This window comes from Yinghuangia sp. YIM S09857, from assembly GCF_051388915.1.
Taxonomy (GTDB): domain Bacteria; phylum Actinomycetota; class Actinomycetes; order Streptomycetales; family Streptomycetaceae; genus Yinghuangia.
In genome coordinates this window covers 370,477-424,954 of the sequence record NZ_JBPKBH010000003.1, presented here as the reverse complement: position 1 = coordinate 424,954, position 54,478 = coordinate 370,477, and the positions used below count along the sequence as shown (strand labels likewise).

General features: G+C 71.1%; 60 protein-coding genes, 2 tRNA genes and 2 pseudogenes (1 of these 64 cut by a window edge). 25 read left to right on the top strand and 39 right to left on the bottom strand.

All coding sequences use genetic code 11. The features are described 5' to 3' along the window. The 25 genes from ACRX5S_RS07915 to ACRX5S_RS07795 all read right to left on the bottom strand — a co-directional run. Positions 1-123, bottom strand: partial view of a hypothetical protein gene (locus tag ACRX5S_RS07915; RefSeq protein WP_436772058.1) — the 5' portion only. 57 nt of this gene lie to the left of the window's left edge; the window shows 123 of its 180 coding nt (coding positions 1-123); it begins with the start codon at positions 121-123; the stop codon falls past the left edge of the window. 17 nt (positions 124-140) lie between these two features. Then, positions 141-1,961, bottom strand: coding sequence for a terminase large subunit (locus tag ACRX5S_RS07910; RefSeq protein ID WP_436772057.1), 1,821 nt, complete (start codon positions 1,959-1,961; stop codon positions 141-143). A 13-nt stretch (positions 1,962-1,974) separates the two neighbouring features. After that, positions 1,975-2,466, bottom strand: coding sequence for a phage terminase small subunit P27 family (locus tag ACRX5S_RS07905; RefSeq protein ID WP_436772056.1), 492 nt, complete (start codon positions 2,464-2,466; stop codon positions 1,975-1,977). 197 nt (positions 2,467-2,663) lie between these two features. Continuing rightward, entirely contained in the window at positions 2,664-2,951 is a 288-nt protein-coding gene (locus ACRX5S_RS07900) for a hypothetical protein (protein ID WP_436772055.1), read from the bottom strand. Between the two features lie 18 nt (positions 2,952-2,969). Beyond that, complete coding sequence (locus ACRX5S_RS07895) at positions 2,970-3,365, bottom strand: holin (RefSeq protein WP_436772054.1); 396 nt, start codon at positions 3,363-3,365, stop codon at positions 2,970-2,972. 9 nt (positions 3,366-3,374) lie between these two features. After that, on the bottom strand, positions 3,375-4,226 hold the full coding sequence (locus tag ACRX5S_RS07890; RefSeq protein ID WP_436772053.1) for a DUF4082 domain-containing protein: 852 nt from the start codon (positions 4,224-4,226) through the stop codon (positions 3,375-3,377). Then, positions 4,219-4,575, bottom strand: coding sequence for a hypothetical protein (locus tag ACRX5S_RS07885; RefSeq protein WP_436772052.1), 357 nt, complete (start codon positions 4,573-4,575; stop codon positions 4,219-4,221). Before ACRX5S_RS07885 ends, ACRX5S_RS07890 begins: the two co-directional genes overlap by 8 nt. A gap of 155 nt (positions 4,576-4,730) precedes the next feature. Continuing rightward, positions 4,731-5,180, bottom strand: a complete 450-nt coding sequence (locus ACRX5S_RS07880) for a DUF732 domain-containing protein (protein ID WP_436772051.1) — start codon at positions 5,178-5,180, stop codon at positions 4,731-4,733. A gap of 134 nt (positions 5,181-5,314) precedes the next feature. Further along, the gene (locus tag ACRX5S_RS07875) at positions 5,315-6,034 is read right to left on the bottom strand and encodes a DNA-methyltransferase (protein WP_436772050.1); all 720 of its coding nucleotides are present in this window, start codon (positions 6,032-6,034) and stop codon (positions 5,315-5,317) included. Positions 6,035-6,214: 180 nt separating this feature from the next. Then, positions 6,215-6,424, bottom strand: coding sequence for a MerR family transcriptional regulator (locus ACRX5S_RS07870; protein WP_436772049.1), 210 nt, complete (start codon positions 6,422-6,424; stop codon positions 6,215-6,217). Continuing rightward, positions 6,421-7,146, bottom strand: coding sequence for a hypothetical protein (locus ACRX5S_RS07865; protein ID WP_436772048.1), 726 nt, complete (start codon positions 7,144-7,146; stop codon positions 6,421-6,423). The genes ACRX5S_RS07870 and ACRX5S_RS07865 overlap by 4 nt, the downstream gene beginning before the upstream one ends. Positions 7,147-7,324: 178 nt before the next feature. Further along, on the bottom strand, positions 7,325-7,666 hold the full coding sequence (locus ACRX5S_RS07860; RefSeq protein ID WP_436772047.1) for a hypothetical protein: 342 nt from the start codon (positions 7,664-7,666) through the stop codon (positions 7,325-7,327). A 13-nt stretch (positions 7,667-7,679) separates the two neighbouring features. After that, a complete protein-coding gene (locus ACRX5S_RS07855) occupies positions 7,680-7,982 on the bottom strand; it encodes a hypothetical protein (protein WP_436772046.1) in 303 nt (100 codons plus the stop codon). Continuing rightward, complete coding sequence (locus ACRX5S_RS07850; RefSeq protein ID WP_436772045.1) at positions 7,979-8,425, bottom strand: helix-turn-helix domain-containing protein; 447 nt, start codon at positions 8,423-8,425, stop codon at positions 7,979-7,981. Before ACRX5S_RS07850 ends, ACRX5S_RS07855 begins: the two co-directional genes overlap by 4 nt. An 83-nt stretch (positions 8,426-8,508) precedes the next feature. Continuing rightward, complete coding sequence (locus ACRX5S_RS07845; protein ID WP_436772044.1) at positions 8,509-8,868, bottom strand: hypothetical protein; 360 nt, start codon at positions 8,866-8,868, stop codon at positions 8,509-8,511. Positions 8,869-8,898: 30 nt separating this feature from the next. Then, positions 8,899-10,227 carry a hypothetical protein gene (locus ACRX5S_RS07840; protein WP_436772043.1) on the bottom strand — a complete coding sequence of 443 codons (1,329 nt, stop codon included), beginning with the start codon at positions 10,225-10,227 and terminating at the stop codon, positions 8,899-8,901. Between the two features lie 70 nt (positions 10,228-10,297). Next, complete coding sequence (locus ACRX5S_RS07835; protein ID WP_436772042.1) at positions 10,298-10,882, bottom strand: hypothetical protein; 585 nt, start codon at positions 10,880-10,882, stop codon at positions 10,298-10,300. 199 nt (positions 10,883-11,081) lie between these two features. After that, positions 11,082-11,507: a hypothetical protein gene (locus ACRX5S_RS07830; protein ID WP_436772041.1), complete on the bottom strand. Its 426-nt coding sequence runs from the start codon at positions 11,505-11,507 to the stop codon at positions 11,082-11,084. After that, positions 11,504-11,815: a hypothetical protein gene (locus ACRX5S_RS07825; RefSeq protein ID WP_436772040.1), complete on the bottom strand. Its 312-nt coding sequence runs from the start codon at positions 11,813-11,815 to the stop codon at positions 11,504-11,506. Before ACRX5S_RS07825 ends, ACRX5S_RS07830 begins: the two co-directional genes overlap by 4 nt. 239 nt (positions 11,816-12,054) lie before the next feature. After that, on the bottom strand, positions 12,055-12,342 hold the full coding sequence (locus ACRX5S_RS07820; protein WP_436772039.1) for a hypothetical protein: 288 nt from the start codon (positions 12,340-12,342) through the stop codon (positions 12,055-12,057). Further along, positions 12,339-12,707: a hypothetical protein gene (locus tag ACRX5S_RS07815; protein ID WP_436772038.1), complete on the bottom strand. Its 369-nt coding sequence runs from the start codon at positions 12,705-12,707 to the stop codon at positions 12,339-12,341. The genes ACRX5S_RS07820 and ACRX5S_RS07815 overlap by 4 nt, the downstream gene beginning before the upstream one ends. 9 nt (positions 12,708-12,716) lie before the next feature. Next, entirely contained in the window at positions 12,717-13,001 is a 285-nt protein-coding gene (locus ACRX5S_RS07810) for a hypothetical protein (protein ID WP_436772037.1), read from the bottom strand. Then, positions 12,998-14,011, bottom strand: coding sequence for a hypothetical protein (locus ACRX5S_RS07805; RefSeq protein WP_436772036.1), 1,014 nt, complete (start codon positions 14,009-14,011; stop codon positions 12,998-13,000). The genes ACRX5S_RS07810 and ACRX5S_RS07805 overlap by 4 nt, the downstream gene beginning before the upstream one ends. Positions 14,012-14,099: 88 nt before the next feature. Further along, positions 14,100-14,312, bottom strand: coding sequence for a hypothetical protein (locus ACRX5S_RS07800; RefSeq protein ID WP_436772035.1), 213 nt, complete (start codon positions 14,310-14,312; stop codon positions 14,100-14,102). Next, entirely contained in the window at positions 14,278-14,604 is a 327-nt protein-coding gene (locus tag ACRX5S_RS07795; RefSeq protein ID WP_436772034.1) for an XRE family transcriptional regulator, read from the bottom strand. Before ACRX5S_RS07795 ends, ACRX5S_RS07800 begins: the two co-directional genes overlap by 35 nt. Positions 14,605-14,843: 239 nt before the next feature. On the opposite strand from ACRX5S_RS07795, the gene ACRX5S_RS07790 reads away from it, so the two are divergent. The 6 genes from ACRX5S_RS07790 (at position 14,844) to ACRX5S_RS07765 (ending at position 18,034) form a co-directional block, all read left to right on the top strand. Beyond that, complete coding sequence (locus tag ACRX5S_RS07790) at positions 14,844-15,218, top strand: helix-turn-helix domain-containing protein (RefSeq protein ID WP_436772033.1); 375 nt, start codon at positions 14,844-14,846, stop codon at positions 15,216-15,218. 109 nt (positions 15,219-15,327) lie between these two features. Further along, a complete protein-coding gene (locus tag ACRX5S_RS07785) occupies positions 15,328-15,588 on the top strand; it encodes a hypothetical protein (protein ID WP_436772032.1) in 261 nt (86 codons plus the stop codon). A gap of 62 nt (positions 15,589-15,650) precedes the next feature. Further along, positions 15,651-16,874, top strand: coding sequence for a tyrosine-type recombinase/integrase (locus tag ACRX5S_RS07780; protein ID WP_436772031.1), 1,224 nt, complete (start codon positions 15,651-15,653; stop codon positions 16,872-16,874). A 352-nt stretch (positions 16,875-17,226) separates the two neighbouring features. Further along, positions 17,227-17,580 (top strand): YciI family protein, encoded by a 354-nt coding sequence (locus tag ACRX5S_RS07775; RefSeq protein WP_436772030.1) that lies wholly within the window; start codon positions 17,227-17,229, stop codon positions 17,578-17,580. 86 nt (positions 17,581-17,666) lie between these two features. Further along, positions 17,667-17,804: a DLW-39 family protein gene (locus ACRX5S_RS07770; protein ID WP_358356466.1), complete on the top strand. Its 138-nt coding sequence runs from the start codon at positions 17,667-17,669 to the stop codon at positions 17,802-17,804. A 157-nt stretch (positions 17,805-17,961) separates the two neighbouring features. Beyond that, positions 17,962-18,034: transfer RNA gene (locus ACRX5S_RS07765), tRNA-Ala, on the top strand. Between the two features lie 330 nt (positions 18,035-18,364). Here ACRX5S_RS07765 and ACRX5S_RS07760 read toward each other — a convergent pair. Beyond that, positions 18,365-19,102 carry a DUF5324 family protein gene (locus ACRX5S_RS07760; protein ID WP_436772029.1) on the bottom strand — a complete coding sequence of 246 codons (738 nt, stop codon included), beginning with the start codon at positions 19,100-19,102 and terminating at the stop codon, positions 18,365-18,367. 229 nt (positions 19,103-19,331) lie between these two features. Here ACRX5S_RS07760 and ACRX5S_RS07755 point away from each other — a divergent pair, with 229 nt between their 5' ends. Continuing rightward, positions 19,332-19,856, top strand: coding sequence for a peptidylprolyl isomerase (locus ACRX5S_RS07755; RefSeq protein WP_436772028.1), 525 nt, complete (start codon positions 19,332-19,334; stop codon positions 19,854-19,856). Beyond that, positions 19,853-20,761 carry a rhomboid family intramembrane serine protease gene (locus ACRX5S_RS07750; protein WP_436772027.1) on the top strand — a complete coding sequence of 303 codons (909 nt, stop codon included), beginning with the start codon at positions 19,853-19,855 and terminating at the stop codon, positions 20,759-20,761. Before ACRX5S_RS07755 ends, ACRX5S_RS07750 begins: the two co-directional genes overlap by 4 nt. Positions 20,762-21,078: 317 nt before the next feature. Here ACRX5S_RS07750 and crgA read toward each other — a convergent pair whose 3' ends face one another. Further along, positions 21,079-21,330 (bottom strand): cell division protein CrgA, encoded by a 252-nt coding sequence (gene crgA, locus ACRX5S_RS07745; RefSeq protein WP_358356473.1) that lies wholly within the window; start codon positions 21,328-21,330, stop codon positions 21,079-21,081. Between the two features lie 272 nt (positions 21,331-21,602). Here crgA and ACRX5S_RS07740 point away from each other — a divergent pair, with 272 nt between their 5' ends. The 6 genes and pseudogenes from ACRX5S_RS07740 (at position 21,603) to ACRX5S_RS07715 (ending at position 25,919) form a co-directional block, all read left to right on the top strand. Next, positions 21,603-22,289, top strand: coding sequence for a DUF881 domain-containing protein (locus tag ACRX5S_RS07740; RefSeq protein WP_436772026.1), 687 nt, complete (start codon positions 21,603-21,605; stop codon positions 22,287-22,289). 69 nt (positions 22,290-22,358) lie between these two features. After that, positions 22,359-23,090, top strand: coding sequence for a class E sortase (locus ACRX5S_RS07735; protein ID WP_436772025.1), 732 nt, complete (start codon positions 22,359-22,361; stop codon positions 23,088-23,090). After that, on the top strand, positions 23,090-23,299 hold the full coding sequence (locus ACRX5S_RS07730) for a hypothetical protein (RefSeq protein WP_436772024.1): 210 nt from the start codon (positions 23,090-23,092) through the stop codon (positions 23,297-23,299). The genes ACRX5S_RS07735 and ACRX5S_RS07730 overlap by 1 nt, the downstream gene beginning before the upstream one ends. After that, positions 23,296-23,934: an aminodeoxychorismate/anthranilate synthase component II gene (locus tag ACRX5S_RS07725; protein ID WP_436772023.1), complete on the top strand. Its 639-nt coding sequence runs from the start codon at positions 23,296-23,298 to the stop codon at positions 23,932-23,934. The genes ACRX5S_RS07730 and ACRX5S_RS07725 overlap by 4 nt, the downstream gene beginning before the upstream one ends. A gap of 449 nt (positions 23,935-24,383) precedes the next feature. Beyond that, a pseudogene (locus ACRX5S_RS07720) lies at positions 24,384-25,055 on the top strand (class E sortase); the annotation flags it as partial. Positions 25,056-25,154: 99 nt separating this feature from the next. After that, positions 25,155-25,919 carry a class E sortase gene (locus ACRX5S_RS07715; RefSeq protein WP_436772022.1) on the top strand — a complete coding sequence of 255 codons (765 nt, stop codon included), beginning with the start codon at positions 25,155-25,157 and terminating at the stop codon, positions 25,917-25,919. Positions 25,920-26,105: 186 nt separating this feature from the next. Here the strand turns inward: ACRX5S_RS07715 and pknB are convergent, their stop codons facing one another. The 6 genes and pseudogenes from pknB to ACRX5S_RS07685 form a co-directional block, all read right to left on the bottom strand. Further along, a complete protein-coding gene (pknB, locus tag ACRX5S_RS07710) occupies positions 26,106-27,995 on the bottom strand; it encodes a Stk1 family PASTA domain-containing Ser/Thr kinase (protein ID WP_436772021.1) in 1,890 nt (629 codons plus the stop codon). 120 nt (positions 27,996-28,115) lie between these two features. After that, entirely contained in the window at positions 28,116-29,615 is a 1,500-nt protein-coding gene (locus tag ACRX5S_RS07705) for a penicillin-binding transpeptidase domain-containing protein (RefSeq protein WP_436772020.1), read from the bottom strand. Positions 29,616-30,000: 385 nt separating this feature from the next. Next, a pseudogene (locus ACRX5S_RS07700) lies at positions 30,001-31,374 on the bottom strand (FtsW/RodA/SpoVE family cell cycle protein); the annotation flags it as partial. Beyond that, positions 31,371-33,002, bottom strand: a complete 1,632-nt coding sequence (locus ACRX5S_RS07695; protein WP_436772019.1) for a PP2C family protein-serine/threonine phosphatase — start codon at positions 33,000-33,002, stop codon at positions 31,371-31,373. The gene ACRX5S_RS07695 and the pseudogene ACRX5S_RS07700, both read right to left, overlap by 4 nt. 5 nt (positions 33,003-33,007) lie before the next feature. After that, complete coding sequence (locus ACRX5S_RS07690; protein ID WP_436772018.1) at positions 33,008-33,550, bottom strand: FHA domain-containing protein FhaB/FipA; 543 nt, start codon at positions 33,548-33,550, stop codon at positions 33,008-33,010. A gap of 10 nt (positions 33,551-33,560) precedes the next feature. Beyond that, positions 33,561-34,475 (bottom strand): FhaA domain-containing protein, encoded by a 915-nt coding sequence (locus tag ACRX5S_RS07685; RefSeq protein ID WP_436772017.1) that lies wholly within the window; start codon positions 34,473-34,475, stop codon positions 33,561-33,563. 502 nt (positions 34,476-34,977) lie between these two features. Here ACRX5S_RS07685 and ACRX5S_RS07680 point away from each other — a divergent pair. Further along, positions 34,978-35,061 (top strand) — tRNA-Leu (locus tag ACRX5S_RS07680). Between the two features lie 132 nt (positions 35,062-35,193). On the opposite strand, the gene ACRX5S_RS07675 is transcribed toward ACRX5S_RS07680, so the two are convergent. Beyond that, positions 35,194-36,066, bottom strand: a complete 873-nt coding sequence (locus tag ACRX5S_RS07675; RefSeq protein WP_436772016.1) for an alpha/beta fold hydrolase — start codon at positions 36,064-36,066, stop codon at positions 35,194-35,196. A 174-nt stretch (positions 36,067-36,240) separates the two neighbouring features. On the opposite strand from ACRX5S_RS07675, the gene ACRX5S_RS07670 reads away from it, so the two are divergent. After that, complete coding sequence (locus ACRX5S_RS07670) at positions 36,241-37,038, top strand: rhomboid-like protein (RefSeq protein ID WP_436772015.1); 798 nt, start codon at positions 36,241-36,243, stop codon at positions 37,036-37,038. 22 nt (positions 37,039-37,060) lie between these two features. Here the strand turns inward: ACRX5S_RS07670 and ACRX5S_RS07665 are convergent, their stop codons facing one another. Further along, positions 37,061-37,558, bottom strand: coding sequence for a rhodanese-like domain-containing protein (locus ACRX5S_RS07665; RefSeq protein ID WP_436772014.1), 498 nt, complete (start codon positions 37,556-37,558; stop codon positions 37,061-37,063). A gap of 137 nt (positions 37,559-37,695) precedes the next feature. Between ACRX5S_RS07665 and ACRX5S_RS07660 the strand changes: the two genes are divergently transcribed. Further along, entirely contained in the window at positions 37,696-38,700 is a 1,005-nt protein-coding gene (locus ACRX5S_RS07660) for a helix-turn-helix domain-containing protein (protein WP_436772013.1), read from the top strand. A gap of 90 nt (positions 38,701-38,790) precedes the next feature. Here ACRX5S_RS07660 and ACRX5S_RS07655 read toward each other — a convergent pair whose 3' ends face one another. Then, entirely contained in the window at positions 38,791-39,870 is a 1,080-nt protein-coding gene (locus ACRX5S_RS07655) for an LAETG motif-containing sortase-dependent surface protein (RefSeq protein WP_436772012.1), read from the bottom strand. A gap of 523 nt (positions 39,871-40,393) precedes the next feature. Here ACRX5S_RS07655 and ACRX5S_RS07650 point away from each other — a divergent pair. Then, on the top strand, positions 40,394-41,785 hold the full coding sequence (locus ACRX5S_RS07650; RefSeq protein ID WP_436772011.1) for a DUF2252 domain-containing protein: 1,392 nt from the start codon (positions 40,394-40,396) through the stop codon (positions 41,783-41,785). A 31-nt stretch (positions 41,786-41,816) separates the two neighbouring features. Here the strand turns inward: ACRX5S_RS07650 and ACRX5S_RS07645 are convergent, their stop codons facing one another. Together ACRX5S_RS07645 and ACRX5S_RS07640 are read right to left on the bottom strand one after the other, a co-directional pair. Continuing rightward, positions 41,817-45,458 carry a hydantoinase B/oxoprolinase family protein gene (locus tag ACRX5S_RS07645; protein ID WP_436772010.1) on the bottom strand — a complete coding sequence of 1,214 codons (3,642 nt, stop codon included), beginning with the start codon at positions 45,456-45,458 and terminating at the stop codon, positions 41,817-41,819. A gap of 255 nt (positions 45,459-45,713) precedes the next feature. After that, entirely contained in the window at positions 45,714-46,307 is a 594-nt protein-coding gene (locus ACRX5S_RS07640) for a TetR/AcrR family transcriptional regulator (RefSeq protein WP_436772009.1), read from the bottom strand. Between the two features lie 228 nt (positions 46,308-46,535). Here ACRX5S_RS07640 and ACRX5S_RS07635 point away from each other — a divergent pair, with 228 nt between their 5' ends. Together ACRX5S_RS07635 and ACRX5S_RS07630 are read left to right on the top strand one after the other, a co-directional pair. Next, positions 46,536-47,318, top strand: a complete 783-nt coding sequence (locus ACRX5S_RS07635) for a hypothetical protein (RefSeq protein ID WP_436772008.1) — start codon at positions 46,536-46,538, stop codon at positions 47,316-47,318. A gap of 366 nt (positions 47,319-47,684) precedes the next feature. Next, positions 47,685-48,014: a rhodanese-like domain-containing protein gene (locus ACRX5S_RS07630; protein WP_436772007.1), complete on the top strand. Its 330-nt coding sequence runs from the start codon at positions 47,685-47,687 to the stop codon at positions 48,012-48,014. Position 48,015: 1 nt separating this feature from the next. Here ACRX5S_RS07630 and ACRX5S_RS07625 read toward each other — a convergent pair whose 3' ends face one another. Beyond that, entirely contained in the window at positions 48,016-48,732 is a 717-nt protein-coding gene (locus tag ACRX5S_RS07625) for a PaaI family thioesterase (RefSeq protein WP_436772006.1), read from the bottom strand. Positions 48,733-48,901: 169 nt separating this feature from the next. Here ACRX5S_RS07625 and ACRX5S_RS07620 point away from each other — a divergent pair, with 169 nt between their 5' ends. The 5 genes from ACRX5S_RS07620 (at position 48,902) to ACRX5S_RS07600 (ending at position 54,409) form a co-directional block, all read left to right on the top strand. Continuing rightward, a complete protein-coding gene (locus tag ACRX5S_RS07620) occupies positions 48,902-50,548 on the top strand; it encodes an AMP-binding protein (RefSeq protein WP_436772005.1) in 1,647 nt (548 codons plus the stop codon). Between the two features lie 143 nt (positions 50,549-50,691). Then, a complete protein-coding gene (locus ACRX5S_RS07615) occupies positions 50,692-51,432 on the top strand; it encodes a DUF5819 family protein (protein WP_436772004.1) in 741 nt (246 codons plus the stop codon). Continuing rightward, positions 51,419-52,777 (top strand): HTTM domain-containing protein, encoded by a 1,359-nt coding sequence (locus ACRX5S_RS07610; RefSeq protein WP_436772003.1) that lies wholly within the window; start codon positions 51,419-51,421, stop codon positions 52,775-52,777. The genes ACRX5S_RS07615 and ACRX5S_RS07610 overlap by 14 nt, the downstream gene beginning before the upstream one ends. Beyond that, positions 52,774-53,433, top strand: coding sequence for a TrmH family RNA methyltransferase (locus ACRX5S_RS07605; RefSeq protein WP_436772002.1), 660 nt, complete (start codon positions 52,774-52,776; stop codon positions 53,431-53,433). The genes ACRX5S_RS07610 and ACRX5S_RS07605 overlap by 4 nt, the downstream gene beginning before the upstream one ends. A 4-nt stretch (positions 53,434-53,437) precedes the next feature. Continuing rightward, positions 53,438-54,409 carry an NTP transferase domain-containing protein gene (locus ACRX5S_RS07600; protein ID WP_436772001.1) on the top strand — a complete coding sequence of 324 codons (972 nt, stop codon included), beginning with the start codon at positions 53,438-53,440 and terminating at the stop codon, positions 54,407-54,409. Positions 54,410-54,478 lie beyond the last annotated feature (69 nt).

Sequence of the window (54,478 nt, the reverse complement as noted above, 5' to 3'; positions counted from 1 at the left end):
GCCGATTCCGCCGGCGAGCAGCAGCACCCCGGCGGCGGTCACCCCGAGCCACGGCGCGAACAGCCCCAGCCCGACGCCGATCAGCACGATGCCGACCACGGCCAGCACATCCCACCGGTCCACGCCGGACCCTCCTTGTGTCACAGGGCCATGCCCTGGGTCTCGTAGATCGACGGTTTCGGCAGCCCGCGCATACGGCCGTCGATCGCGAACAACTGCGCGGGCAGGCCGTCGATGCGTTTGAACGTCTTGTCCCGGTCGGGCTTCACGGGGCGCATGCGGTCCGGGTCGTCACGGGGCCGCTTGCACTCGATGTTGTCCGCCATCCATCGCGCGACCGGGTTGCCGAAGTGCTCCATCTCGGTGCCCTTGAGCTGCCGCATCAGCTCGGCCATCGGCCCGGTCATCCGCGCGAAGGTGGTGTTGGACTCCACCATCTTCAGGCGGGTGCGCTTCTCGATCTCCTGCCGGACCGGCTCACCGCACCACTTGTCGTAGGTGACGTCGATGATCCGGAACCGGCCGTGGTCGACCTCGACGTCGCCGTAGATGCGGTCGTAGTCGATCGTGTCGCCCTCGGTCTCGGTAATCCACCCGTCCTGCACCCAACGCGTGTACGCGCCGTTCGTCGGCCCGTCCAGCAGCTCGGTTACCGACTCCGGCGCCCAGAACCGCCACAGCACCTCGCCGCCGGGGAAGGTCAACGACCACGCCGTCAGGTCCAACTTCGAGGACAGGTCCAGGCCGCCCCAGCACTGCTGCCCGATCAGCCGCTCGGCGGCCCACTCCGGAGTCGGCGCGATCTCGCGGCAGTTCGCGTCCCACAGGTCCATCGGGATCCAGCGCGTCACCTGGCTCACGCGCTGGTTCAGACGGAACTGCCTGAACGCGTTCTCCAGCTTCGGAGACCGGCGGGCCTCCTCCGCCTCCTCACGCAGCGCCTGAAGGGACAGGAAGCTGCCGAGCGCGGGGTTGGACCAGGACCAGTTGCGTTCGTCCCACGGGTCGAGGGAGATCGGCAGGTCCCGGCGGCCGGGGAACAGCCGGTGCAACTGGTCGAGTTCGTCGCGTGTGCGCGGTGTCTTGCGCACGAATGCGAAGTGGTGCGCGGCGCGGTCGGGCTGCGCCTGGACGCGGTCGGCCTCGTCGATGAAGTCGGCCCCGAAGCTGGTGCCGTCCTTCGTCTCGGTGGTGATCGCGATCATCAGCGGCTGGCACCGTGCGCCGGCCGCGGTGCGCATCGCCTCCCACAGCGACCCGTCCGGCTGGGACAGGACCTCGTCGAGGATGAAGCAGTGCGGGTTGTGGCCGAGCTCGACGTCGGCGTCCGCCGGGATGACCTCGTAGTGCGACCCGGTCTTCTCATCGATGAGCCGCCGCGTCGCCTTGTTGTGCAGCAGCCGCTTGGCCAGCACCGGCGAGCGGCGGACCATCTTGGTCGCGGGCTCGAAGACCTTCCCGGCCTGGCGGGTGTTCGCCGCCGCGCCGTACACCTCGGCCGACTGCTCGTCGTCGCCGACCAGCATGTAGAGCGCGATCCCCGACAGGAGCGCGGACTTGCCGTTCTTGCGCGCCATGACGATCGTGGCGCGGGTGTACCGGCGCACGTACCGGCGCCACTGGCGGCTGTAGACGACCTCGCCGAACAGCGGCCGCAGGATCTCGTGTTCCTGCCAGGCCCCCGGCTCGAAGCGGGTACCGGCGAACGCGCCGGCCGGGTGCACCAGCAGCTCGCGGAAGAACGCGACGACCTTGTCCGCGCGCGGTTCGCAGTAGTGCGCCCCGCGGCGCAGGCACGTCTTCCCGTCCAGGGTGTACCCGCACACCCCGCCCGCGCGGCTGCTCGGCCGCCACCGCTTGTGGTGGTTGACCACCGGCGAGCGGCGCCGCGACGGCGGCCTCCTCGGGGTCGCCGTGCGCGGCGACTTCGCGGCGGGGCGGGTGGTGGTGCGCGCGGCCATCGTCCCCTCCCGGTCAGGACAGCAGCCGCTCCGCCCCGCCCGGCGCCTCGGCCCCGCCGATCTTCAGCTGTCCGCGGTCGGAGGGGGTGAGGCCGAACCGCGCGGCGTAGCGCTGCACTTGCGCGTCCGCGCCGTCGAGGACCAGGAGCCACGGGTTCTTCCCGAGGCGGTGCCCGGTGATCTCGCCGTTCTTGTTGAACACCGGGTGCTCGACGACCTCGCCCTCAGCGGCCAGGCGCTCGGCCGCCCGGGCGCGGCGCGCGACGGCGTCGCACCACGCCGCGTAAGCCTCGACGTCCCACGCCGTCAGGACGCCGCGGTCGACCAGGTCGTCGGCGAGGATGTGCCACACCTCGACCGCGGTCTCGGACAGCCAGGCCGGCGGCGCGATGTCGCCCTCGGTGGGCTGCGGTTCCTCGCGGTTGACGCGGCCCGGGTTCTTCTTGTCGACGCCGTGCAGCAGCTTGAGCGCCGTCGGCGCCGGCGCCGTTCCGCGCTTCCCCACCGTGCACCTCCGATTCGTCGCAAACCGTCACACAGCGTGGCCAAAAGGCCCTGGTACGGCGGATCCGAAAACTCGTGGACGCGATGCTGGGCTCCCCCCCGCGTTCCGACGTCCCCCGATGCCAGAAATCTGACCCGCCCTCCCCGTCACGCTGAGCGAGCGAAGGAAGATCGAATTCTCGTTCGCGGAAGCGGATGTCACGGAACGCGAGGCGGCCAGCACCACGAGCCGGGCGGGATCTCCTGGCCGGGCTGGTGCTCGCGCGGCTCCCCGAGCGGCACGTTGAACTCGGGGAACCCGCCCGAGGCGCCGGGGGTGAACACCCACAGGTGCACGTGCTCGTCGGAGTCGAGGGCGGGTACGTCGCCGCAGGCGATGCCCTCGGGGGTGACGCTGTCGACCGTGCCGGTGACGATGGCGGGGCGCATGGCCAGGCGCCCCTGCTTGCCGCGGTAGTGGACGATCCGCCCCAGGGTGGGCTTCATCGGTGTGGTCCTCTCGGGTCAGAACGGGGGAGGCTCGGCGTGCCAGCCTCCTGGCTGTTCGCGTGCGGTGTGCTTGCTGTGGCACTGGGGGCACAGGCCTCGGCCGTAGTTGGGGTGGTTGTCGTCCATCCCCCGTGCGATCAACTCCCGCTTGGACAGCGGCCAGTGGTCGGCGTGTTGGGAGGTGCGGCCGCATGGTGCGTCGTGTCCGTGGTCGGTGTCCTCACACACGCACGTCGGGTGCTTGGCCAACACGCCCACCCGGAAGCGGCGTTCGTGCTCTGGGCCGTATCCCTGCGCGGCGGCCGAGGGGCGCGGCCGCGGTGTGGCGCAGCGGGCGCACTTGGCGGTGCCTGGCTCGGGGTCGCGCGGACAGGCTGGGGTGGTGCAGCGTCTGGGCGCACGCGTGGGCATGGCGTCCCCTTACGCAGGCAGGCCGCGGACCAGGAGTTCCCAGTCGTCCAGGCCGGTGTCGACGGGCGCGATGGTGGGGTCGACGGCGTACAGGTTCCCGGCGAACGAGCCGGTGAGTTCCTGGTTGGGCATGGCGCCGACGCTCGTGTTGAAGAGGCAGCGCTTGCCGATGATGGAGCCGACCTTGACGGGCCCGTTGATCAGGCTGTTGAGGGTGTTGCCGTACCTGCCGTTCGGGTTGGAGACGGCGATCACGATCTCGGTGCCTGCGGGGATGATCGGCTGGGTCGCCATGGTGATCGGTGCCCACGCGGGCCCGGTCGGCTCGCTGACGCTGGTGGCCTCGTCGAGCAGGGTGCCGTCGGCGTAACGCCAGACCCGGGCGATGTGCACGCTCCCGGCCGCGGCGCCGGACTTCCAGAAGCGGATGGTCGGGATGCGGCAGGGACGCGTCAGCTCGCACAACAGGCCGGTCTCGACGGCGGTTGTCTCGCTGCTAGTCGGGGTGGTCGGCGTGATGTCGCCGCGCCACCGGTAGCTGGTGCCGAGCATCTCGGGCGGCTGGACGCCGATGTTCTCGCGCTTGGCAACGCTGAGGCAGCCCGCGTGCCGGACGGATGCGCCGGGGCTGTAGGTGACGTCTGCCGACCAGTCGGTGGGGAGGGCGAACGTGCCTGGCGCCCCGTCCGCGCCGGGCGCTCCGTCGACTCCTGGCGGCCCGGCGGGGCCGGTGTCGCCCTGGGGTCCCGTGCCGCCGTCCTGCCCGGGCGGGCCCGGCTCGCCGCGCGCACCGGGCGTGCCGGCGGCGGCGACGGTGACGCGCGTGGGCTCCTTGATGACCAGGACTTTGATGTCACTCATCGTCGGACCTCGGCACGTATACGGTCTGCCACTTGCCGCGCTCCAGGGCGTCGGCGGTGCTGGTCTTCTCGTCCAGCCACAGGCCCCAGTCAGCGGACCCAACGGCGAGGGTGACGTCGGGGTCGATGGTGACGACGATCAGCCCGGCCGCGGCGTCGACGACCATCGAGCCGCCGACGCTGGTGCCGTGGTCGGTGCGCACGACGCAGGCGCGTTGTCGGCCCTTCTCCCGGAGGACGAAGGTGACCTTCCGTTCGCCGAGGTCGACCGGTTGCTCGGCGGCGTTCTGCACGCCGAACTCGACGGACCAGGACTCGCCGCGCGCGATGTCGGCGAAGTTGGTGGGCACACCTACCTCCTCGGCGCGGGGTGGCCGGCTGCCGCGCCGTCCTCGGCGTCCCGGTGTGGGGACCGGCGCGGCAGCCAGGCATGGGGAAGGCCCCGGAGCGACGGGGATGCGCTCGCGGGGCCTCGTTCCAACTAACTCGGTTGGTGGTTCTGGGGTTACGGGCAGATGTGCGTCGTGATCGCGGTGAGGATCTTCTCGGCCTCGGTGTCGCTGATCGTCAAGGCGCCGCTGCCGAACCGGTATTGCAGGTTCTCGATGACCTTCGCGTGGTCTTTGCCGTTGGCGAGGTCGCTGCACACGTTGCGGCCGCGGTCGACCGCGCGCTCGGTCTTGCCGTCCACGATCTTCGGGTTGATCTTGTTCAGGTCCGCGGCGTAGGCAGCTTGCGTCGCGGCGTCCGGGGCGGGCGGGATCCCGGCGGCGGCCTGGATGCTCGCGCGCTGCTCCGGTGGAAGGTCGGACGGCGGAGGCGCCGGCGGGCTGGCGGCCGCGGTGGTCGGCGTGCTGTTCCCGGCGGTGTCTGCTGTGTCGCTGTCGTCGCTGCCGCAGCCCGCAAGTAGCAGGGCGGTGGCGGCGGCCGCGATCCCGAGGTGGATGCGTCGCATAGGGGTTGGACTGCCGAGGCGGCCTCGGGGTTGTGCCGGGGCGGGCGGTTGCCGGAGCTACCGGTGTACCGCCCGCCCTGCCCTGGTCTCTGTCGGTAGCGACCCGCGAGGGCCAGGGCGTCCAGGGGTGCGCGTTACGCGCCGAGGCCGAATCGATCGCGGCTGATGTCGGCGTACTGCTCGGACAGTTCGATGCCGACGAAGCTGCGCCCCTCCGCGAGCGCAGCGGCGCCGGTCGTGCCCGACCCCGCGAACGGGTCCAACACCACGCCGCCCGGGATGCACACCTTCACCAGTTCGCGCATCACGGCCTCGGGCTTCTGCGTGATGTGCCGCCGGTCCTTGCCGCTCGGCTGCGACCCCTCGACGATGCCCGGCAGGTACACCGGGGTCGGGTGCGCGGCGAGCGGGCCGCGGCTACCCCACACGACGTATTCGCAGGCGCGCCGGAAGCCGTCGCGCTGGGGGCGGCAGTTGGGTTTGCGCCAGGGGACGATGCCGCGCCATGTCCAGCCGCCGGCCTGCACGGCGTCCGTGGTTGCGGGAAGTTGGCGCCAGTCGGTGAAGACGAGGCAGGACGCGCCGGGGCGGGCGATGCGCAGGCACTCGGCGAGGACCATCGACAGCCAGGCCGTGTAGGAGCGCTGGTCGCGGTTGTCGCCGGTGAAGTCCGGGAGGGTGTGCTTCGCATCGCCGGTCACGTACTTGTCCCGGGCTGCGGCATTGATGCGCTCGCCGGTCGTGCGGCCGCCGGAGTTGTAGGGCGGGTCGGTGACGACGCAGTCGACGGAGTCGGCGGCGAGGGTGGGCAGCGTGGTGAGGGCGTCTCCGTGGTGAAGGGTCCAGTCCGGCATGGGGTTGCTCCTAGGTGCGGGTCGCATACGCCCTTCCGGGCGAGCGAGGCGGTGCACGGTCGGGCGGACGCGCGAGAGCCCCGGGCCGGTGGGCGCGGGGCTCTCGGAATGGCGTCTGGGCAGGGGCTACCTGCTGAAAAGATCGTGGCCCGCCCATGATCAGGTCTGATCGCGCGGCGGTCAAGTACGTTCGCGTTTGCGGCGTGGCTTGGCGGCGGCTTGCGCGGCGGCGACGTCCTCCATGCGGAACAGGGGCCGCCTCGGGGTGCCGCCGCACGGGATGAGGAGGCCGCGGCGGCGCCAGTCGCGGATGGTGGCGGGGGCGACTCCGGCGGCCTCTGCGGCCAGGGCGGTGGTCATGATGCGGCTGGGCAGCATGGGACGGGTCATGCGCGGCGCCCGGCGGCGATGCGCAGCCACTGCCGACGCCCGTAGGAGGTGCGGCAGCCGGGGCAGGTGATGAGTTCGTCCCACGGGGCGACGGTCATGGGTGTTCGGCAGGCGGGGCACGGTCCGGCATCGCGTACGGTCTGGCCTTCGTAGGCGGTGCGGACGCGGTGGGCGCAGGCCTCGGCCGCGGCGTCGACCGCGTCGTTCAGGTCGATCGGCAGGCTGTTCGCGTACGCGTTGATCAGCCAGGTGCAGGCCCATGGCACTCCGCGTCCGTACGAGGCGGAGTAGCGCCACCGGTCGTCGTCGGGCCAGGTGTCGGGCTGGCGGTGGATGACCACCGAGGACACGACGCGGGAGAGGCTGACGCGGGTGATGCGCTGTCGGCGCGGCCGCGGTTCGGGGAGCTGGGTGCGCTCGGCGACCTGGTCCGCGAGCTCGAACAGCCTTTCCTGGACCGTGATCTTGGTGTCGACCACGTCGAGGTTGCACGCGGCCGGGCTCGCGCCGCGGCCGACAGCGCCGGCCAGCTTGTCGGTCTGCTCGTCCTGCCAGCGCTCCAGCGCCCGGGCGCGGGCCGCGGCGGTGGTTTCGCGTACGGGGTCGCGGCGGCCGCGGCCGGGCGTGGTGTCCAGGAGGGGCCACAGGCGGCGGATGGTGGACAGGTGCTCGATGGCGTCCATGGGGTGTGTCTCCTGCGGGTCGTACGCTCGGCGCGTCATGCGGTCGGTGTGACGGTCGGTGGGCCCGCCTCGGTGCAGGAGGCGGGCCCACCGTGGTGTCAGGGCCCGGCAGGGTCGTCGAGGACTGCGCGCGCGACGTGCAGCGCTGCGTCGCTGGGGTGGCCGGTGTCGGCGTCGTGGTCCAGCCAGTCGGCGNGGCGCCCCCCCCACCGTGGTGTCAGGGCCCGGCAGGGTCGTCGAGGACTGCGCGCGCGACGTGCAGCGCTGCGTCGCTGGGGTGGCCGGTGTCGGCGTCGTGGTCCAGCCAGTCGGCGATCAGCAAGCCGAGGGTGGGGTCGAAAGTGGCGATCCAGATGCCGGTGGCGCGGTGGACGCGTGGCCCGTCGCCGCGGCCGGTGGAGCCGCCGCGGAGGATCAGGTCGCGGTCGGCGTAGCGGAGGGCGCCGCTGGTCCGGGTGCGGTCGGCGTAGGACCAGGGCGGGTCGCCGTGTTCGGACGCGGCGGCAGCAAGGTCGCGGAGTCGAGTGGCGGCGGCGCGGAGGGTGCCGGTGTCGGTCATCTGCTGTGTCCTTTCAGGCTCCGGGCGGGGGCGCGAGGTGGTCGTAGCGGCGGGCGAGGCGCCGTGTGCCGATGACGGGCGGCGGCCAGGTGTCCCCCGCGTCGCGGGGGGCGGGGGGTTCGGTGCCGTCGAGGGCCCGCAGGACGGTGTCGCCGATCACGCGGACGGTGACCTGGGTGGGCTGGTGGGCGTGGGTGAAGAGCCGGGCCCGGGTGGCGATTTCGCGTACACGGTTGAGCGCGGCGGCCTGTTCGTCGATGCGCTGTTGAAGTGCGGCGAGGTCGGGCCTCGGGGTGGTCGGGTCGGGGGTGGTCACATCGCCTGCCGAATCGGTGTGACCGCGGCCATCTGGGTGCGGTCGTGGTGGGCGGCTCGGGCGGCGAGGATGGTAGGCAGGTCGAGGTCGCCGCGGGAGAGTGCGGCCAGGACCGCGTCGAGGCGGCTGGAGACACCAAGGCGCCTGTAGATGCGGGCACAGTGGCTGCGGATGGTGTCGGGCGACAGGTACAGCTCGTGTGCCATCTCGGCTGTGCTGAGGCCGCAGGCGAGGACAAGCAGGACCTCGCGCTCGCGGCGGCTCAGCGTCTCTTCCGGCTCGCGTGATTCGCCGGGCGGCATCCGGTCGGGGGCGATGGCGGTCTCGGCGGCGATCGAGGCGAGGATGCCAGCCGCCGCGGGGTCGAGGGTGACGCCGTGGCGGGGGGCGTGTGCGGCCCACCGCTTGAGGATGCGCTGGGTGAGCGTCGGGTGTGCGGTCATGGTCATGCCTTCGTCTGGGTCGGGTGGTGGGGCAGGTGCGAGCCTCGGCGGCGCCGGTGGGGCAGGGCGGTGACTGGGTGGTCTCACAGCAGCGGCCCGACATCGATGTGGTCGGGGTCGGCGGTGCGCGCGGGTTCGGTGCGGACGAGTTCGGCAGCGGCAGGCAGGCCGGCGAGGTCCAGGACTCGGGCGATGTGCCTGACGGTGGCGGCGCGGACGTCGTCGAGCCGGGCGGCGAGCAGCTTGTGCTCATCCTTGAGGGCGGTGTGCGCGCGGTGGTCGGCGAGCAGGGCGGGCAGGTGTTGGGTCAGGATCCGCTCGTAGGCGTCGGCGACGACGGCGGGGGTGCCGGGGATGCCGTAGTGGTCGCGGACGCAGACGTCCTGGTCGTGCTCGGCGAGCGCGGTGTGCACGGTCAGGGCGGGCAGGTCGAGGTCGGTCATGGGCGGTGTGCTCCGTTCGGGTCGGGTGGATCAGGCGGTGCGGGTGAGGCGGTCGCGCATGGCCTGGCGGATGCCGTCGGCGTGCGCGTGGACGTCGGCGGGCGGCGGGGCGGTGTCGGGGACGGCGTGCAGGTGTCGGGCGGGCGCGGCGTCGTCGGCGGCCTGGTCCTCGGCGCGGATCGCGTCGATGCGGGCGGTCACGTCGCCGTACGGGGCGGCGGTGTAGGTCGGCGCCTGGTCCGGGCGCGGCCGGTCGGGGCGTTCGCGGGACAGCCAGAGCACCCACGCGGCGTCGGCGTCGGGCATCGACTTGCCGACCGCCCACGCGAGGAACTTCCGCGTGGCGTGCGCGACCTGGTCGGCGGTCAGGTGTCCGGCCACGGCGGCGGCCGCGGCGCGGGCCTGCTCACCGGGCTGCCAGTCGAGAGAGAGGGCAGCGGCCTCGCGCGCGGGCGCGTGGTGGGTTACCTCAGGAACTCTCTCTGGGGTATGGGGAAAGGGGATAGGGGCGGCGCGCGTACCCGCGTGCGCGTGCGCACGTGAGAGGCCCTGCGGACCCCCCTCGGGACCCCCCTCGGCAGGGGGGTCGGGAGGGCTTGTGACCTGCGTGTTCTCGGGCTCGTCGCGGTTGGTGCAGTCCGGGGCGGGCGAGGCCTCCGCGAGCGGGCCGGAACCCTCGGCAGGGGGGTTCGGAGGGGGGTCGGCAGGCCCCTGGGCAGGGGCGTGGGCAGCGTGTGCCGAGGGGGCTGCGGTGGGCTGCGCTGCCCCGTCGTGTGGGGGGTGGCCACGGTCGCCGTGGTCCCCGTGCTGAGGGGGGCCGGGACGGGGAGGGCGGCGGCCCGGCCCGTCGCCGTCGGGGTGGGCCAGGCGGCGGATGGCGGCGATGTGGCCGGCGACCTGCGCGCGCGGCGACGGGGTCCGGTTGCCCTTCGCGTCGGTGGTCGCGGTGTCGCTGAGTTCGTCGAGGGGGATGCGGCCCATCTCGACGGCGAGCGCGGCCCGCAGCCGCGGCGACGTGATTAGCGCGGCCTCGACGGCGGCGGTGCCCATCATCTTGGGCTGCTTCCAGATCTTGTCGTGGAAGACGAACGTCCGGATCAGCAGTTCCTCGGTGTCGCTGTCCACCAGGACGTAGCGTGCCGCCACGAGTTCGCGTAGGGCGTCCGCGATGTGGTCGAGGGTGAGGCCGCGGGCGGACTGCGACCAGCGGCGCGGGCGCAGCGCGATGTGCCCGGCGCGCGACAGGTCCTCCTGGCTGAGCAGGTACTCGTACATCCATTGCGCGGGCATCGTGAGGTTGCGGTAGTCCGGGTCGTTCCAGATCGCGGTGTAGATGAACGCGTGTCCCCGTGGTGCCATCGGTGGTCCGTTCGTGGAGGGGCGGGTGCCCGACTGCGGGGGGCGCGGCCGGGCACCCTGCTCGGGGTGGTCAGGCGTCGGTGTGGGGGCTGTCGGGGGGGACCGTGAGACCGGCGGTGGCGACGTAGCGGTGCCGGGCGGGGTCCCACATCACGTAGGCGTTCGGTGGGATAGGGAGGTGGATTCCGGCGGCGTGCGCGGCGGTGAGTTCGTCGGTGAGGCGGATCACGGCGCGCACGCTGACCGCCGCGGCCGGGAGCGCCGGGGGGCGCGCGGGGGCTGCGGTCTCGTCAGGGTCGGGACAGGGTGGGGTGGTGCACGGCGGGTCGCCGAACAGGTTCAGTTGGTCGGCCTCGGCGGCGGCCGCGCGGTCGGCGCGGTCCAGCTCGCGGCGCCACCCGTCGTGGCAGGCCCGGCAGATGGCCATCAGCAGCATCGGGGAGCGGCCCGCGGGATCGGCGGCGTGCGGGTCGATCGGCACGACCAGGAGCCGCTGGTTGGCGCTGCCGTCGCCGTAGTGCAGGCGCGGGCAGCGGCCGCGGGTGGTGCGGTGCGATGCGCCGCACTGGCCGCTGCACCCGCACTGCCCGCCGTACCGGGCTGTGACCTCAGCCCACACCGTGTCGGTGGTCAGGCCCTCGTGGTCGGCCGACATGCGCACTCCTCTCGGTGCGCCGGCCACACCGCGGTCATCAGATCGAGGACCGCGCGGTCACCGGTCGCCGTGTACTGGTCGCCGCACCGGCCGCACCGCGCCGCCGCGGTGGCGGGGCGGTGCGGCACGGCGCAGCGGATGTGCAGGCCCGGCGTGTCGACGTCGCGGGGTGCGGTCGCCGCAGCCGGACGGGCCCGGGTCAGCGCGGCCGCGGGATGCGGGAGGCCAGCCAATGCATGGCCCCCAACTGCCCCGTGGTGAGCGGTTCGTTGGGCAGCACCGTCAGCGGGTCGTTCTTGTGCTGCTCCCACTCGGCGGCGATGCGGTCGTACGCCGCAGTGCGCGCGGCCGCGTCGGCGGCCTCGTCGCGGCGCTGGTACTCCTCCAGGCGGTCTTGCAGTTCGAGCAGGACCCGGTTGCGCGGCTCCCGGGCGACCTCCTCCAGGCGTTCGCGCAGACGTTCGATCTCATCCATGGCGCCGCCCGAGTCGACGTGCGCCAGGGTGAGCTTCAGCGCCGTGATGCGGGCCTCGGCGACGCGCAGCCGCGCGCGCAGCAGGTCGTCGGAGCTGCACCGCACGACGCGGAACGAGAGGGCGTACAGCCAGCTGCGGATGCGGTTCACGGTGACCTCCGGTGCGTGTGGGGTGCAGGGGTGGGGGTGGCGCCGCGCGCGGCCTGGCGGCGTGCCCGGTGCCGGTCGAAGGCCAGTCCGCCGAGGACCAGCAGCGAGACCGCGAGGCCCACCGCGGCCGCGGACGGCAGGACCAGCCACAGCGCGACGTACAGGGCGTCCGGGTCCGCGGTCGCGATCAGGCCCGCGAGGGTGGCCAGGGCGCAGGCGGCGGTGAGGCCGCGGCCGATCGCGCCGCGCCGCCGGAGCAGGTCGCGGTGTACGCGGGCCGCAGCCGGGCGCCACCGCACCGGGAGCACACGCCGTACGAGGCGTGCCGCAGCACCAGGTACCTGGCGGACGCGACCGCCGCGACGACCCACCCGGTGATCGCCGACGCGAGCAGGAACATGGACACGGCGGCGGTACCTCACAGGCGGGTGGTCGATGGGGCCGGGCCAGTCGGCGGCGAGCAGGTCACCGAGGGTCGGCGTGACGGGGCGCAGCAGGTGGCGGCGGGGGCCGCCACCCCTTCGCGGGGTGGCGGCCTTGATTCCGATCAGCACGGCGCACCGTCCATGCGCAGCTCGGCGAGGGCCATGCCGTGGTACGCGCACGCCGCGCAGCAGAACCAACGGCCGTGCATGATCGAGCCGTTGACGCGGACGAGGATCCAGGACCAGAGGGTGGGGTCGGATTCGTCGGCGACGGCCTCCGGGATCCCGCAGCCCTCGGTGCCGCACGTGGCGGTCAGCGGCCTGTCGGCCGCGCTGGTCGGGGTGCCGACCTTTCCCTTGTTCCACCTCTTGGACGCGGCGTTCGGGCTGTTGGCCTTGCTGCGGCTCACTCGGCACCCCCGGCGGCGGGCGCGCGGTCCGGCACGTACACGGCGATGGCCGGGGTGGTCTCCAGGTGTCCGGCGTCGACCGCGGCGTCGAGGACGCGGCGGAGCAGCCGCATCTCGGCCGCCACGCTCAGGGTCGGCAGGAGGTCGCCCGGCCGCACCTCGCGGTGCACGGCCAGGCGCTCGACGACGTGCTGGGCGAGCAGGTCGGGCGTGATCTCGGTCAGGAGGAGCGGCCCGAGGTCGGGCAGGATCCGCGTGCGCAGGTGCACCGGGGTGATCCGACGGGCCAGTGCGGGCCACGTCGCCCGCTCGGTGTTGACCCAGATGCGGCACCACTGCGTCAGAGTCATGGTGGGGTTCGTCACCGGGCCTCCCTAGAACGGCGGTTCGTCGGAGTAGCCGCCGGGCGGCGGACGGCGGCGGGCACGGGGCATCGGCACGATCCGCCACACGCGGTCCGGGGACCAGCAGCCGCACAACACGTCGTTGGTGCCGCCGTACTCGCCGTGCTCGTCGGCGTAGTCCTGCGGGTACCAGCCGTCGCCGTCGCAGTCGGCGTGGTTCGGCCGCGGGGTGTCGGTCAGCCACAGGCCGCGGCGGCCGCCCTGCGGAACGACGGGGCGCGTGCGCAGCCTCAGGCGCAGGCGGGGCCGCTTCACTCCGCCACCTCGGGCGCCGAGCGGTTGAGGTCCGTGCGGTCCTGGCACCCCGGGCAGCCGCAGTGCGTCAGCTCCCCGCCGATCAGCACGGCGGAGCACTCGAAGTCGAAGTCCGGGTCGGCGCCGTCCGCGTCGAACTCCCGGACCGGGGGCGCCGGCGGGAGCACCGGCAACGCTGCGGTCCAGCGCGGGAATCCCGCGCCCTCGCGGTCGTCCAGGACGAGCGTGCCCTCGGACGCGAGCGCGGACAGCAGGTCGACCGCCCGCTCGTGGGTGATCGTCATGACCGCGGACGGGTACTGCGCCATCAGCACGCACGACACGCGCTCCGGCACCCACACCCCGCCGGCCGCGAGCACCAGCTCGCGCAGCTTCGGCAGCCAGATGGCGACGTACGCACGACGAACGTCGTCGTCCGGCAGAGTGACCAGCCCCAGCGCGTCCGGCGACGTGACCCCGCCCTGGGTGCCCAGGGTGGCCTTCGTCGCCGCGGCGTCTTCACGGTCGATCTCTTCGACGCAGTCCGGGCACACCCGCGACGTGAACGTCACGGTCCAGGTACCGGGCGCACCGCACCGAGAGCAGACAAGCGGCTTCAGCAGGTCCCAGATCACGACGCCTACGCCGCACAGTTGGAACCGGGCGGAGACTTCAACGCGGCCGGAACCGAGCGGCGAGCCCTCGTGGACGGTGCCGCCGTACTTGTCCACCAGCGCGGCAAGCAGCGCCAGCGACGCCGCGTCGCGGTCCGGCCCGTTGACGGACAACTGGCCTGTCACGAGACCGCCGTGCATCTGCGCGTCGTACTCGGAGATGCGCCAGGCGCACACCGCCGACGCCGCGGGGTCCGCGTCCAGGACGGCGAGCGCGGCGAGCGCGGCCGCCACCTGCGTGCGCGACTCGGCCGGCTGCTCGACCGGGACGGCCGGGACGGGCGGTTCGGCGTGGTGCCGCGCGATGACCCGGGACGCCGCCCGGGCGAGCAACCGCGGTCTCTTATGGTTGGGCATGTCTCCACCTCTCGAATGGGTGTGGTGGGGAGGCAGCGGGCCGCCTGGTCTGGGCAGATGAGGCGGCCCGCAGCCACGTCTGCGTGGGTCAGGCGGCGAGGGAGTTCTCGGCGAGCCACGCGCGGGCCTCACCGATCGGAATCCGGATCACCTTCGGGCTCGGCTGAATGACCGGGAGACCGGCGGCCCGCAGCCGCTCGTAACTCCACTTGCTGATCTTGAGCACGCTCCGGAACTCCGCCGCCGTCCAGTAGCCGAGGGGGTCCTCAGCGGCCATCGGCACGGCCTTGGGCTTGGTCATTGTCCACTTCTCCTGTAGATGTAGAAGCCGCGGGCATGGTGGTGCCCTGTTCGTCGATGAAGAGGGCGCTGGTGGGGCGGTTGAGCGTCTGCGAGATCAGCGCCGCGGGACGGGTGCCGCATGTGTCTCGTGCGCTCGTGCCGTCCGCGCAGACCAGGAAGCCGATGAGTGCCTGGCTTACGCCCTTGCGCTCAGGGTCGACTTCGCGGGTCGCGCGGGCGAGGGCGGGGATGGACAGGCCAGCCCTCTTCATGGCCGTGCGGATGGCCTGCCCGTGGTCCCGTCGTCGCATTTGCAGTCCTTACAAGCTCGGGTTGGCTGGGTCCGCACGCCCCCGAGGGCGAACTGACCTTGCCTTTCTACTTCTACCGTAGATGTAGAAGGCTGGTCAAGCCTGCTGTGGCCTGTTGCGGCATGGGCTAGTCAGTGATTTCCTGTTCGCACACCCGTTCGATTAACGAGGAGGACAAGAACCGGACAACGTTCTACACCTGCTTGCGCCTGTAGAAGCCGGTTGGGAAGCTTCTACACATGAACCAGGCGCCCGAGCCCACGGAAGACCTTGGCACGCTGCTCAAGCGCGTCATGAAGGACGCCGACAACATGAGCCAGAGCGAGTTGTCGCGCCGTACCGATGTTCCTGTGGCCACTCTGTCCGCGTGGATCAACGGGACCCGGCGTGCGACAGACCACGAGCGGCTGCGTGCGATCGCAGAGCGGGGTGGTCTCCCCGTCACCGTCCGCCAGTTGTTCGCCGCTGCAAAGCTGCCGCTGCCAGCCCCGGCAGACGATGCGCGCGAGCGACGCTTGGTCGAGACCTGGCGGGGGCTCACCGACGCCGATCAGCGTGTGCTCGAAGCGACGGCCGACGCGCTGCGCAAAAGGCGCGAGCCCGAAAATAGATAAATCCCCGAAGAAAATCCTAACCGCAATACAACCTTTTCCGGATTCGCGTGAATACGCGGGAAAGGTATCCCATTTGGCGCCAGCACGGGCTACCGTACCTTTCCCGCCGTTGTCCTCCACCATCGGCGACGTGCCGCTGCCGATGCTGCATTGGGGGACAGTCATGTGCGTTGTCGTACGCGTGGCCGCGACGGTGGAGGGGCCGTCCGCTGAGCTGGACCTTGACGATCTTGCTGTTTATCTATCGCCTGCCCTGACACCCGACCTGGCACTCGTCATGACCCGCCGCCTACTGAGCCGGGTCGGTGCCGCACAGCCCGAGGCCGGCGTCTCGTGCTGGTGCGGCGCGCCCGTAACCATGCCGACATGAAGTAGTGAGGGGACGACCCGGTGCCTCGCCGAGCCCTGAACAACCCCCGGCAGCTCAGAGCGATGAGCTGTGGCTGCAAGCTCTGTAAAGAGAAGTACCCGACGCCTGAGCGCCGCTCCCGAAAAGACTGCGTCGGACCGTGGCAGGCCCGATGGCGTAACGCCGCAGGCAAGCAGGACACGAAGTGCTTCCGAACCGAGACCGAAGCCAAGAACCACCTGATCGCGACCGTCGCGGCCATCAAAGCCGGTACCTATATCGACCCCGACTTGGGCAAGGAAGCACTTCAGGACTTCCGGAAACGGTGGCGGAAGGCGCAGGGCGGCGAACCGTCGACGCTCGACCGCGACGACCGCATGTGGGCCAACCACATTCAACCGAGGTGGGGTGGCTTCCCGATCGCTGGCATCCTGCACCTGGACTACCAGGCCTGGATCACGCACGGACTCAAGAGCGATCTTGCACCGGGGTCCATCGTCAAGGTCCACCAGATCATGGACCGGATGCTCGCCGCGGCGTTCCGGGAGCGTCGGATCGTGTTCAACCCGTGCGACGGCATCAAGCTGCCGAGCGTCCCGAAGAAGCACCCAGAGGAGCGCAGGCCCCCGTCCGCGTTCCAACTCGACTGCGTGCGCGACTGCTTGCCCCGGTACCTGCGGCCGCTGGAAGTCTTCCTAGAGGAGACGGGCGTGCGCTTCGGCGAGGCCGTCGGGCTGCGCCTGTGCTACGTCGACCGCGTGCGAAAGCGGGTCACCATCAAGGAGGTCCTCAGCGAGGTCAACGGGAAGCTGATCCGGAAGGAGTACCCCAAGAGCGAGGCAGGCCTTCGGACCATCGGCCTCTCGACACGGGCCGAGGCCGCTATCGACGAGGTCATGGAGTTCTACTCCGTCAGCGACGCCAAGACGACGGTTGCTGAAGGCATGTGCGAGAAGGAACTGATCTTCCGGGGCCGCAACGGGAAGCCGATCCGCCGCAACTCGTTCCGTCGGCCCTGGATCGCGGCGATCCAGGAAGCCGGTGTAGCGCGGCGCACCGTCGACAGGCATACGGGCCACGTCGACTGGTGGCCGACGCCCCACCACATCCGCCACTACTACGCGTCGGTGCTCGCGGACATCGGTGTGCCCGAGGTCGTGACCCAGGAGATCCTTGGCCACGAACGCGGCGGCGACGTCACATGGCTGTATACCCACGCGGCGTCCGACGTGGCCGGCCAGGTGCTTGCAGCGCTCGCCGACGCGAGCAAGGCGAAGCCGGGCCCGCACCTGCGGGTGGCGTCGTGAATTCCACAAAAATTCCACATCCCCACCGACCCAGGGCAGTCCACAGCAGGTCACACCAGGTATTCGCCCCTACAACGGGCCTCTGGCCAGGGCAACGCGCACCGATCCACACCGATCCACAACAGGCAATTCAAGATCAAACTGGTACTGTCTCTGATAAGGAAGAGGCCACAGGTTCAAGTCCTGTTAGGCCCACAGAGACAGCGTGCAGGTCAGAGGCTCGGAAGCCCTTCGGGGAGTCCGGGCCTCTGGCCGTTTCGAGCTTGTTCGGATCTCCGGATTCCGCAAAGAGTCCGCAACGCCGGTGACGGCGGGCGGTCTTGATCGTTCTTCGGGGGACGGGAGGACTGCGGTGAAGTACTTGTTGATGATCTACGGCAACAAGGAGAAGTGGGAGGCGTACTCCCCCGAGGAGTGGCCCGACCTGGTGGCGCGGCAGGACGCGTTCAACGCGAAGTACCGTGCGACGGGCGAGCTGTTGGGGGCGTACGGCCTCGGCGACGCCGCGGAGGCGCGGCTCGTGCGGCGGCGGGACGGGCTCCCCGCGGTCACGGACGGGCCGTACCTGGAGACCAAGGAGTACATGGCCAGCTTCTACCTCCTCGACGTGGAGGACGAGGAGCGGGCCTTGCAGATCGCGGCGGAAATGCCGCTCGCCGAGCAGGACCCCGTGGAGGTGTGGCCGGTGCCCCACGGGTCCCCCTGAAGGTAATCAAGCTGTTATTGTCGACGCCATCCCAGGCTCCTCGGACGCCTGGGGAGGACGTCACTCGCAGGACGGAGAGGCACGCGATGAAGAAGCTGATCCTGGTGGCCCTGGCCGCTGTTGGCGGACTGTTGGTCTACCGGCAGATCCAGGCGGACCGTGCCGAGCAGGATCTGTGGACCGAGGCGACCGACCCGGTCCCCGCGGGTTCCTCGGCACGCTGAGGCCCTGCACGACCCTGCCGCGCACACGCGGAGATTCGCTGACGCGGGTCCCGGCCACCGCCGGGACCCGCGATATGCGCGGGCCCGCCGTGTGGTTGTTCGGTATGCTCGTACCGCTCGTCGCGACCCCGCCCGCGGGGCGCCACCGGGCTCCCGAGGGGCCATAGCTCAGCTGGTAGAGCGCTGCCTTTGCAAGGCAGATGTCTGGGGTTCGAGTCCCCATGGCTCCACTCGACGACAGGCGACCCATGCCCGCGGAAAGCGCGGGCGGGTCGCCTCGTTGGTTTTTGGGCGCCTTCGCCGCCGGGCGGGGCTTCGCCACCCACATCCCTCTGAACTGTGCCGGGGCGTTCCGGTACGTCGGGTGGCAACGCAGGCGACTGTACGGGCCGACACCCGGCGACCGTGCCGCGAGCCCGGGTGGGGACGTTGCCGTAGTGGCGCATGAGTTCGGCCACCGAGCGTCACGTGGTCGCACCGCCTGATTCCGCGGGTTCGGAGGACGTGCGAAGGCCCGGACGTCCGTGCGGACTTCCGGGCCTTCGGGCTGTGCGGGGGGGTCAGGGCTTGTTGCGGTTGCGGTGCTTGCCCTTGGTGGAACCCGCGGTGTGCATGTCGTCGGGGGTGTCCTCGGAGGGGTGGCCGGGGTCGGTCACGGTCATGTCCACGGCGGGGTCGCTGCGGTAGGCGTCCGGGCCGGCCGGGGGCATGGGGAGGTTTTCGTCGGCCTTCCACTCGGGTTCCGAGGCCTTGCGCTGCCACCAGACCCAGCCGGCGGTGGCGCCGATGGCGAGGGCGAGGAGCAGGACGAGGGCGTTGTTGCGCTTCTTGTGCCGCTTCTTCTTGACGATCTTGTTCATCTCGGCCGCGGTGACGTCGCCGCGCAGGGCCAGGACCGCCGCCTCGGCGCGTGAGCGGGCCTCGTGCAGCATCGGCTCGCCCGCCTCCCGGGCGGCGACGGCGGCGTGGTTGACGCGGGGGACGACGTCGTCCTGGACGCGCTGTTTGGCGGTGTCCATCGCGTGCTGCGCGCGGGGGCCGACGGCGGGGGCCACGGTGTCGCGGCCGAAGGCGGCCAGCTTCATCCGCGCGACGGCCACGGCCGGGACGATCCGGTCCCGCGTCGTGTCGCGGGCCTGGCGCTTCGCGACCGCCATGCCGTACTCCAGGCGTGGCGCCGCCCAGTCCCGGGCATCGGCGGCATGATGCACCGCGGCGTTCCGTGCGTGCGCGGCGCGTGGTGCGATCCAGACGACTGTCCGGTCACCAGCGTCGCGGGCCTGCTCCCAGCGGGTCACGACAGCCTCCTCCTCGGCGGGTACATCCGCTATCTGTTCCCGAGGTCCAGCGGATCATGCCTGAATTGTCATCTCATATCCTGTTGGTGCAGTTGGGGGCTCGTCGGGCGGCGCTCAAGGGGTTCGGCGGTCTCCGGGACGTTTGCGCGGCGGGCGCTCGCGCGTGCGAGGATTCCGTGACCGGAGATTGTCCGGGACGGGGTGAGGGAAACGCAGAAAGGGTTTGTCCGTGGCCCAGGAGTTGTTCGCCACCATCAAGACCGACCACGGGGACATCCAGGTCCGGCTGTTCCCGAACCACGCGCCGAAGACGGTCGCCAACTTCGTCGGCCTTGCGGACGGCTCCCGCTCGTGGACCGACCCGCGCACCGGCACGCCCGGCACGGGCCCGCTGTACAACGGTGTGACCTTCCACCGCGTGATCCCCGGCTTCATGATCCAGGGCGGCGACCCCACCGGCACCGGCAGCGGTGGACCGGGCTACGAGTTCGCCGACGAGATCCACCCCGACCTCCAGTTCTCCAAGCCCTACCTGCTCGCCATGGCGAACGCCGGGCGCGGCACCAACGGCTCGCAGTTCTTCCTCACGGTCCGGCCGACGCCGCACCTGAACACCAAGCACACGATCTTCGGAGAGGTCGCCGACCAGGCCGGCCGCCAGGTCGTCGACGCGATCGCCGCCGTGCCCCGGTCCGAGGGCGACCGCCCGGCGACCGACGTCGTCATCTCCGAGATCGTCATCGAGAATCGTTGACCCAGTTGAACCCCATCGACGGCTCCGGACCGGCCGAGCCCGAGCGGGCTCCGGCGGGTCCGCCGGTCTGTTACCGGCATCCCGGTCGCGAGACCCACATCCGCTGCACCCGGTGCGAACGCCCGGTGTGCTCCGACTGCATGGTGAGCGCGTCCGTCGGCTTCCAGTGCCCGGACTGCGTGCGCGAGGGCGGCCGGACGGTGCGCGAGGCCCGGACGATCGCCGGCGCACGCGTCCGGCGTGATCCCGGGACCGGGACGAACGCGGTCGTCACCAAGACGCTGATCGGCCTCAACCTGGCCGTGTTCGTGCTGGTGCTGGCGGTCGGCGACGACGTGGTGGACCGCCTCATGCTGGTCGGCCGCGCGATCATCGACAACCACTGGGCGGGCGTCGCCGAGGGGCAGTACTACCGGCTGTTCACCGCGGCGTTCCTGCACCAGGCGGTGTGGCACATCCTGTTCAACATGGTCAGCCTGTGGGTGCTGGGGCCGCCGCTGGAGGCGGTGCTCGGGCGCACCCGGTTCCTGGTGGTGTACCTGGTGTCGGCGTTCGGCGGCACCGCCGCGTCGTACCTGATCGCGGCGCAGAACCAGGGGTCGCTGGGGGCGTCCGGGGCGATCTTCGGGTTGTTCGGGGCGGCGATCGTGGTCGGCCACCGCATGAAGGCGGACCTGCGTCCGCTGATCGCGCTGCTGGTGGTGAACCTGGTGATCACGTTCCTGAACACCAGGTGGATCGACTGGCGTGCGCACATCGGCGGGCTGGTCATCGGTGCCGTCACGGCGGTGTGCCTGGTGCACGCTCCGAAGAACCACCGCCTCGCCGCGCAGGTGGTGTCGGTGGGCGCGGTCGTCGCGGTGCTGGTGGGCGTCGTGCTGGTGCGGACATCTCAGCTCACCTGATCGGTTACACTGAGCATATACTTAATGACCCGACGTGATGAAATGCAGGTCGCGGGCGTGCCGGGGGGTTTCGGCGCGCGACGTGCGCGCTAGAGTTATCCACAGGCTCTGCCTGGTTATCCCCACTGTGGATAACTCTGTGGATGCCGCGGTGGACAAAGGCCTGTCCACGCACCGCGCGACCCGTCGGCCGCCGACCCGCGGACCTGCCGAACCCTGATGTGTCGGCACGGCTGTCAGACCCTGCGGCGGGCCCGCGGCGAGACGCGGCCCGGGCCGTCACAGGGCCTGAGCGGGACCGGAACCGGGACCCGGCGCTACTTCCACTGAGTGGAGACACCGAAGCCGGCGGCGATGAAGCCGAAGCCGACCACGATGTTCCAGTTGCCCATCTGCTCGACCGGGAAGTCGCCGTTGGTGACGTAGTAGACGACGATCCACAGCAGGCCGACCAGGAACAGGCCCAGCATGAACGGCGCGATCCACCGCCGCGTGTCCAGCTTTATCGCCGTCTTCTTGTCCGGCGGCGGCGTGAAGTCGGACTTCTTGCGAATCCGGGACTTCGGCACGAGAGTCTCTCCTGTCGATGCTGCCCTGGCCTACTGCTTCCGGACGCCTAGCACCGGGCTTCGGCGCCCCTGCCGTCGGCGGGGAGTGTAGGGACGCGACGCGGCCTGCGACGTGTCGGTTAGCGTAGTCGCTGTCAGGTCCGGATGGAGGGTACGACAACGTGCGTATGCCCGGTGTGAGCTCGCCGCGCCCCGGCGCCGCCGAACCCGGATCTGATCCCGGCCGCTCCGGATCGGCCTGGCGAGCGATCGTACCCCGCACCCTGGCCCTCGTGGTGTTCGGTCTGGCGGGCCTGTTGTTCTGGATCAGCGCGAACACCTCGCACGGCTCGAACCTGCGCAACGACAGCCAGGCGATGGAGTACCGCGACCTCGTCCGCAAGCAGGGCCAGCACAACGTGGACGTCGAGCGCGACGTCAGCGACCTGAGCCAGGAGGTCGAGGACCTGCGCAAGGCCCAGGTGAACGACCCGGAGGCGCAGGCCCGCGTGGACGCGCTGACCGGTCCGGCCGGGCTCGCCCCGCTGTCCGGGCCCGGGCTCACCGTCACACTGACCGACGCTCCGGCCGACGCCGAGCCGCGCAACGGGGCGCCGCCGCCGACCGCCGACGACCTGGTCGTGCACCAGCAGGACATCCAGGGCGTGGTGAACGCGCTGTGGGCGGGCGGCGCGCAGGGAGTGCAGATCATGGACCAGCGGCTGGTCGCGACCAGCGCGGTGCGGTGCGTGGGCAACACGCTGATCCTGCACGGCCGCGTCTACTCGCCGCCGTACGTCATCTCCGCCATCGGCGATGTGGACAAGCTCCGCCTCGCCCTGGACGACAGCGAGTCTGTGTACAACTACAAGACCTATGTGGACGCCTACGGCCTCGGCTACAAGCTGGAGGACCGTGCGCAGCTCAATCTTCCGGGGTACACGGGCCCGTTGGACCTTCAGTATGCGAAAGTCTCCTAGGTTTCACGAACAACAGAGCCACAGACCAGAGCAGCTTGACCAGAGGCAGCAGAGGGGAGCCGGGAGACCGTGCGTACCGCGATCCGCGGGCTGGGCGAGGCGTTCATCACCCTCGGTGTCGTCATCCTGCTCTTCGTCGTCTACCAGCTGTACTGGACCGGCGTCCTCGCCCGCCAGGCGCGCGCCGACGAACTGGACGAGCTCCAGAAGAAGATGAAGCAGACCCTCGCCGCCCCCGTGGCGCCGGTGGCGGTCGGCGAGCCGCCCGCTCCGCCGGCCCCCGGACCGCCCCCGGCGTACGAGGAGGGCAAGAGCTTCGCGGTGATGTACATCCCGCGCTTCGGCTCCGGCTGGAAGTGGACGGTCCTCGCCGGGACCGGGACCGACGACCTGAAGAAGGGCCTCGGCTGGTACACCGGCTCGGCGAAGGCCGGGCAGGACGGGAACTTCGCGGTCGCCGGGCACCGCAAGACGTACGGCGACCCGATGATCGACTTCCCGGACCTGCGCGTGGGCGACAAGGTGATCGTCAACGACACCGTGAACTGGTACGTCTACACGCTCGACAAGCCGGTGGTGAACGGCACCAACAACAAGGCCGTGTACAAGACGCTGCCCGACGACACCGGCGTCGTCGCCCCCGTCCCGGTCAAGGGCTACGACAAGCCCGGCAAGTACATCACGCTCACCACCTGTGAGCCCGAGTACGGCAGTTCGCACCGCCTGATCGTGTGGGGCCACCTCGAATCGGTCCAGCCGCTGTCCGCCGGCGAGCCCGCGGCGCTGAAGGGAGCCTCCTGATGTACGCCTGGATCTGGCGCCATCTGCCGGGCAACGTGTGGGTGCGCATCGCCATCAGCCTCGTCCTCGTGATGGCGATCGTGTACGCGCTGTTCAACTGGATCTTCCCGTGGGCCGAGCCGATGCTCCCGTTCAGCGACGTGACCGTCGACCAGGGCAATGTGGAGGACGTCCAGCCGTCCGGCGCGCCCGCGGGGCTGCCCGGATGACCGCCCGAATTCTTGTCGTGGACAATTACGACAGCTTCGTCTTCAACCTGGTCCAGTACCTGTACCAGCTCGGTGCGACGTGCGACGTACGGCGCAACGACACCGTGACGGTTGACGACGCGCTGGAGTACGACGGGGTGCTGCTGTCCCCGGGACCGGGCACGCCGGAGGAGGCCGGGGTCTGCGTCGACATGGTCCGGCACGGTGCCGGACGGGTGCCGGTCTTCGGCGTTTGCCTGGGCATGCAGTCAATCGCCGTCGCGTACGGGGCTACGGTTGGCCGGGCACCGGAACTTCTGCACGGCAAGACGAGTTTGGTCGAGCACGAGGGCTCGGGTGTCTTCTCCGGGCTGCCGTCGCCGTTCACCGCGACGCGCTACCACTCGCTCGCGGTGGACCCGGACACGGTGCCGGCGGAATTGGAGGTGACGGGGTGGACCGGGAGCGGAGTGATCATGGGGCTCCGTCATCGCGACCTACCGGTCGAAGGCGTGCAGTTCCACCCGGAGTCGGTCCTGACGGAGGACGGGCACCGGATGCTGGCGAACTGGCTGACGACCTGCGGCGACCCCGGGGCCGTCGGGCGCGCGGACGGGCTGGCACCGGTGGTGGGCAGGACGGGGACGGTCGCATAGCCGGGCCGCCGCCCGAGCTCGCGCCGGGGCCCCCGTACGACGTCCCGGTACTCCCAGCCTCGGACTTCCCCGCCGCGGATGTCCCGGCCCCGGACTCCCTCGTGGACTTCCCGGCCCCGGACTTCCGCGAGCGCACGGCCGAGCTCACCGTCGTCTCCCCGGCGGACCTGCCGCGGCGCGACGTCACCCCGGCGCTCGGCACCCCCGCGATCGGCACCGCCGTCGTGCCCGTCGCCGGCGCCCCGGCGGACGGAGGCCGCGCGGCGCGCCGCCGTGCCCTCCAGGAGCAGCAGAAGTCCTCCCGCAGGCGTGCCGGCGCCGGTACACGGTCCTCCGGCACCCGCGGCGCCGCGGCGGCCGAGCTGCCGCCCGGTGCGGGCCGCGCGGCGCGGCGCAAGGCAGCGCGTCCGTCCACCCGTTCGCGCGTCATCACCGGCGTCGCAACCGGGGTCGGCGAGGTCGCCATGACGCTGGGCCTGGTGCTCGTGCTGTTCGTCGTCTACACGAAGTGGTGGACGAACGTCATCGGCGACCGCAACGCCGAGCGCAAGGCCGACCAGTTGCAGCAGCAGTGGGACCAGGCCGCGGCCGGCGAGGAGCAGCTCCCGGCGCCGGACCCGCGCCAGCCCGACGGCTTCGCGCCCGGCAAGGGCTTCGCCCTGCTCTACATACCGTCGCTCGGGGTCAAGGTCCCGGTCGCCCAGGGCACCGACAAGTACAAGGTGCTGGACAAGGGCCTCACCGGGCACTACACGAACCCCAAGACCGCGATGCCGTGGGACAAGCAGGGGAACTTCGCGGTCGCCGGCCACCGCAACACACACGGCGAGCCGTTCCGCTACATCAACAAGCTCAAGACCGGCGACGAGATCGTCGTCGAGACGGCGACCGTGTACTACACCTATACGGTGTATGCGCAGTTGGCGCAGACCTCGCCGCGCAACATCGCGGTGATCGACCCGATCCCCAAGCAGAGCGGGAAGACGAAAGCGGGCCGCTACATCACGCTGACCACGTGCACGCCCGACGGCGCCTCGACGTACCGCCTCATCGTGTGGGGCGAGATGAAGGAGGAGCGGCCGCGTTCCGAGGGCAAACCCGACGCATTGGTGAAGACTTAGTGACACATCGTCAGCGAACGGCAACTGCCGGGCGATAGATCACGGTTCGGGGCCTGACCCGGGAGCTTGCTTGTGCCAAGCTGTCGGCCCATGGGCGTCGTGCGCAAAGTCATACGCGGCACTGCCGAGGTCGTCTTCACCCTCGGTCTCGTCGGTCTCCTCCTGTGCGTGCACCAGTTGTGGTGGACCAACATCGAGGCGCGGGAGAAGGCCGAGTCGAACGTCTCGAAGCTGCACGACATGTGGGACGACGACAGCGCCCCCGTCGCGGTCGCGAACCCGCCCGAGAACGCGAGCCCGCCGCCGTACCTGGGACCCGACGAAGGGCCCGACACCGTCGGTGGGGACGGCCAGGAGGACGGCACGTCGACCAGCGGCGGCACGATCCGCGGGAAGGCCTTCGCGATCGTCTACATCCCGCGGCTGGGCAAGAACTTCCACAAGCCGATCGTCGAGGGCACCAGCCTCAAATCCCTCGCGCAGGGCGTCGGGCACTACACGTACGCGCCGTACACCGGCCCCGGCGAGCAGGGAAACTTCGGCATCGCCGGACACCGCAACGGACACGGCGAGCCGTTCCGGTACCTCAACAAACTGAAGGTCGGCGACCACGTGGTGGTCGAGACCCAGAACGTCTGGTACACGTACCGGATCGTGAAGGGGCCGTACATCACCAAGGCGAGCAACGGCGCGGTGCTGGCGCCGAATCCGCCGATGTTGGGGCTGCCGGAAGGGCAGAAGCTCATCACGCTGACGACGTGCGACCCGGAGTTCACGTCCAAGAACCGCATGGTCTTCTGGGGCACGCTGACGGCGGCCGAGGACAAGCAGCCGGGGTTCCGCCCGGCGGCGCTCACCCGCTGAGCGCTCACCCGCAGGGCCGCTCACCCACTCACCCGCTGAACCGCTCACCCGCAGCCGTTGAACCGCTGAGCCGTTGCCTGGTGGCGGCGCACCCCGCGCCCGACTCGCAAGCGCCGCAACACGGTTGAGGGGCCCGTACCGAATCCGGTACGGGCCCCTCAACCGTCTGCCTGGATCGAAAGCGGCCTAGCCCCAGTTGCGGGGGTCGAACGGGTTGTCCGAATCACCGCCGCCGGGCTTGTTGTTGCCGCCCTGGCCGCCGTTCGGCGACCCCGTGTTCGTCGCTGTGTCGGTCGGCGTCCCGCCGGTCGGCCCGGTGGGCGTCGTCGGCGTCGTGGTCGGCTGCGTCGGGGTCGGCGAGGCACCCTGCGACACCGTGATGGTGATCGTGGTGCCCTTGTCGTACTTGTTGCCGGGCTCGGGCGTCTGCTTGGTCACCGTGCCCTGCGGCTTCTCGCTGTACTCCTTGAGCACCTGCGCCTTGAAGCCCAGGTCCTTCAGCTTGTCCTTGGCCTCCGACTCGGTCATGCCGATGAGCCGGGGCACCTCCTCCTGCGGTTTGCCGCTGTTCACCTTGAGGGTGATCACAGTGGTCAGTTCGACCTCGGTGTTCGCCTTCGGGTCGGTGTCGCAGACGGTCTCGCGCGGGCAGTCGAAGTTGGGGTTGCGGTCGACCCGCGGCTCGGCGAAGCCCGCGTCCTTGAGTGCCTTGACCGCGTCGTCCTCCTTCTTGCCGACCAGCAGCGGCACCTTGCCGGTGCGCGGGCCGGAGGAGAGCTTGACGGTGATCTGGCTGTCCTTGGCGACCTGCGTCTCGGGCAGCGGGTTCTGGCTGCAAATCTCGCCCTTGGGCTTGCCGCACGCCTCTGCTTCCGGCGACACGGTGAGCTGGAGCGTGGCGTTCTTGACGAGCTCGCGCGCCTGCGGCTCGGTCTTGCCGACGAGGTTCGGCACGGTGGCCTTGTCGCCCTTGCCGCCCTCGCTGCCCAGCAGCGTCTTGCCGACGAAGAACGCCGCCACCAGGACCGCCACACACGCGATCGCGAGCAACGCCCAGGCCCAGCCGCGCTGCTTGGGCGGGTCGTCGTCGTAGTCGTCGTCCAGGTCGTACTGGTGCTGGCCGTGCTGCGGCGAGGTGGAGTACGCCGGCGCCATCTGCGTCGACGGCCCCGGGGTCGCCGGCAGATACTGCGTGGCCGCCTCCATCGGGGCCATCACCGCGGGTGCCGCCACCGGCATGCCGTGCAGCGCGCGCTCCAGGTCGGCGCGCATCTCGTCGGCGCTCTGGTAGCGGTTGTCCGGGTTCTTCGCCAGCGACTTGAGCACGATCGCATCGATGGTCGGGGAGACCTCGGGGTCGTACGCGCTCGGCGGCAGCGGGTCCTCGCGGACGTGCTGGTACGCCACCGCGACCGGCGAGTCGCCGACGAACGGCGGGCGTTCGGTCAGCAGCTCGTACAGCAGGCAGCCGGTGGAGTAGAGGTCCGAGCGCGCGTCCACGGTCTCGCCGCGCGCCTGCTCGGGGGAGAGGTACTGCGCGGTGCCGATGACGGCGGCGGTCTGCGTCATCGTCATGCCGTTGTCGGCCATGGCGCGCGCGATGCCGAAGTCCATCACCTTGACCGTGCCCTGCCGCGTCAGCATCACGTTGGCGGGCTTGATGTCGCGGTGGATGATGCCGTTGCGGTGCGAGTACTCCAGGGCCTGGAGCACGCCCGCGGTCATCTCCAGCGCGCGCTCGGGCAGCAGGCGGCGGCCGGAGTGAAGAAGCTCACGCAGCGTGGACCCGTCGACGTACTCCATCACGATGTACGGGATGGAGATCCCGTTGATGTAGTCCTCGCCGGTGTCGTACACCGCGACGATCGCCGGATGGTTCAGCGACGCGGCGGACTGCGCCTCGCGCCGGAACCGTGCCTGGAACGAGGGGTCGCGGGCGAGGTCGGCGCGGAGCGTCTTCACCGCGACGGTACGGCCCAGACGGATGTCCCGGCCGAGGTACACCTCGGCCATTCCGCCGCGGCCCAAGACCGCGCCGAGCTCGTACCGGTCGCCGAGGCGACGCGGCTCTTCCATAGCTTCCAGCCTTTCCCTCACCGGTCCACGGCCCTGAACGTCCTCGGACACGCTACCGGGGCCGGGGGTCGCACGGATGTCACGGACTGATCAAGTCTGGGCGGCCCGATGTGTCGGGTCTCACTTCCCGAGGGCCGCCTTCATCATCGAGACGGCGATCGGGGCCGCGCTCTTGCAGCCGCTGATCTCGTCGCGGGTGGCGTCGCTGTCCTCGACCACCACGGCGACGGCGACCTTCTTGCCGTCGACCTCGGCGAACGAGACGAACCACGCGTACGGGCGCTGGTCGTTGTTCGGACCGCGCTGCGCGGTGCCCGTCTTGCCGCCGACCTTCACCCCGGAGATCTTGGCGGCCGTGCAGCCGTTCTCGACGACACCGACCATCATGTCCTGGAGCTGCGAGGCGACTTCGGGCTTGACCGCCTCGTTGAGCTGGTTCTGCCCGCGCTGCTCGATGGTGTCCAGGCTCTGCGAGCGCAGCGAGCTGACCAGATACGGCTCCATGACCTTGCCGTTGTTGGCGATGGTCGCCACGACACTGGCCATCTGGAGCGGGGTCGCCGCCACGCTCTGCTGCCCGATCGAGGCGCGCATCGTGGCACCGTCCTCGTCGTTGGACGGGTAGATGCTGGCGGTGACACGGGTCGGAATCGTCAGGTTGTTCTTGGTGTCCACGCCCTTCGTGAAGTCGTACTTCCCGAAGTCGTTGAACCCGAAGGCCTGCGCCTGGTTCTTGATGGCCTCGTCGCCGAGCTGCATGCCGATGCCGGCGAACACCGAGTTGCAGGACTTCTCCAGCGCGACCTTGAGCGTCGAGCCCTGGCAGGCCGCGGGGCCGGCCTGGTCGGGGAGCGAGCTGACCGAGTTCGGATAGCGCAGCGGGGACTCGAAGTTGGTGGCCGTGTCCGGCTGGTACTGCCCGCTGGACAGTGCCGCGGCCGCGGTGACCAGTTTGAACGTCGAGCCCGGGGCGTACGTGTTGCGGATCGCCCGGTTGTCCATCGGACGCGACGGGTTCTTGTCGGGTTGCAGCGAGTCCCACTCGGCCTGCTGCGCCTTCGAGTCGTTGACCGCCAGCTTGTTCGGGTCGTACGACGGCGTCGACGCCATCGCGAGGATCTTGCCCGTCGTCGGGTCGATCGCCACGGCCGCGCCGGTCTTGCCGTTGAGGCCGTTGAACGCCGCCTCCTGCGCCTTGGCGTTGATCGTCAGGTCGACGTTGCCGCCGCGACGGTCCTTGCCGGTGATGACGTCGATCACGCGGCGCACGAAGAGCCGGTCGTCCTCGCCGTTGAGGATCTCGTTCTCCACGCCTTCGAGGAAGTTCGAGCCGAAGAACTGCGACTTGAAGCCGGTGATCGGGGCGTACATCGGGCCGTTGAGGTAGGTCCGCTGGTACTCGTAGTACTTGCTGTCGGTCTCGACCGAGCCGGTGATGGGCTTGTTCTCGACGAAGAAGTCGCCGCGCGGGTGCGAGTACTCCTCGTACACCGCGCGGCGGTTCTTGTCGTGACCGGAGTATTCGTCGGCCTTGACGACCTGGATCCAGTTGGTCCGGAGCATCAGCGCGGCCACGAGGAGCATGCAGAACACGGACACTTTGCGCAGGGGCTTGTTCACTTGCGATCCCAATTCCTCACTGGCTGTGTCCTCTCGGTCCCGTCTGATCGGCGTTGGGCGGGGCCCCGGGAGGACCCGCCGGCCGCGGCGGGACACCGGGCATCCCCGGCACACCTCCGGGTACTCCTCCCGGCACGGTCAACGCGTCAGGAGGAGACGCGGGTTCGGCCCTCCGCGGTTCCGCCGCCGACCCGGAACCCGGTCCACGGGCGTCCACGTCGTCCGATTTGTCGACGTCGGCGGAGTCCCGGCCGTGGTCCGCGCCGCCGCCCGAGAGGTCGCCCAGCTCCGAGCCCTGCACCGGCGTGGGCTCGGCGAGTTCGTCCAGGTCGGCCTGGTCGAGCGGGGTGTCCTCGATGCGCCGGCGACGGCCGCCGCGGCTGTTCTGGGTCGCCGAGACCTCGCCCGCGACGGCCGGGGGAGCGGGACGCCGGGCGGTGTGGCTGATCACGATGAGGATCGCCACCAGGATCCAGTTGGTGATGACCGACGAACCGCCCTGCGCGAGGAACGGCATGGTCATACCGGTCAGTGGGATGAGGCCGGTGACGCCGCCCGCGACGACGAAGACCTGGAGCGCCATGACGACCGACAGGCCCGCGGCGAGCAACTTGCCGAAGGGGTCGCGGGCGGCCAGGGCGGTGCGCAGGCCGCGCTCGATGAGCAGCGCGTACACCATGAAGATCGCCATCATGCCGGCGAGGCCCAGCTCTTCGCCGACCGTGGTGAGGATGAAGTCGCTGCGCGCCGCGAAGCCGATCTCGTTCGGGAAGCCCTGGTTGAGGCCCTTGCCGAGCAGGCCGCCGTCGCCGTAGCCGAACAGCGCCTGGGCGAGCTGCTCGGAGCCGCCGGCCGGCGGGTTGTCGCTGTAGATGGCCAGCGGGTCGAGCCACGCGTCGACGCGGCCCTTCACGTGCGGCTCCAGCGAGCCGACCACCGCGGCACCGGTCCCGGCCATCACCAGGCCGAAGATCAGCCAGCTCACCCGCTCGGTCGCGATGTAGAGCATCACCACGAACATGCCGAAGAACAGCAGCGAGGTGCCCAGGTCGCGTTCGAAGACCAGGATCAGCAGGCTCAGGATCCACACCACGAGGATCGGGCCCAGGTCGCGGCCGCGCGGCAGGTACATGCCCATGACCTTGCGGCTGGCCAGCGCGAGCGCGTCGCGCTTGACCATGAGGTAGCCCGCGAAGAACACGGTCAGCACGATCTTGGTGAACTCGCCCGGCTGGATCGAGAACGGGCCCAGCCGGATCCAGATCTTCGCGCCGTAGGTGTCGCCCGGGAACGGGATGGGGGACACCAGCAGCACGAGTGCCACCAGCATGGCGATGTACGTGTACCGCTGGAGCAGCCGGTGGTCGCGCATGAACACCACGACGCCGACGAACAACGCGACGCCGACCGCCGTGTACATGAGCTGGGTCGGCGCGGCCTTGCGCGACAGGTCGAGGTCGAGCCGGTAGATGAGGACCAGGCCCATGCCGTTGAGGAACGTCGCCAGCGGCAGCAGCAGCGGGTCGGCGTACGGCGTGAACTTGCGGACCACCAGGTGCGCGAGGCCCGCCATGAGGCCGAGGCCCAGGCCGTACGACACCAGCCCGGTCGGCAGGCTGCCGTTGTCCGCCAGACCGACGTTCGCGTACGCCAGCACCGGGACGAGCACGGCGAAGCCGAGCATCATCAGCTCGGTGTTGCGGCGGTTCGGTGCGGACTGGGGGGTGATCGTCGTGTTGCTCACGGCGTTACCCCTCACCTCGGGCCGATCGGCTGCTCGTCGCACTTGCTGATCAGTTCCTGGTCGGGACCGAGGTCGATCTGCGGCGTGGGAGCGGTCGAGGCCGGCGGGGGAGGCGTGGTGGTCGGCGCCGGGGCGTTCGGTGCGCCCTGCGACGGGGACTGGTTGGCGCCGGGCCGCTGCCCCGAGCCGGCGGTCCTGCCGGGCTCCGCGGTGGGCCGTGCCGTGGACCGCGAGACGCCGTCCGATCCGGGCCGCCCGCTCGCGGTCGGCGTCGGCGTGCGCATCGGCGCCGCCTGCACACCCGTGGTCGGGGACGTGCTCACGTTATCCCCTCCCGGGAGGCCGGTCACCGGGGCCTGCGTCGGCGCCGGGTTCTGCGGTACCTCGGGAGAGACGGTCGGGGGATGGTCGCGGTTCCAGTCGATGACCTGGCGGCAGACGCCCGCCTGGCGTTCGAGCTTCTCCGCGTACTTCCGGGCGTCCGACAGGCTCGACGCGTCGTAGCGCTCCGCGAGGCTGTCCCGGTACTCCGCGCCGATGAGCGGCATCGTGACCGCGGTGTACTGCTTGTACGGGCTGGACAGCGAGATGCCGAAGATCTCGGTGTCGATGCCGCGGTAGATCGCGACGTGGTCGCCGTCCTTGGCGACGTAGTACTGCGTCTGGGTCCACCAGTACGCGCCGCCGAGCGCCGCGAGCAGCACGACCGCCGGGCCCCAGAAGGGGAGCGTGCGGCGCCACGCGGGCTTGGGGCGGCGGCGGTTGGGCGCCGCGGCGTCCGGGACCAGGGCCTCGTTCTCGTACTCGCCTGCGGTCAGTTCGCGGGCGCGCGAGGCGGGCGTGGTGGGCAGCGTCGCGGTGTCCCCGGCGAAGTCGTCGGCGACCGCACCGACCACCATCGGGATGTCGGACGGCGTCTGGTCGACGTCGACGATGTCCGCGACGATGCAGGTGATGTTGTCGGGGCCGCCGCCGCGCAGCGCGAGCTGGATCAACTCCTGGACGGCGTCCCGCGGATCGACGAGCGCGAGCAGGGTGTCCTGCATCGTCTCGCGGCTGACCACGCCGGACAGGCCGTCGCTGCACACGAGGTAGCGGTCGCCGGCGCGCGCCTCGCGCACCGCCAGGTCCGGTTCGACCTGGCCGCGGCCGTCGAGCGCGCGCATCAGGAGGGAGCGCTGCGGGTGGTGCCCGGCCTCCTCCTCGGTGATGCGGCCCTCGTCGACGAGGCGCTGCACCCAGGTGTGGTCCTGGGTGATCTGCTCCAGCATGCCGTCGCGCAGGAGGTACGCGCGGGAGTCGCCGACGTGCACGAGGCCGAGGCCGTTGCCGGTCCACAGCAGCGCGGTCAGCGTGGTCCCCATGCCCTCCAGGCCGGGGTCGTCCTCGATCATCACGCGCAGGCGGTCGTTGGCGCGGTCGACCGCGAGGCGCAGCGTGTCGCGCAGATCGGCGCCGGGGAGGTCTTCGTCGAGCTCCACGATGGTGGAGAGGACCTCGGAGCTCGCCACCTCGCCCGCGGCGGCGCCGCCCATGCCGTCGGCGACCGCGAGCAGGCGTGGACCGGCATAGCCGGAGTCCTCGTTGCCCTCGCGGATCATGCCTTTGTGCGATCCGGCGGCGAAGCGGAGAGAGAGGCTCATTCAGGCTACCTGCGCAGCTCGATAACGGTCTTGCCGATGCGGATCGGCGCTCCGAGGGGAACGGGGGTGGGGCCGGTCAAGCGCGTGCGGTCCAGGTAGGTGCCGTTGGTGGACCCGAGGTCCTCGACGATCCAGGTGCCGTCGGGAGCCGGGTAGATGCGGGCGTGCCGGCTCGACGCGTAGTCGTCGTCGAGCACGATGGTCGAGTCGTGGGCCCGGCCGATGGTGATCTGCTGTTCCGTCAGATTCATCGTGGTGCCGGTCAACGAGCCGCCCGTGATGACGAGCTTGGACGGTGCGTTGCGCTGCGGCTGGGCCGCTCCGCGGCGCGGGCCGCGGGCTTGCGGGGGAGGCGCCTGCTGGGCGACCGGTGGAGGCACCGCGGCGGCGGCGTTGGCCGGGACGGCGGAGTTGCGCCGCCGCATGGGCCGTTGGGTCACGCGCGTGCCGAACAGATCGCTGCGGATCACCTGGACCGCGACGATGACGAACAGCCACAGCACGGCGAGGAAACCCAGCCGCATGACGGTGAGGGTCAGCTCAGACATGCGCCCGATGTCACCCCTCGGTTTGACGGAACACGACAGTGGTACTGCCCAGCACGATCCTCGACCCGTCGCGGAGGGCGGCACGCTGGCAGTGCTGCCCGTCCACGACGATCCCGTTCGTCGAACCGAGGTCGGCGATCGACGGCGGTGGGCCGATCCTGATCTCGGCGTGGTGCCGCGACACGCTCGGGTCGTCGACCCGTACGTCCGCGTCGGTGCTCCGGCCCAGTTTCACGACCGGGGCGGTGATCTCGTGGCGCATCCCGTTGACCTCGACCCAACTGCGCAGCACCGGCGGGCGGTACGGCGCGGGCGCCTGACCGGGCGGGGGGCCCGGCGGCTTGGGCGGCAGGCCGGCGCCGTGTCCCATGGGTGGGCCCGGCGGCATGCCCCCCGCCTGCGGGTAGGCAGGCGGGGTGTGGTGGAACTGCGGTGCGGGGCCCTGCGGCGGATGGCCGGGCGAACCGTACTGCTGCTCCACGGGATAGTGCGGTTGCGCGGGAGACGCTACCGGTCCCGGCGGCCCGTACCCAGGGGAACCCTGGGACTGGCTGCCGGCCAGTGCCTGGCTGCGCACCCGGTAGAGGCCGGTGTCGAGGTCGTCGGCCTGCTCGAAGTGCACCTCGACGGGGCCGATGAAGGAGTAGCGCTGCTGCTGCGCGTAGTCGCGCACCATGGTGGAGAGCTCCGCGCCGAGTTGCTGCGCGTACGGGCTCAGCCGCTCGTAGTCGTGCGAGCCGAGCTCGACCACGAAGTCGTTCGGCACCATCGTGCGGTCACGGTTCCAGATGGTCGCGTTGCTGTCGCACTCGCGCTTGAGCGCGCTGGCGATCTCGACCGGCTGGACGTCCGACTTGAACGCCTTGGCGAAGGCGCCGTTGACCAGGCCCTCAAGTCGTTGCTCGAACTTCTTCAGGACACCCATGGGCACCTCCTTCCTTCAAGCGTCGCCGTCGTCGCCCGGGGCACGGGCGTGCCCGGACCGGCGCACCGGCCCGGACCAGTCCTACAGTCAGCTCACTGATCGTATCCACGCTCGGGAAACGGGCATGGTTCCCCGTCATGGTCACTGTAGGGAGTGTTGGCCCTCACAGGGATTCCTACACCCCCAGCCCCTCGTCCTGGCTCTCCTGGCTCGCTTGTCTCAGTTGTTGGTGTGACCAGGTGCGTCTACCCCGCCGACACGCCCTCCTATCCGGACGGCGCAGGTCAAGCATGCCGGAGTCGCGGGGGCGGCGGGGATGGCCCCGGCGAAACCGGGGGCGATCCGGTCCACCGAAGCACACCCCGGGGCGACACCGGACGGGGACCCCCGGCGGCGGAGGTGCGTTCTGTACCTGTCCGCACGATTTGGGTGTGGCCCATGCCACCAGCGGGTAATGATTCGAGTCGGCCGCGGCATCCGTGCTAATCTTCAATCGTTGCTCGCGCGGGTGGCGGAATAGGCAGACGCGCTGGATTCAGGTTCCAGTGCCCGAAAGGGCGTGGGGGTTCAACTCCCCCCTCGCGCACCGAGCAAGAGGCCCACCGGTCATGGACCGGTGGGCCTCTTCCGTGTGTCCAGATGGTGCGGGCCGGGGCCGGCGTGGACGGGGTCGGGTGCGGCCTGCGTTGGGGTGACCCGGGTCGGGTGCGGGACGTGCTCAGGCGCGGGCGTCGAGGAACGCGGCGATGAGCGGGGCGATTTCGGGGAGCTTGTCCTCCAGCGCGAAGTGGCCGGTGTCGAGGACGTGGAGTTCGGCGTCGGGCAGGTCGCGGAGGTAGGCGCGGGCGCCGGGCTCGGGGAAGAAGGGGTCGTTGCGGCCCCAGACGATGAGTGTCGGCGGGCGGTGGGTGCGCAGCCATTCCTGCCAGACCGGATAGAGCGCCAAGTTGCTGTGGTAGTCGAGGGCGAGGGCGACCTGCACGGCGTCGCGGCCGGGGAGGTCGAGGAAGTGCTGGTCGGCGGTCCACCCGTCGGGGGCGACGAGCTCGGGGTCGGCGGTGCCACCCTCGTACTGCGAGCGGGTGACGGGGAGGGTGAGGAGCCCGCGTACGGCTTCCTCGGCGCCGGGGGTGCCGGGGCGGTGGGCGGTCATCTCGCGGGCCGCGTCCGAGAGTCCTTCGAGGTACGCGTTGCCGTTCTGCACGATCAGGCCCTCGATCCACTCCGGGTGCCGGGTGGCGATGCGGAAGCCGACCGGGGCGCCGAAGTCGAAGGCGTAGAGGGAGAAGCGGTCGAGCCCGATGGCCAGTAGGAACTTCTCGGTGACGTCGGCGAGGGCGTCGAAGGTGTAGGTGAAGGACGCGGCGTCCGGGGCGTCGCTGTGTCCGAAGCCGGGGTAGTCCGGCGCCACCAGGTGGTAGTCGGCCCCGAGCGCGTCGAACAGTCGGGCGAACTGCCTTGAACTGGACGGGAATCCGTGCAGCAGGAGCAGAGTGGGCGCGTCCGTCGGCCCGGTCTCGCGGTAGAAGACGCGCAGGCCGTCGACGTCGATGTGGCGGTGGCGGACCTGGGGCAGGGCGAGGGCGGGCACGGCGGACCTCCGGTTGGGCGGGTGCGGTACGCCATGAATGCTAATGGATTAACTCTCTTCTTTCCATTAGTTCGAGAGATCGTGTGTGGTTGGTGGTGGCGTGCAGGTTGAGCGTGTTGTGGTGATTAATATCTGTTTGCCCTGATTGTTTGGTGCCAGGTTGGGAGGACGTGCGTGGCCGCCGTTGTCGTCGTGGTTGCGCTGTTCGTCCTCTGGTATCTGCTGCGGGGCCTTGCCGGGTTCTGGGCCCCGGCGGCGGATGCGGTGGGGTTGCTGTCCCCCTGGACCGTGCGCCTGCGCGCGTGGGTGCTGTCCGCGCCGGCGACGTTCACGTACATCGTGTTGTTCACGGCGGGCACCTTCGTGCAGAAGACCGCGCCCCCGAAACTGATCGACCTGCTGACGCGCGTGGACAGCACCAATCTGTGGCGGCTGTCGGACGACCCCGCGACGGTGCTGGTCACCAGCGCGCTGTGGGTCGCCGACGAGGGCTCGGGGCTCGCCCTGTACGCAGCGGTGTTCGGGACGGTTGTCGCGTGGGCTGAACGCCGCTACGGCACACCGCGGTTGATGCTGATCGCGATCAGCGCACACGTGCTGGGCTCGCTCTGCACCGCGCGCGTCGAGCGATGGGCGATCGACAGCGGGCGGGCGCCGCACACGCTGGTGCTCGCCACGGATGTCGGGGTCAGTTACATGATGGTCGGCAGTTGCGCGGCCGCGGTTTTGGTCATGCGAGGTCCGGTGCGCTGGGCGGGGGTCGCGGCGCTGGTCGTCACGGTCGCGGTGCCGGTGTTCGTGAGCCGGACCATCTGGGACCTGGGGCATTTGCTCGCGACTGCGTTCGGTCTGGCGACGGCTGCTTTGGCGCTGTTGGCGGCCCCGCCGCGGAAGCCGCCTCCGCTGACCGAGCCTTGGGCGGCTGCGGTGGCGGTGGGCGGGAAGGCGGTGGGGGAGTCGGCCGTACGGTGAACCCTCGGTGGCGAGCGCGGCGTCAGCAGGCGCAGGAGACGCCGGAGACGGGGGCGGTGAGCGGGTCGGGCGCGGTGCGGGACGTGCCGCTCGCAGACTCGACCTCGAAGCCCTCGCGCGCCCAGTACTCGAAGCCGCCGATCATCTCCTTCACGGAATAGCCGAGCCGGGCGAACGCGAGCGCGGCCTTCGTCGCGCCGTTGCACCCGGGGCCCCAGCAGTACGCCACGACCGTCACGTCGCTCTCCGGCCCCCCGGCCAACTCCGATGCGAGCTCCGCGATGCGCGCGGTCGGGATGTGTACCGCGCCCGGGACGTGGCCCTGGTCCCAGGCCACCCGGCTGCGTGTGTCGACGACGACGATGCCGGGCGCGCCGGACGCCAAGTCGGCGTGCACGTCGGAGACGTCGGTCTCGAAGGCGAGGCGCGCGGCGAAGTGGGCGGCGGCGACGGCGGGTGGGGCGGCGGGTACGGCGGTCGTGGCAGCGCTCGTGGTGGTGGGCAGGGTCTGTGCGGTCATGTCAGGGCTCCTGAGGCGACGTGTGTTCGGCGGTCGGCCTGGTCGTACGGGGCGTCTCCGGCCGACGGGAAGATCCTCGCCGGTCGGCCCGTGCCTTCGACAGTGGCGCCGACGACCATCACCGCTAAGATCCCGCCATGTCCCCGACCGACCTTCCGACCCCCGTCCTCGGCCCCGACGCGCACTGCGGGACCGTCGCCACGCTCGCCTTCGAGGGCATGGCCCCGTTCGAGATGAGCTCTGTGGTCGAGATCTTCGGGATGGCGCGGCCCGAACTGGGCGTCCCCTGGTACCGGTTGTCCGTGTGCGGCGAGACGCGCGACCCCATGCGCGTCGTCGGCGGCTTCTCGATCACCGTCGACCACGGTCTCGACGAGTTGGCGGCGGCGGACACGGTGATCATCACGGCGGTGCCGGACGTACGCGGAGACGTCTCGCCCGCGCTCGTCGACGCGCTGCGCGCGGCGCGGGCGAGGGGCGCACGCGTGGTCTCGATCTGCTCCGGCGCGTTCGCCCTGGCCGCCGCCGGACTCCTCGACGGCCGGGTGGCCACGACGCACTGGAGGTACGCGGACCTCCTCGCCGAGCGCTACCCGCGCGTGCGCGTCGACCCCGACGTCCTCTATGTCGACGGCGACGACATCCTCACCAGCGCCGGCAGCGCGGCCGGCCTCGACCTCTGCCTCCACCTGGTGCGCAAGGACCACGGCGCCCGGGTGGCCAACGCGGTGGCCCGCCGCCTGGTCGTGCCGCCGCACCGCGAGGGCGGGCAGGCGCAGTTCATCCGGGCGGCGGTCGGCGAGGTGGACGCGGACGACGGCATCGGCCGCTCGATGGCGTGGGCGCTGGAGCACCTCGCCGAGCCGATCACGGTCGCCGACCTCGCGGCCCGCGCGCACCTGTCGCAGCGCACGTACCTGCGCAAGTTCTCCGCGCAGACGGGCACCAGCCCGGTGCGCTGGGTCCTAGCGCAGCGCGTCGCGGCGAGTCTGAGCCTGCTGGAGGACACCGCGGCGTCGATCGAAGAGGTGGGTGCCGCAGTGGGGTTCGAGAGCCCGGTGACGTTCCGGCACCACTTCGGACGGGCGATGGGGACGTCCCCGTCGGCGTACCGCCGCACGTTCCGCACCACCGTCGCCTGACGGCCGCCCGCCCCGGACCACGCGGAGGCCGCCGCCCCGTTGTGGGACGACGGCCTCTCGGCGGCGTGCGTGCGGCGGACCCGCGGCGGGTCAGACCGCCTGGGTGCCGGCGCGGCGCTTGCGTGCGTACAGGGCGACACCGCCGCCGACCAGCAGCAGGCCCGCGGCACCGGCCGCGATGAGCGTGGTGCCGTCGTCGTTTCCGCCGGTCTCGGCGAGCTCCGGGCCGGCGTCCGGCTGCGGCGACGCGGGGCCGGACGGCGTGACCGGCGGAACCGGCTTCGCGGAGTCGGTCGGTTGGGCCGGGTCGGTGGGCTTGGTGGGCGGCGTCGAGGTCGACGGCTGCGGGCTCGGCGTCGTCGGCTTGACGTCGAACGCGGTCTCCATGACCACGCCCTCGTTGTCGTACTTGTTGCGGTCGGTGGCGCCGGTGCCGGTGAAGTCCACGACGAACGCCTGGCGCTTGCCGGAGATGGTCGCCGGGATGACGAGCTTCTCCTCCTCGCCCTTCCCGGCGGACGAACCGTTCGACGGGCAGGTCAGCTTGGTGTCGCTGACCTTCTGGCAGCCCTGCGGGGCGCCGTCGAAGCGCACGCCCTCCTGCGCGGTGATGGTGGCCTGCGCGGTGGCGTACGCGTCCGGCCCGTCGTTGCGCAGCACGACCGGGATGCCGTCCTTGACCTTGCCGGTCGACGGGTCGTACTCGAACCACGAGACGCTCGACCCGGGCGGCGCGGTGACCTGGAGGTCGCCCAGCTTCGCGGGCTTCGGCGCGACGGTGAAGCGGCCTTCGCCGGTGCCGTCCTTCGACTTGGCGGAGAACGTGACCGCCTTGCCCGCCTTGGAGTCCGCGGTGAGCTGGAGGAAGACCTCGAACCTGCCGTTCTTCGGCGTGCAGTCGAGCAGGTTGCGGCCCGGCGACGTGCAGTCGGGGGAGTAGACCCGCTCCCCCGCGACGCCTTCGGCGATCGCGAACTCGATCCGCACGGTCGCGTCGGTCTTGGTCGCGAACTCGACCTTGCCGGTGGTCCCGGCGGCGATGGTGGTCGGCGCGCTCACCTTGATCTCGCCCGCGGCGGACGCCGACGGCGCGAAGGCGAAGGGTGCGAGAACGAGCGCACCGCCGACGGCGGTGAGCGTGGCTATCCGCCGGTTGGTGGAGAGGTGCATGGAGTTGTGGGCTCCCAAATTGAGTACTTCCGCGCGCAAATGGTTCGGGGACGCGGCGGGCCTTAAATGGCTATCACGCACCGATCAGGCCAAATGTCCCAGGCACGTAACAGTCCCTCTCATAAGCCGCCTCCCGCCAACCTCTCCACGCTCCCCGGACATTCGGCCGGGTGTCGGCGGCCGGGTTGCTCAGAGGTGTCGGGCCGGGTCGGCGATGCTGCGGAAGAGGGCGGCGATTTCGTCGTCGGGCATGCAGCCGGAACAGGCTTACAGGCCCCTCTTGGCCGTGCGAGAACGTGTGCGCGAGCGCGTCGAACGCCGTCGCCGTCAAACCCTCCCCACGCTGAGCGTCCGAGCTACTCCACAACGTCGCGAGGTTGGCGCGCCCGCGCACCCCGCGGAGGGCGTTCCGGAAATGTCCGGGGCAGTCCTGGTGCGGACTGTGTACGGGCCGGTGGTTGGGGCGGGTAGACGGGGTAGCTTCGGGGCGGGCTGTCGGTGGGTGGGAATTGGAGGTCTGGGGATGGGGATCGAGGGGGCGGTTGTGGAGGGACGCGAGTTCGGGGTGCCGGGGTTTCGGGGGCGGGGGGACCTGGGGGCTCGGGAGCGGGGGAAGGCGCTGCGGAAGGTGGTTTCGCGGGCGCTGCACGATCGGTTTGTGGTGGCGACGGATCGGCCGGCGGTGGTGGACGTGGTCGAGCGGTCGAATGTGGGGCGGCTGCCGGAGTTGGTGCCGTTGCGGACAGGGCGCATGGTGGCCACACCGTTTGCGTTTTTGCGGGGGTCGGCGGGGTTGATGGCGGCCGATTTGGTGGAGACGCCGTCGACCGGGGTGCACGCGCGGATCTGTGGTGACTCGCATGCGGGCAACTTCGGGCTCTATGGGAGCTCGGACGGCCGCCTGTGCATGGACGTGAACGACTTCGACGAGACGGTGCCCGGGCCCTGGGAGTGGGACCTGAAGCGGCTGGCGGCCAGTCTGGTGGTTGCGGGGCGTGTGGGCGGGGCGTCGGAGGCGGTGTGCCGCGAGGCGGCGCATGACGCGGCGGAGGCGTACCGGCGTACGCTCGCGCTGCTCGCCGGGATGCCGGTGCTTCAGGCGTGGCAGGCGATCGCGGACGAGTCGCTGGTGTGGCATGCGGAGGCGCACGATCTGACCGGCCATCTGCAACAGGTGTCGGCCAAGGCGCGGCGCAACACCAGTGACCGTTTCGCGGCGCGTTCGACGGTCGAACTTGCGGACGGGCGCCGTCGGTTCGTACCCGATCCGCCTGTTCTTACGCTGGTCTCGGACGAGACGGCGGAGGCGGTCGCGCTGTCGCTCGCGGGGTACGTGCAGACGCTGTCGCCGGACCGCCGCCCGATGTTCGAGCGGTTCGTGGTGGAGGACGTCGCCTTCCGGGTGGTGGGCACGGGCAGTGTCGGGCTGCGCGCGTACGTGGTCATGCTGGAGGGCAGTGGGGACGAGCCGCTGGTGTTGCAGGTGAAGGAGGCACGGCGGTCCGCGCTCGCGCCGTACTTGGGGATCGGGGACGCCGAACACGAGGGCCGCCGCGTGGTCTTCGGGCAGAAGGTGATGCAGGCGGTGACCGACACCCTGCTGGGGTGGACCACGGTCGACGGTCGGCACTTCATGGTCCGGCAGTTCCGCAACATGAAGGGCAGCATCGACGCGAGCACGCTGCCTGCCGAGCAACTCGACGACTACGCGCGGATGACCGGCGCGTTGCTGGCCCGCGCGCACAGCCACTCGGTGGATCCGAAGCTGCTCGCCGGGTATTGCGGCAAGGGCGGCAAGCTGGACGAGGCGATAGCGGCGTTCGCGGTCGCGTACGCGGATCAGACCGAGCGCGACCACGCCGAACTCGTGGCCGCGGTGAAGTCGGGGGTGCTGCCTGCGGAGACGGGGGTGTAGCCGCGCGGCGTGGCCGGGACTGTCCGCGCCGTCAGGAACGGTCCGATTCGCCGTACCCTCCCCCACCCGGGGTTTCGATCACCAGGACATCGTCGGCTGCGACTTCGGCCACGTCGCAGCCGGACATCACGACCGTCTCGCCGTCCGCCCGGAGGATCCGGTTCCGGCCCAGCGCCCCCGGTCTGCCGCCCGCCATGCCGTACGGGGGCACGCGGCGGTGGCCCGAGAGCGTGCACACGGTCATGGGTTCGAGGAACCGGATGCGCCGCACGGCCCCGTCGCCGCCGCGGGTCCGGCCCGCGCCGCCGCTGCCGTGCCGTACGGCGAACTCCTCCAGGAGCACCGGGAACCGCCACTCCAGGACCTCGGGGTCGGTGAGCCGCGAGTTGGTCATGTGCGTCTGGACCACCGAGGCACCGGCGAAGCCGTCCCCCGCACCCGACCCCGAGCCGACCGTCTCGTAGTACTGGTGGTTCTCGTTGCCGAAGGTGATGTTGTTCATCGTGCCGGAGCCCTCGGCCTGCACGCCCATCGCGGCGTACAGGGCACCGGTGACCGCCTGCGAGGTCTCGACGTTCCCGGCGACGACCGCGGCCGGGTAGTCGGGCGCGAGCATCGAGCCGTCGGGGATCACGATGCTCAGGGGGCGCAGGCAGCCTTCGTTGAGGGGGATTTCATCGGCGACGAGGGTTCGGAAGACGTACAGGACCGCGGCGGACACGACCGATGAGGGGGCGTTGAGATTGGTGGTCAATTGCGGTGACGTACCCGTGAAGTCCACGGTCGCGGAGCGGTTGGCGCGGTCGACGGTGACCCGGACGGAGATCACGGCACCGGAATCGGTCTCGTAGGTGTAGGCGCCGTCGTCGAGAGCGTCGATGACGCGGCGTACTGCTTCCTCGGCGTTGTCCTGCACGTGGCGCATGTAGGCCTGCACGACGTCTAGCCCGAAGTGGTCGATCATGCGGCCGACTTCCTCGACGCCCTTGGCATTGGCCGCGACCTGGGCGCGCAGGTCGGCGAGGTTCGCCTGCGGGTTCCGCGATGGGTGGTCGGCCTCGGCCAGCAGGCGGAGGGTTTCCTCCTCGCGGAATCTGCCGCCGTCGACGAGCAGCCAGTTGTCGAGCAGTACGCCCTCTTCGTGGATGGTGCGGCTGTCCGCCGGCATCGAGCCCGGCGTGATGCCGCCGATTTCGGCGTGATGGCCGCGGGCGGCGACGAAGAAGAGGATGCGCGGCGCCCCGTCGGGCCCGTCGGTTTTCGCCGCGGGCCGGACGGAGGCGACCGAGGTGTCGAACACCGGGGTGATGACGGTGACGTCCGGCAGGTGGGTGCCGCCGTGGAAGGGGTCGTTGACCGCGTAGACGTCGCCGGGCGCGATGTCTGTGCGCCGACGCACGATCTCCTTGACCGACCGCCCCATCGAGCCGAGGTGCACCGGGATGTGCGGTGCGTTGGCGATGAGGTTGCCGTCCGGGTCGAACAACGCGCAGGAGAAGTCCAGGCGTTCGCGGATGTTGACGGACTGCGCGGTGGATTCGAGTGCGCTGCCCATCTGTTCGGCGATCGACATGAACAGGTTGTTGAAGATCTCCAGCATGACCGGGTCGGCCGCGGTTCCGGCGTCGGATTCGGCGCGGCTCGCCGCGCGTTCGACCAGCAGGTGTCCTTCCGCCCCGAGCGTCGCACGCCAGCCGTCGTCGACCACGGTGGTGGAGTTGGGGTCGGAGATGATCGCGGGGCCGGTGACGGTGGTGCCAGGGGTCATGTGCCGGCGTCGGTGCAGCGGGGCCTCGCGCCAGGCTCCGGCGGAGTACATGCGGACGCGCACCGTGTCGGAGGTCGGCGCGGCCTCGTCGTCGAGGCCGCGCAGATCGGGCTGGTCGGTCAGGCCTGTTGCCTCGACCGAGACCGACTCCACGATGAGCTGACGGTCCATCAAGAAGGAGTAGGTGCGCTTGTGTACGGCCTCGAAGGCGCTCGCCACGGCCTCTGGTCCGGCCAGTTCCACGGCGAGGGCGGTGTCGGTGCCGTCGTAGCGCACGTGTGCGCGGCGGGTCACGCGGATGCGTTCCACCGGTACGCCCTCGTCGAGCAGTTCGCTACGGGCGGCGGCTTCGAGGCGGTCGGCGGTCGCGACGACCGTCGGCAGGTTCGCGTCGGACAGCGGCGCCTCGACGGAGTGCTCACGCATCACCGTGGTGTCCGCCAGGCCGATGCCAAGCGCGGACAGCACGCCGGCCATCGGCGGAACGAGCACGGTGCGGATGCCGAGCGAGTCGGCGAGCGCGCAGGCGTGCTGTCCGCCCGCGCCGCCGAAGGTGGTGAGCACGTACTCGCCGACATCGTGGCCCTTCTCCACCGAGATGCGCTTGACCGCGTTGGCGGTGTTGGCCACTGCGACGCGCAGGAACCCTTCCGCGACCTCTTCCGGTGTGCGGTCGTCGCCCGTGGCGGCGCGGATCTCGGCGGCGAGCGAGGTGAAGCGCCGATGTACTTCGTCGGCATCGAGCGGCTGGTCGCCGCCCGGGCCGAACACGTTGGGGAAGTGCGCGGGTTGCACGCGGCCGAGCAGCACGTTGGCGTCAGTGACCGTCAGTGGCCCGCCGTTGCGGTAGCAGGCGGGGCCCGGGTCGGCGCCCGCGGACTCGGGGCCGACGCGGTAGCGGCGGCCGTCGAAGTGGAGGATCGAGCCGCCGCCCGCGGCGACGGTGTCGATGGCGAGCATGGGGGAGCGCAGGCGCACGCCGGCGATGAGTGTGTGGAAGACCCGCTCGTACTGGCCCGTGTAGTGCGACACGTCGGTGGACGTGCCCCCCATGTCGAATCCGATGACCTTGTCGAACCCGGCCCGTTCCGACATTCGGGCCATGCCCACGATGCCGCCCGCGGGACCGGACAGGACCGCGTCCTTGCCGCGGAAGTGGCCGGCTTCGGCGAGTCCGCCGTTGGACTGCATGAACATCAGCGGTACGCCGGGCAGTTGGTCCGCGACCTGCGAGACGTAGCGTCGCAGCACGGGCGACAGATAGGCGTCGACCACCGTGGTGTCGCCGCGCGGCACCACCTTCATCAGCGGGCTGACCTCGCTGGACAACGAGACCTGCGGGAACCCCGCCTCCTCGGCGAGCGCGCCGATCGCGCGTTCGTGGTCGGGGTGGAGGTGGCTGTGCAGGCAGACCACCGCGACGGAGCGGATCCCGTCGGCGTACGCGGCGCGCAGTTGCACGGCGAGCGTTTCGAGGTCGGGGGCGCGTAGCACGGTCCCGTCGGCGGCCATGCGTTCGTCTGTCTCGATCACCCGCTCGTACAGCGCCTCGGGCAGCACGATGTGCCGGTCGAAGATGCGCGGCCGGTTCTGGTATGCGATCCGAAGCGCGTCGCCGAACCCGCGGGTGATCACCAGCGCGGTGCGTGCGCCCTTGCGTTCGAGCAGGGCGTTGGTGGCCACGGTGGTGCCCATGCGGACCTGCTCGACCAGTTCGGGCGTGACCGGCTCGTCGTCGACGAGGCCGAGCAGCGCTCGGATACCCGCCACCGCGGCGTCCCGGTAGTGGCCGGGGTTCTCGGACAGCAGCTTGTGGGTGACGAGGCGGCCGTCCGGCCGCCGCGCGACGATGTCGGTGAAGGTGCCGCCGCGGTCCACCCAGAACTGCCAAGCCCGACCGGTCACGTCGCCTCCTGTCGTTGCGCCCGGTGCCATCCTGCTGCATCGGGGGCGCATCATCGGCGTGTCGGAACCGCGTCCGTGGACCGCGGCGATTCGTTCGCCCGCGGAGCGGAACCGTGGTGGAGAGCGCTGGGAGTTGTTGGCCCCGCCACCGCGGGCCCTCGGTCGATCCGTGCGTCGTCCCTGGTCGCCCCGACGACCGGCTCCGTTCCACGGAGTTGACGGATCCGGTCCTCAGGGTGTCGCGTGGAAAGCCGCTCAGCCCTGCGGTTGTTTCACCGCGGCTATGGACTGGCGGGTGAACTCGACCAGGTGATCCCGGCGGCGGGCCTGGGCTTGCTCGGATTCCGTCTCGGTGCCCAGGATGATCCGTGCCATCTGGGGCATCGTGGACTGCCACGCGGCAACCCCGATCAGCGAGAACAGGAGCTGCGCCACATCGGGGGTGGGCTGGACGCCGAGTTGCTCGGCGAACTCCTGGAGCTTGACGGCGTAGCTCGTGGCCCGCCGCTCCTCGTCGGGGATGGGCTCGTGGCCGTAGTACAGGGCCTCCCACAAGAGCAGCCGGAGCAGCTCGGGGCGGGCGCAGTAGAAGTCGTAGATCTGCGCGACGTACTCGGCCGGGTCGTCACTGGACATCGTGACGACCGCGGTCAGCTCTTGCAGCGACTCACTGAGGACGTGCTGGAACAGTTGCTCCTTGTTTCCGAAATACGCATAAATGCGCTCCTTGTTCACCCCAGCGCGCAGGGCGATGCGGTCGACGCGGGCACCGGCGATGCCGTGCTCGGCAAACTCCGCTCGGGCGGCGTCGAGAAGTTTGGCTCGGGTACGTGCGGTGTCGGGCGGCATGGCTGGATCTTATCCCCTCTAGCCAACTGCTTGGTTGGATCGACTGGCCAGGGACGGCCCGACCATGCTGCCCTAACGCTTAGGCTGGCGTGGGCTGTTGTAGGGGATTTGATCTTCTCGACAGCTAACAAGTTTGTTCCAGGGGGGCCTGGAATACATCCAGCGGGCCTTCCAGGCGGGGTGGCAGCCCTGCCGCGCGGCCGTGTTCGACACCGGAAGAGGGCTTGAATGGACGAGGGCAACGCACCGGCGATCTGGTCGGATCCGCAGGTGGCGGCCCTGGAGGCGCAGGTTGCGGCGGTCGAGGCCGGGCTTTTGGACGCCGAGGTGGACGTCGCGACGTTGCGCGTCGAACTGGACAATCTGGCGATCGTGCATCATCGGCGGCTCGGACCGCTGTACGAGCGCCTCGACGAACTCGACGCGCTGGTCGCGGAAGCGGTCGCGGCCCGGAGCCGCGACGCGGAGGACATCCGGCGGGCGCTGGAGGCGCGGGCGGTCGTCGACCCGATGCCGGACCTCGACGAGCTGATGGACGCCTTCGCTGCCGAGACGGGTGCGGCGCCGGAGGTCGAGGTGCGGCGGGTGAAGCCGAGCGACGAGGCCCGGCGCCTCTACCGCGAACTCGCCCGGCGGGCGCACCCGGACCTCGCCCAGGACGCCGCCGAGAAGGAGCGGCGCGGGGACTTCATCGCCCGCGTCAACGCCGCGTACTCGGCCGGTGACGTGGCGGCTCTCATGGCCCTGGACGACGAGTGGGCGGCCGGACCGGGCGCGGCGCCGGAGGTGGCGCCGCCGGACCGGATGGAGTGGCTGCGCGGCCGCCTGGCGCTGCTGACGAGCCGTCAGCAGCAGTTGGCCGCGGAGCGGGAGGCGCTGTTGGAGAGCCCGATGGGGCAGCTCCTCGCGCTGGCCCCGGAAGATCCTGACGGGCTGCTGGAGCACCTGGCCGAGCAGCTTCTCACGCGCATCGACGAGCGCGAGAAAGAACTCGCGGCGCTGCTGGGATAGTTGCTGGGGTAATTGCCATATTTTGTCGCCATTGACCGATGAATTTCGGTCAATTGGGGCCGGCCCGGTCCGGCCGGATGGGCGTCGGCCGGACCGCCCCGGGTCGGCGGGCTGATCGGTGATCAGCGGGTGTTCCGATGAGTCACACGATCTACCGTGATTCAGGGCATATCAATCATCGGGCGCGCGTGTTGCCCGACGAACCCCGTTCACCACACGCCAGTTGAGCCGTTAGAGGGCGACACGGCCCCGGCCATCGCAACAACTGCGACCCCGGAGGCCCGCCGACCGATGAGCCGCCCTCGCGATGGCGGAGAATGGGCGGCGGTTCCCGTCACCCCACCCCCACCACCCCACGGAGTACCGATGCACCAGCCGCTTCCGGCCGTCGGCGCCGCCGAAGTTCCTGTCGACGCGTTTGTGCTCGACGTCCGCGAGGACGGCGAGTGGCTTGCGGGACACGTCGCCGACGCCTTGCACATCCCGATGGGCACGCTGGTCGGGCGTGTGGACGAGGTGCCGCAGGAGAAGCGCGTGTACGTGATGTGCCGAGTCGGCGGGCGCTCCGGGCAGGTCACCGCGTACCTCGTGCAGCGCGGCTGGGACGCGGTCAACATCGACGGCGGGATGCTCGCCTGGGAGGCGGCCGGGCGTCCGATGGTGTCGGAGACCGGCACGCCGCCCTACGTGGCGTAGCTCACGCCATTTCGTCCCCGGGTGCGCGGTCGGTCACGAACACGGCCGTCGCCTCGGCGGTCACGACCTCGCCGACGCGGAGTTCCGCCGTCACGAACGTCTTGCGGCCCTCGCGGCGCAGGAAGCGCGCGGCCACGTCCAGCGGCACGTCGTACGGCGTCCCCTTGCGGAACCGGATGTCCAGCCCCGCCGTGAAGCCCGCCGGCCCGCTCACCGACGCCGCGACGCCCAGCACCTGGTCGAGCACCGTCGCGACCACGCCCCCGTGCGCGCGTCCCGGCGGGCCGCCGTGCTGCGCGGTGAGGGTGACCCGCGCCAGGATCTCGACGGGTTCGCGCACCTCGCCCGGCTCGACCGGGTCCGGCAGGTTCAGGTACTCGACACGCGGCGCCTGCGGGTTGAGGCGTCCCGAGCCCGCCTGCGACAGGTGCTCGTAGCGGCCGTTCTCGTGGCGCACGAGCTGCACGACCGCGTCCTTGGGCCGCTGCGCGGCCGTGAGCAGTGCGGTGGCCTCGGCGACGTGCGCGCTCGCCGCGGCCCGCGCCGCGGCGTCGACATCGGTCAGGACGACCGCCTCGACCAGGTCCCGCACCTGTTCCACCAGCACGAAGGCCTCGGCCGGGATGTCCGCGATGTCGGGCATCTCGGCACCCAGCATCGCCGCCAGCGTGGACGCCGACGGCCCCGACAGGGCCGGTGCCTGGGGGTCCGGGCTCATGCCGCCACCTCGCCGTGCCGGGCGGCCGCATACGCGAAACGCACCTCCGGATGGATCCGCTCGCTCATGCGTGCTCCTCGTGCGGGCTGACGCGTGTCAGTTGACAGTGTCAATGATGCGGACAGAATTCATCTGACGGTGTATCAGGAATCCGGCGGAGGAGCACATCATGGTCACGATCGCCGAATTGGTTCACGCCCAGGTGGGCGACGACCGCGTCGGCCTGATGTACGAGGACCGGGTCTGGACGCACGACCAGGTCGCCCGGGCCGCCGCCGCCCGCGCCGCCCTCATCGCCGACCGGCTCCCCGCGGGCGCCGCACCGCACGTCGGCGTCCTGCTCGACAACGTGCCCGAGTTCCCCATGTGGCTGGAGGGCATCGCGGTCGCCGGAGGGACGCTGGTCGGCGTCAACTCCACCCGCCGCGGCGCCGAACTCGCGCGCGACATCACGCACGCCGACTGCTCGTTCATCGTCACCGAGCGTGCCCATCTGCCGCTCCTCGACGACCTCGACCTGGGCATTCCGGCGGAACGCATCCTCGTCGTCGACGACCCGGCGTACGACGACGTCCTGGCGCCCTACGCCGACGCCGCGCTGCCCGGCACCGAGATCGACGCGGGCGAGCGCCTGCTGATCGTCTTCACCTCCGGCTCCACCGGCGCGCCGAAGGGCGTCATCTGCTCGCAGGGCCGCCTCGCGGGCGCCGGGACCGCGCTCGCCACGCAGTTCGGTTTCGACGAGGACGGCGTCCACTACATCTGCATGCCGATGTTCCACGGCAATGCGCTCATGGCCAACTGGGCGCCGGCCATGCGGGCGCGGAGCGCGGTCGCGCTGCGCCGCAAGTTCTCGGCGTCCGGGTTCCTTGAGGACGTTCGGCGCTACGGCGCCACGTACACGACCTACGTGGGACGCGCGATCTCGTACATCCTCGCCACCCCCGAGCAGCCCGACGACGCCGACAACACGCTGCGCAACGCCTTCGGCACCGAGGCCGGGACCGTCGACATGCAGCGCTTCGAGAAGCGCTTCGGCACCAAGCTCACCGAGGGCTACGGCAGCTCCGAGGGCGGCATGAGCGTCAACTGGCAGCCGGGGACGCCGGACCGGGCCGTCGGCCCCTGCCCGCCCGAGGCCGCGCTGCTCGACCCGGCCACCGGACGCGAGTGCGCGCGCGCCGTCTTCGACGCCCAGGGGCGCCTGGTGAACGGCGACGAGGCGATCGGGGAGCTGGTCAACCTGGGCCGCAACGGCTTCGAGGGCTACTGGCGCAACGACGACGCCAACGCCGCCCGTACGCGCGACGGGCAGTACTGGACCGGCGACTTCTTCTACCGCGACGACGCCGGGTACCTGTACTTCGCGGCCCGTTCGGACGACAAGCTCCGCGTCGACAGCGAGAACCTGTCGGTCGCCACCATCGAGAACATCCTGTCGCGGCACGAGCCCGTGGAGGCGGTCGTCGTGTACGGCGTCCCCGACCCGGTCGCCGGGGACCAGGTGATGGCCGCGGTGCAACTGCGCCCGGGCACGTCGTTCGACCCGGAGGCGTTCTCGGCGTTCCTCGCCGGGCAGGAGGACCTCGGCACCAAGATGGCGCCGCGCTTCGTACGCCTCGCCGAGCGCATCCCGGTGACCGCGACCAACAAGGTCAACAAGGTCGGGCTGCGGCGCGAGGGCTTCCGCACCGACGAGCCGGTGTGGTGGGCCCCCGAGCGCGGGGCCGCGTACCGCGAGTTCTCCGCCGACGACCGCGCCGCGCTGCTCGGTGTGTACGCGGCCCACGGCCGCGAGGGCGCGCTGGACCTGTAGGGGCCCGTGCGGGCCGCCGCGCCACCGGGGACTTCACGGACGACGTGTGACCTGGCAACGTGTCGGCGATCCGGCGGCCCGAAGGCGCCCTTTCCCGGCGCGGACCCGGTAGCGTGCGGCTGCCGCCAAAGTACGGGAGGGCCATGCCCGCACAGGAGACCTCGGTGGCCGGAAGCGGTCCGGACGCCGATCCGGACGCCGGTCAGGCCGTGGATCCGGCCGTCGGCCGGGCCGACGGCGCGCCGCCGCCCGGCAAGCCCGCGGTCGACCCCGAGGACCCCGGCGCGCGCTCGCCGCGCGTCCAGCTCGTCGCGGCCCTGATCGCCGTCGTGCTGGTCGTCGGCGCCGGATTCCACCTGCTCTTCGTCGGCCTGCACGTGGCCCCGGACAACCAGGCGTCGCGCAAGTACTCGGAGGACATCAGGGGGTGGATCAACCCCCTGTTCGAGCAGAACTGGCGGCTGTTCGCGCCGGACATCCTCGCGGTCAACCACCGGGTCAACGCGCGCGTGCAGTACCGCGCGGCGGACGGCACCGTGACCGAGTCGGACTGGACGGACCTGAGCGGCGACGACATCGCGCACATCCAGGGCAACCCGTTCCCCAGCAAGGCCGACCAGAACCTGCTGCGCCGCGCGTGGGACTTCTACATGGACTCGCACAACTCCGACGAGAGCGCCGCGGACAACCGCGCCGACCTCTCCGAGGAGTACCTGCGCAGGATCGTGGTCAAGCGCTTCCAGGCGGCCGGACGCGCGGACGGGATCGTCGCGGTGCAGGTACGCGTGGTGTCCACCGCGATCACGCCCCCGGGCGCCGCGCCGACGCAGCCGACCGTACGCGAACTGGGCTGGTGGGAGACGAAGCACGATGACTTCCGTTGACCCGGCGGCCGGGCGCGTCCCGGCCCCCACGACGCCGGCGGACGGCGTTCACGACGAATCGCGCGACGAATCGCACGGCGCGTCGACCGCAGAACCGACCGACGTCCCCGTGCCCGTCGGGCACGCGGAAAGCGACGGTACGGGCGGACGTCCCGACACCGCGGCCTCCGCCGCACCGAAGCCCGCCCCGGCGCGCCTGCCGCTCGACGTGCGCCTCGCCGAAGGCCTTCTGGCCCTCCTCGGCCGCATTACCGGACGCCCGCGCGGCCTTTACCAGGCGGCCCTGCTGCGCATCGGCTTCGGCAGCGTCTTCCTCGCCTCGCTGCTGCGCGAGTTCCTCAACCGGCGCGAGATCTGGGGCGACCAGTCGCCCTGGTCGCCGGACATGGCCCGCAGGCTGCTCAGCGGCATCGACGGCGTCAGCATCCTGCTGGTGCGCGACGAACGCTGGTGGTTCGAGCTGATGTTCGCGGTCGCGGTGCTCGCGACCACGTTGTTCGTGCTGGGCTGGCACACGCGGGCCATGAGCGTGCTCTTCTGCGTCATGGTCGTGTCCTTCAACAGCCGTTCGCTGCTCATGACCGACAGCGGCGACACCGTGCTGCTGCTGATGTCCTTCTACTTGATGTTCACGGCCTGCGGGCGCGTGTGGTCCCTCGACGCGCGCCGCGAACGCCGGACCGGGCAGTCGCGCTCGCCCGGGCCCGGCCACGAATGGGGCGTCTTCGTCGCGCTGTTCGCGGTGGTCGCCGCCGGACTGCTGCTGCCCTGGTGGGCGTCGGTGCTCGGTGCGGTGGTCGTGCTCGCCGGGATGTGGCGCCTGCCGCTCGAACTCGAACAAGTGCGCGCGGCCCTGGTCGCCGCGATGCACCACTGCGCGCTCTTCGTCATCGCCGCCCAGGTGTGCGTCGTGTATGCCGCCGCCGGCCTGTACAAGGTGCAGGGCAAGACCTGGCAGGACGGCACCGCCATGCACTACGCGCTCAATCTGGAGTACTTCCAGCCCTTCCCGGGGCTGTCCGGGATCGTGGACGGCGGCGAGCTGTGGGGGACGGCGCTGGCCTACCTGACCGTCTTCACCCAGGTCGGGTTCGCGTTCCTGGTGTTCGCCAAGCGCGCGAAGTACACCGTCATCGCGATCATGGTCGGCATGCACCTCGGCATCGCCGTGCTGCTGGGCCTCCCGGCCTTCTCCGCGGCCATGGCGCTGGGCGACCTGGTGTTCCTGCCCACGGCGTTCCTGCTGTTCGCGGCGGCGTGGGGCGGCCGGGCCGTGCGGTGGACGGGCGGGCGGCTGCGCGGGCGCCCCGACGCGGAGGGCGCCCCGCGTACCCTCGACGCGTGACCGACGACCAGACCGACCCGTACGACCCCGCACGCGAGGTGGGCGTCGGCCCGCATCCGCTCCCGTGGCCCGACGACCCGCGGTACGACCCGGCGCTGCTGGCCGACGGGGACCGGCGCAATGTCGTCGACCGCTACCGCTATTGGACTCACGAGGCGATCGTGGCCGACCTGGACACGCGTCGGCACGACTTCCACATCGCGATCGAGAACTGGCGGCACGACTTCAACATCGGGTCGGTCGTACGCACCGCCAACGCCTTCCTCGCCCGCGAGGTGCACATCGTCGGCAAGCGCCGCTGGAACCGGCGCGGCGCGATGGTGACCGACCGGTACCAGCACGTGCGGCACCACCCCGGTGTCTCCGAGCTGGCGGAGTGGGCGAAGACCGAGGACCTGCCGATCATCGGCATCGACAACCTGCCGGGCGCGGTCCCGCTGGAGACCACCGCGCTGCCGCGGCGCTGCGTCCTGCTCTTCGGCCAGGAGGGTCCCGGACTGACCGACGAGGCGTGGGCCGCCTCGTCGCGGGTGTGCTCGATCGCGCAGTTCGGCTCGACGCGCTCGATCAACGCGGGGGCCGCGGCGGCGATCGCGATGCACACCTGGGTGGTGCGGCACGTCGCGCCCGAGGACCTGCCGCCGAGCGGGGTGTGAGCACGTGACGGGCGCCGCCGCGGAACGGACAGGGGCCGGGCCGGGTGCCGGGGACAATGCCGGGACCGGTCCCGACACCCGTCCTCGGAACCAGCCCGCTTCCCAGCCCTCCTTCGACGCCGTCGTCCTCGCCGGCGGAGCCGCGCGGCGCCTCGGCGGGCGCGACAAGCCCGCGCTGCGGGTGGGCGGACGCACGCTCCTCGATCGCGCGGTCGCGGCCTGCGCCGGGGCGGGCCGCGTGATCGCGGTGGGCCCGGAGCGTACGACCGCCGCTGACGTGCGCTGGCTGCGCGAGGACCCGCCGGGCGGCGGGCCGGTCGCGGCCGTGGCGGCCGGGCTGGCCGCCGTCGAGGCGCCGTACGTCCTGTTGCTCGCGGCCGATCTCCCGTTCGTGACCCGCGAGGTGACGGGCCGTCTGCTGGACGCGCTGGTGCGCGCCGCGGAAGGCCCGGGGCCGCGGCCCGACGGCGTGCTGCTCGTCGACGCGGACGGCCGCGACCAGCCGCTGCTGGCCGCGTACCGGACCGAGGCCCTGCGGGCCGCGCTGGCCGCGGTCGGCGAGCCGCACGGCGCCGCGCTGCGCCGGATGCTCACGCCGCTGGCCCTGGAGCGGGCGGCGGACGCCGAAGGAGCCGCGTTCGACTGCGACACCTGGCCTCAAGTACGGGCCGCGAGAGACCGTTCGGGGAGGATGGAAGACGTGCTGGAGGACTGGATCGAGGCCGTGAAGGCCGAACTGGGTGTCGAACTCGACGTCGACGTCGCCGCGCTGCTGGACATGACCAAGGTCGCGGCGCACAACGTCGTGCGTCCGGCGGCGCCGCTCACCGCGTTCCTGGTCGGGTACGCGGCGGCGCGGGCGGGCGGCGGCGAGGCCGCGGTCGCCGAGGCGCTGCGCAAGGCGGAGGCGCTGGCGGCGGCGTACGAGCGTCCCGACCAAGGCGGATCGGACGCCGGCAGGGGCACCGCGCCGTGAGCGGGAGAACTGCCCAGGGTACGCGCGCCGTGGTCGCGGCCGCCGGGGGAAGCGAGGGTGCGGCATGAG

What these genes read in the sequence shown, in the direction of transcription:
- ACRX5S_RS07685 (WP_436772017.1), bottom strand. Translation starts at nt 34,475, where the DNA reads ATGGGTGTCCTGAAGAAGTTCGAGCAACGACTTGAGGGCCTGGTCAAC.
- ACRX5S_RS07780 (WP_436772031.1), top strand. Translation starts at nt 15,651, where the DNA reads ATGAGCTGTGGCTGCAAGCTCTGTAAAGAGAAGTACCCGACGCCTGAG.
- ACRX5S_RS07620 (WP_436772005.1), top strand. Translation starts at nt 48,902, where the DNA reads ATGGTCACGATCGCCGAATTGGTTCACGCCCAGGTGGGCGACGACCGC.
- pknB (WP_436772021.1), bottom strand. Translation starts at nt 27,995, where the DNA reads ATGGAAGAGCCGCGTCGCCTCGGCGACCGGTACGAGCTCGGCGCGGTC.
- ACRX5S_RS07840 (WP_436772043.1), bottom strand. Translation starts at nt 10,227, where the DNA reads ATGGCACCACGGGGACACGCGTTCATCTACACCGCGATCTGGAACGAC.
- ACRX5S_RS07640 (WP_436772009.1), bottom strand. Translation starts at nt 46,307, where the DNA reads ATGCCGCCCGACACCGCACGTACCCGAGCCAAACTTCTCGACGCCGCC.
- ACRX5S_RS07725 (WP_436772023.1), top strand. Translation starts at nt 23,296, where the DNA reads ATGACCGCCCGAATTCTTGTCGTGGACAATTACGACAGCTTCGTCTTC.
- ACRX5S_RS07880 (WP_436772051.1), bottom strand. Translation starts at nt 5,180, where the DNA reads ATGCGACGCATCCACCTCGGGATCGCGGCCGCCGCCACCGCCCTGCTA.
- ACRX5S_RS07800 (WP_436772035.1), bottom strand. Translation starts at nt 14,312, where the DNA reads ATGACCAAGCCCAAGGCCGTGCCGATGGCCGCTGAGGACCCCCTCGGC.
- ACRX5S_RS07630 (WP_436772007.1), top strand. Translation starts at nt 47,685, where the DNA reads ATGCACCAGCCGCTTCCGGCCGTCGGCGCCGCCGAAGTTCCTGTCGAC.
- ACRX5S_RS07655 (WP_436772012.1), bottom strand. Translation starts at nt 39,870, where the DNA reads ATGCACCTCTCCACCAACCGGCGGATAGCCACGCTCACCGCCGTCGGC.
- ACRX5S_RS07870 (WP_436772049.1), bottom strand. Translation starts at nt 6,424, where the DNA reads ATGACCCGTCCCATGCTGCCCAGCCGCATCATGACCACCGCCCTGGCC.
- ACRX5S_RS07665 (WP_436772014.1), bottom strand. Translation starts at nt 37,558, where the DNA reads ATGACCGCACAGACCCTGCCCACCACCACGAGCGCTGCCACGACCGCC.
- ACRX5S_RS07835 (WP_436772042.1), bottom strand. Translation starts at nt 10,882, where the DNA reads ATGTCGGCCGACCACGAGGGCCTGACCACCGACACGGTGTGGGCTGAG.
- ACRX5S_RS07610 (WP_436772003.1), top strand. Translation starts at nt 51,419, where the DNA reads ATGACTTCCGTTGACCCGGCGGCCGGGCGCGTCCCGGCCCCCACGACG.
- ACRX5S_RS07795 (WP_436772034.1), bottom strand. Translation starts at nt 14,604, where the DNA reads ATGCGACGACGGGACCACGGGCAGGCCATCCGCACGGCCATGAAGAGG.
- ACRX5S_RS07890 (WP_436772053.1), bottom strand. Translation starts at nt 4,226, where the DNA reads ATGAGTGACATCAAAGTCCTGGTCATCAAGGAGCCCACGCGCGTCACC.
- ACRX5S_RS07850 (WP_436772045.1), bottom strand. Translation starts at nt 8,425, where the DNA reads ATGACCGCACACCCGACGCTCACCCAGCGCATCCTCAAGCGGTGGGCC.
- ACRX5S_RS07790 (WP_436772033.1), top strand. Translation starts at nt 14,844, where the DNA reads ATGAACCAGGCGCCCGAGCCCACGGAAGACCTTGGCACGCTGCTCAAG.
- ACRX5S_RS07730 (WP_436772024.1), top strand. Translation starts at nt 23,090, where the DNA reads ATGTACGCCTGGATCTGGCGCCATCTGCCGGGCAACGTGTGGGTGCGC.
- ACRX5S_RS07770 (WP_358356466.1), top strand. Translation starts at nt 17,667, where the DNA reads ATGAAGAAGCTGATCCTGGTGGCCCTGGCCGCTGTTGGCGGACTGTTG.
- ACRX5S_RS07860 (WP_436772047.1), bottom strand. Translation starts at nt 7,666, where the DNA reads ATGACCGACACCGGCACCCTCCGCGCCGCCGCCACTCGACTCCGCGAC.
- ACRX5S_RS07895 (WP_436772054.1), bottom strand. Translation starts at nt 3,365, where the DNA reads ATGCCCACGCGTGCGCCCAGACGCTGCACCACCCCAGCCTGTCCGCGC.
- ACRX5S_RS07845 (WP_436772044.1), bottom strand. Translation starts at nt 8,868, where the DNA reads ATGACCGACCTCGACCTGCCCGCCCTGACCGTGCACACCGCGCTCGCC.
- ACRX5S_RS07875 (WP_436772050.1), bottom strand. Translation starts at nt 6,034, where the DNA reads ATGCCGGACTGGACCCTTCACCACGGAGACGCCCTCACCACGCTGCCC.
- ACRX5S_RS07635 (WP_436772008.1), top strand. Translation starts at nt 46,536, where the DNA reads ATGGACGAGGGCAACGCACCGGCGATCTGGTCGGATCCGCAGGTGGCG.
- ACRX5S_RS07650 (WP_436772011.1), top strand. Translation starts at nt 40,394, where the DNA reads ATGGGGATCGAGGGGGCGGTTGTGGAGGGACGCGAGTTCGGGGTGCCG.
- ACRX5S_RS07690 (WP_436772018.1), bottom strand. Translation starts at nt 33,550, where the DNA reads ATGTCTGAGCTGACCCTCACCGTCATGCGGCTGGGTTTCCTCGCCGTG.
- ACRX5S_RS07805 (WP_436772036.1), bottom strand. Translation starts at nt 14,011, where the DNA reads ATGCCCAACCATAAGAGACCGCGGTTGCTCGCCCGGGCGGCGTCCCGG.
- ACRX5S_RS07660 (WP_436772013.1), top strand. Translation starts at nt 37,696, where the DNA reads ATGTCCCCGACCGACCTTCCGACCCCCGTCCTCGGCCCCGACGCGCAC.
- ACRX5S_RS07900 (WP_436772055.1), bottom strand. Translation starts at nt 2,951, where the DNA reads ATGAAGCCCACCCTGGGGCGGATCGTCCACTACCGCGGCAAGCAGGGG.
- ACRX5S_RS07625 (WP_436772006.1), bottom strand. Translation starts at nt 48,732, where the DNA reads ATGAGCCCGGACCCCCAGGCACCGGCCCTGTCGGGGCCGTCGGCGTCC.
- ACRX5S_RS07910 (WP_436772057.1), bottom strand. Translation starts at nt 1,961, where the DNA reads ATGGCCGCGCGCACCACCACCCGCCCCGCCGCGAAGTCGCCGCGCACG.
- ACRX5S_RS07615 (WP_436772004.1), top strand. Translation starts at nt 50,692, where the DNA reads ATGCCCGCACAGGAGACCTCGGTGGCCGGAAGCGGTCCGGACGCCGAT.
- ACRX5S_RS07695 (WP_436772019.1), bottom strand. Translation starts at nt 33,002, where the DNA reads ATGAGCCTCTCTCTCCGCTTCGCCGCCGGATCGCACAAAGGCATGATC.
- ACRX5S_RS07865 (WP_436772048.1), bottom strand. Translation starts at nt 7,146, where the DNA reads ATGACGCGCCGAGCGTACGACCCGCAGGAGACACACCCCATGGACGCC.